The sequence below is a fragment of the Bacteroidales bacterium genome (assembly GCA_014860585.1).
In the GTDB taxonomy this organism is placed as follows: domain Bacteria; phylum Bacteroidota; class Bacteroidia; order Bacteroidales; family 4484-276; genus RZYY01.
In genome coordinates this window covers 1-47,780 of sequence record JACZJL010000122.1, presented here as the reverse complement: position 1 = coordinate 47,780, position 47,780 = coordinate 1, and the positions used below count along the sequence as shown (strand labels likewise).

The window sequence follows — 47,780 nt, the reverse complement described above, 5'->3', positions numbered from 1 at the left end:
GAGAATAATCTGGAATCACATCGTTAAATAATGAATATGAGTAACTTATGAGGCTGGGTGTAAACTAAGGGATTTCAATTTACGTAAGGTGTAAATTACCGCAATAATCGCCGCTGACCAGTTGATGGCAACGATTCCCCACCATATGCCCAATAGCTCAAAACCCAAAACCTGCGTAAAGAGGGTTAAAACAAGCATTGGCATGAAAAACTGCCGGTAAATTCCTATCCACACGGCAAGCATAGGCATTTTCAATCCCTGCATCACTGCGATGGATACATTGAGCAATAGGTAGGCATTGAAGATGAGGGTGGCAATCTCTAAATAAGTGGCGCCGATTTTTATTACCGTTTCATTTTTTGTAAAGAACCCCATCAGTTGATCGGAAAACAGAAAAACCCACACCATGCCTATACTCATTACGATGATTCCGTATTTGAGGTTTTTCCGGTAAGTTTCAAGCACCCGGTCAATGCGTCCGGCGCCAAAATTATTGCCTACGATGCTTAATGCCGCAATGTTAAGACCAATGGTTGGCAGCAGCGCTATTTGTTCAATGCGGGTCGCAATGCCATAAGCTGCAACACCGTCCTGACCAAATGCACTTACAAACCAGGTAATAATGAAAATGCCAACAGCGATAGTCATCATGTTGAAACTGGCTGGAAATCCCTGCTGCATGATTTCTTTAAGATATGATTTACGGGGATAAAACAACTGCCATTCGATCAATGCAAAGAGTTCGGTACGTCGAACCCTGTAACCCAGGTAAAGAGTACCTCCAAACTGAATGATTACCGTGGCAAGGGCAATACCTTCAATTCCCATTGCCGGCAGACCAACCCAACCATACATGAGCACCGGATCAAGAATTATATTGGCCAGTGCGCCTGCAATCAGGAAATTCCTAAAAGAAATGGTATCGCCGCGGGAGGATAAAATTCCGTTCAAAATGCCATTCATGAGAAAAGTGACTGTGCAAAAAAGAATTACATTCATATAATCCAATGCCAGGGCAAGATATTCTCCTTCAGCATTCATGAAGCGGAAAAGATAGGGAACAACGAGATATCCTATGATCGAAAGAACAACCGAAATAACAAAACCAAAAACAAGTGCCTGCCGGGCAAAAATCTTGGCGCCTTCCTCATCTCTCTTCCCCATTGAATTGGCAATCAGCGCTGTTGTGCCCGTTCCAATACCCATTCCAACGGATAAAATGATGAAAAACACAGGGAATGACAGCGCCATTCCAGCCTGAGCCGCAGTAGAAATTAAACCGGCAAACCATGTGTCCACCACATTGAACATCGTATTAAAGAAAAAACCGACACTGGTTGGAATGGCCAATTTACGAATCAGAACCGGAATTGGAAGTTCAATGAAGTCAAGACGACGCGACATATAGGGAAAATGAGGATTTGAATGTCATCATACAAAATTGGACAATAAACCGCTGATATTCAATTTTGTTCAGTCCAACCTTTTTATCAGTAAAATCTTGTTAATATTGCAGGCAGATAATGTTTTAGATTTCCTACTAATAAATACAACCTAATGAGATATTTATACGCGCTGTTTTTCCTTTTAATGTTCGTCCTGCCTGGTTGCCAGCAAAATTCCCGCCCTGAGCGGATTGTCATCAAAATTATCGAAACCACCGATGTTCATGGCGCTATTTTCCCGTATGATCTGATTTCAGATCAAGCCACCCAACATTCGCTGGCGCAAGTCTATTCCTATGTGGAGCAGCAGCGAAATCAAACCGGTCAGGAGGTAATTTTGCTTGATAACGGGGATATATTGCAGGGTGATCCGTTGATCTACTATTACAACTTTGAACGCAATGACGAACCTCACATCGTTTCGCAGGTAATGAATTTTATGAAATACGATGCAGCTACTGTTGGCAATCATGATATTGAGCCGGGACCTGCAGTTTACAACAAAGTATTGAATGAATTTAACTTTCCATGGATGGCTGCCAATGCTGTTGATCAAAAAACAAAAGAATCCTTTTTCAAGCCTTACACCATCATCGAAAGGCAGGGAGTCAGGATTGCAGTACTCGGGCTGATCACACCGGCAATTCCAAAATGGCTTCCTGAATACACATGGGAAGGCCTGGAATTTCAGGATATGATTGAGGCAGCAAACCTTTGGGTTGAAAAGATTCAGCAAAACGAAAAGCCTGACCTGCTTATCGGGCTTTTCCATGCCGGTGTGGATTATACTTACGCCAACCAGGATGAAAACACAAGGTTCAATGAGAATGCTTCATTACTGATTGCCGAGCAGGTTCCGGGCTTTGATGTCATTTTTGTTGGACACGATCATCACGGATGGAACAAATGGGCCAGCGATTTTTTTGGCAGTGAAGTCCTGATCCTGGGCGCATTAAATGGAGCCAGAAACGTTGCAGTGGCAAATATAACGCTCACCCTCGATAAATCAACAAACAGCTATACAAAAGAGATTACCGGTGAAATCGTGGTAACGGATCCGTTCGAGCCTCATCAGGCATTTATGTCACTATTCAGGCCGGCTTTCGATAATGCTACTGATTACGTCGTACGGCCAATCGGAGAGTTGACTACCACTCTATCAACACGACCTGTTTTTTTTGGTGATGCAGCCTTCACTGACCTTATCCACCAGGTTCAATTGGATTTGACCGGGGCTGATATTTCATTTGCGTCATCCAATTCCTTTGACCTGGAGATTAAACCGGGGGTTCTTTTAGTTCGCGATATGTTTACATTTCATCGTTACGAAAACCTATTGTATACCATGACCCTCACCGGGCAGGAGATCAAAGATTATCTGGAGTATTCTGCAGGGTTGTGGTTCAATCAAATGACATCATCATCAGACCATCTTTTACTGATGAAAAAAGATGAAAATGGCAACATCCTGCTCCGTAAAAACAATACAGCCTCCCTGCAAAATCCATTCTGGAACCTCGATGCGGCCGAGGGAATCATTTATACTGTTGATGTTTCAATGCCTGTAGGCGCCCGGATTAAAATCAGTAAAATGGTTAATGGTGAACCATTTGAACTTCAAAAGATTTACAAAGTTGCTGTCAATTCCTATCGTGGAAACGGCGGAGGGGATCATCTGACAGTCGGCGCCGGAATACCGGTGGAGGAGTTGAATGCACGTATTGTATTCAGCACCGAAAAAGACCTCCGCTGGCACACCGTCGAATGGATCGAAAAGAAAGGCGCCATAAGTCCGGTGTCCAATAGCAATTGGAAAGTAGTTCCGGAAAAATGGGTGATGGAAGCGTGGCAAAAAGATCAGTTACTTTTATTTGGCGGGAAATAATTTCATCCCTGCATTCTTTTCCGAAACTCTTTATTTACAAGGGTTTTTACATAATCTTACAGTTTAAACTTTCTGCAGAATGTTATACTATTTTTGCCTCATTAAAACTTAAACATCAATCTTAATCATGGAAATGAAAATTTTTTTTGAGGGAAAAAAGAAAGTTAATGCTGAATTTAACGGACAGATTATCCCGACAGACCAGCCCTTGCAATCGGGCGGCGAAGGCAGTGCTCCGGCGCCTTTCACACTTTTTTTAGCTTCCATTGGCACATGTGCAGGGATTTATATCAAATCCTTCTGCGACCAGCGTAATATCCCTACCGACGAGATATCTATCACCCAGAAAATGAATTACAACTACAAAACGCGCCTCATTGATAATATTGAATTGCAGGTTCATCTTCCTGCCGACTTTCCTGAAAAATATAAACCGGCATTAATTACTACCGCAAACTTATGTGCTGTAAAAGAGCACCTCAAAAATCCTCCCGCAATAGAAGTGAATACCTATACTGCTGATTGATTTGATGAGGCTGTTTCTAACGTTTTTCATTTGGATTTTCAACGTTTCGGGTTAATTCCAGACTTTAGAGATAGCCTCTTTTTATCCAAAAAAAAAGGTAACCACATCGGGCTACCTTTTTTTGTGCTTATACTTTCCCTAAATTTAAGAACCCAATCCAAAACGGTAGAATTTAGTCACTGTTAATCCTTTATCCGACTCCTTCAGGTATTCACCCACAGTCTTCTTGCTGTCTTTAATGAACTCCTGGTTGAGTAAAGTGCTTTCTTTGAAAAATTTCTGAAGACGACCCTGAGCGATTTTTTCGAGCATGTTTTCAGGTTTTCCTTCTTTACGGGATAACTCGATACCAATCTCAATTTCTTTGTCGATGACTTCCTGTGGAACGGAATCTTTATCCAAGGCAACCGGGTTCATAGCGGCAATTTGCATGGCCACATCATGACCTTTTTCGTCGATATTAGGAGCATCCGCCATATTGAGACCTACAAGGGTACCAATTTTATTGCCGAGGTGATTGTAAGAAGCTACTTTTGGTGCTTCAATGGAGGCATAGCTGTCGAATTCCATTTTTTCACCGGTCTTACCGATCAAATCATTGAGCATTTGCTCTACGGTCAGGTCGCCAATTTTCATTGCGCGAGCCTCTTCAAGGGTTTTTACTTTATTTTCGGTGGCTTTATTGGCGATGGTTTTTACAAAGTTGACATACTCCTCACTCTTGCCAACAAAGTCGGTTTCGCAATTGACCATTACTACAACACCGAAAGTATGATCCTGGCTGGTTTGTGCCATCACATAACCTTCGGTTGCCTCTTTATCAGCGCGTTTGGCCGCTACTTTGGCTCCTTTTTTACGAAGTATTTCAATTGCTTTTTCAAAATCACCGTTGCTTTCGCCGAGGGCCTGCTTACAGTCCATCATTCCGGCGCCTGTTTGTTTACGGAGCTTTGCAACATCTGCTGCAGAAATATTTGACATCTTATATTTTTTTAAAGTTTGTTAGTTACTTTTTTCTAATCGCAGCGCCTTTCCTGGCTCTTTTTTCTCTTTCAACTACCTCTTCTTCTTCTTTTTTCAGCTTTTTCAGTTCTTCTTTTTTCAAAGCACGGGTGTCCTCATCATCTGCATCCTCGATTTCGGCTTCAAGCTCTTGTCTTGTACGTGTTTTGATGTTTTCAGCTTCCTCTTCATCTTCCTTGGCGCGCTTATCTTTTTCAACCTTTCTTTCCATCAACCCTTCTTCAATGGCTTTTACCATGATTTCGATGATGAGTGAAATTGATTTTGATGCATCGTCATTGGCTGGGATGGGGAAATCAACTGATTTTGGATCAGAGTTGGTATCAACCATTGCAAATGTTGGAATGCTCAATTTTTTGGCTTCTGCCACCGAAATGTGCTCTTTCAGAATGTCGATGATGAAAAGCGCTGATGGCAGCCTGCTCAGGTCAGAAATACTACCGAGTTGTTTTTCCAGTTTGGCTCTTTCGCGGGTAATCTGGAGGCGCTCCCTTTTCGAGATGTTGGTGAAGGACGGGTCTTTCATCATACTGTCGATCTGGGTCATCTTGCGCACTGCTTTGCGGATGGTAGCAAAGTTGGTTAGCATTCCACCAGGCCAGCGTTCAGTAACGTAAGGCATTCCAACTCTTTTAACTTTTTCAGCTACAATGTCTTTTGCCTGCTTTTTTGTAGCGACAAATAACACTTTTTTACCGGATTTGGCGATCTGTTTAAGCGCCGAGGCAGCCTCTTCAATCTTGGCTGCGGTTTTGTAAAGGTCGATGATGTGGATTCCGTTACGCTCCATAAAGATGTAAGGAGCCATGTTAGGATTCCACTTTCTTTTCAAGTGCCCGAAATGCACACCTGCATCGAGCAATTCTTCGAAGTTTGTTCTTGCCATTGAGTTTTGAGTTTATGTTTACATTCCGATTAAGCAACCAATGAGTAGTTCAACGCGGGATGAAGTCTCACCGGTTTGGATACTAAACACTTTAATATCCGGGTACTATCGTTTACTAAATTGAAATCTTTTACGGGCTTTTTTCTGACCGGGCTTTTTACGTTCAACCATCCTGGGGTCTCTTCTGAGAAACCCATTGGATTTGAGGATAGGACGATGTTCCGGTTCCATCTCAATAATTGCTCTTGAAATGGCAAGACGAAGCGCTTCTGCTTGTCCTTTAATACCTCCACCGTCAAGGTTGGCTTTAATATCTAATTTGTCAACATAGTTGGTAAGTTCCAACGGTTGGCGAACAATATTCTGTAGTGTTTCGACTGTAAAATAGTGTTCAATTTCACGTTTGTTGATGGTGATTTTGCCACTGCCTGGTTGAACATATACCCTTGCTACAGCGGTTTTTCTCCTGCCTATCGTGTTGATTACTTCCATTGCTTATTTAATTTCATTTAAGTTGATTTTCCTTGGCTTTTGCGCTTCCTGATTGTGCTCAGGACCAACGTAAACATGAAGATTACGGAAAAGTTGGTTTGAGAGTTTGTTTTTTGGAAGCATTCCTCTGACTGCCTCTTCAACTATCGAGCCTGGCTTTCTTAATTTAAACTGTGTGGCGGTCAAAACCTTTTGACCTCCGGGGTAACCTGAGTGGGTGATATACTCCTTATCAGCCCATTTATTGCCGGTCAGTCTGACCTTTTCGGCATTGATAACAACCACATTATCACCGCAATCAACATGGGGTGTGTAGTTTGTTTTGAGTTTTCCACGCAGCAGAAGCGCTACTTTTGAGGCCAACCGCCCCAGAACTTCGTTTTCAGCGTCAACAAGAACCCATTCTTTGGTTACTGTCTCTTTATTGGCGCTTACTGTCTTGTAACTTAAGGTATCCATTTATTAATCAGTTAAATCTATTCCTTTTTAAAATCCCTTTTTAAAACGGGCTGCAAAAGTAGAATTAATTTGGTTATCAACAAACATCCTGAAAAAAAAGTTTTATGCAACCCTGTTAATGAAAAGCAATACAAAAAGCTAACTCCATTGATAATCAAAGTCCATATTTAATTTGTGCATAAAAGTATGTACTAAAAATTGGAAACTTTTTTCCGGATATGAATTCTTAAAGCAACATCAATTATATTTGCAAAGCAAAACTGCCTGATTTGAATTCGTTTGCCAGCGCCGGAATAATGTGATTTGGTTTTTTCGGTCGGTTAAATGGTACCATGTTTCATAGCTGGCAGGTATTGACTTACTAAACTGATGATTAAATGAAAAAAATCTACCTGGTATTCATCTTTCTGCTTTTTTTCCAAAGTCTTAAAGCTGACAAATACATCGACAGCCTGAGAATGGTCATGCAAAGTGATACAATTTCCGATGACGATATCTTGTGGACTTACAACGCGATGACCGATTATTTGATGAATGTGGATATTGATCAGTGCCGGGAAATTTGCAAAGAGGCCATATCCTATGCAATTAAAGTCAAAAATTTCAAGCATGAAATTGTTTTTACTAGTATCCTTGGTACCACCTATTATTATCAGGGTGATTACAAAACCACAGCCGAATATTGGCTGAATGCACTCAGCATCAGCGAAAATGCCAAAGATACCCTTCGTATTGAACAAATTTACAATAACCTGGGTATTTTATATCAAACGATCAATGATTATGAAACCAGTAGTAAGTATTATTTTAAGTCCCTGGAATTGAAGAAAAATGCAGGTGACAAGGAAAAAATAGCCATAACCCAAATGAATATTGGTGCGCTGTTTCACAAAATGCAACTTCATGACTCGGCTTACGTGTATCTTAGCGAGGCACTTAGTGTGCTTAAATTGGTAGAAAACCATCGTGCACTTTCCGGGATTTATAATAACCTTGGCGCCGTGCATCAGGCAAAGAAAGAGTATGAGCTGGCCATGGAAAACTATGATCTTGCCTATGAATTGAAGGAATATTTACCGGGCCATGAACGCGCGAGATTGCTTATGAATATGGGTTCATGTCTGATGATATTTTTAAACAAAGACCTGGAAGGCCGAAAATATTTGGAGGAAAGTTATGAGCTTGCCCAATCGCAAAACAACCTGAACGTCATTCGAAACATTTATGGAGTTTATTCCCACTATTACTATAATCAAGGAAATTACAAGGAAGCTTACGATTACCTCGAACTTGAAAACCAATTCAAGGATTCAATCTTTACCATCGAAAAAGATATTCAAATCAAGGAGATGCAGGCCAATTTTGATTTTGAAAGACGAGAGCAGGAATTGAACCAGAAGATGGAACTGGAAAAGATTGCAAACGAAAGGCAGATACGGATTTCCCGTGTGATGATCAGTTTAGTCATTATAGCTTTTATTGTTTTAGGGATTATTTCATACCTGTTCACGCGCGTGAGGAAAGCAAAACGAAAATTAGAAGCGACTCAGCTTGCATTAGAAAAGACCAATGCTGATCTGCGTAAAGCCAAATCGGACACCGAGCGTGCGTTGGAGTTTAAGAGTCAGTTTTTGGCCAATATGAGCCATGAAGTAAGAACACCGTTAAATGCGATTATCGGGTTTAATTCAAAAATGAAAACGACCATTACCGACCCAAAGGTTGGAGAATACCTTGATGCCATTGAAGTAAGCAGTTATAATCTTCTGGCTTTACTCAATGATGTGCTGAATATGTCAAAAATTGAGGCTGGAAAAATCGAGGTTAATCCGGTACATACAAATCTGAAATCATTGATTCATGATATCTGGTATTCATTTCATCTAAGCGCAAAAGACGCCGAAATTGAGTTTAGCGCAGATTATGATGAAACCCTCCCGGAGCATTTTTACCTTGATCAGGTGCTGCTTCGTCAAATTTTAGTCAATCTGGTTGGAAATGCGCTAAAATTCACTCATCATGGATATGTTAAAATCAGCGTTCGGCCATCAGTAAGTCACCAGAAATTTTACGCTTCGAGTACATATCATATTGATATTGTTGTGGAAGACACCGGAATTGGTATAAAACCTGAAGATCAGAGAGATATTTTCGAATCATTTGTCCAGGCTAAGCATCAGGAAAGTGATTTATATAGAGGGACTGGTCTTGGACTGGCTATATCGAAAAAGTTTTCAAATCTGATGGGAGGAGACATCACCCTGATAAGCAAGCCTGGTAAAGGAAGTACATTCACAGTGAGTCTGCACAAGGTTTCCTTAGCTTTTCCTGAAACATCGGAGTTTAAAAGAGCAAAGCCAATAGCCCGAAATATTGATTTTCAGTTTACCGGTGGTGTTTTGCTGGTGGCAGATGATGAAGAATTGAACCGAAAAGTAGTTCAGTCATTTTTTGTAGATACTGCTGTGGAACTGCATGTTGTTGAAAATGGCGAACAATTGATCGAAAAAGCAAAAGAAATAAGGCCAACCTTAATCCTTTCGGATATGAAGATGCCGGTAAAAAATGGTATTGAAGCAGCTAAGGTAATCAAGGCAGACCCAGACCTGAAAGATATTCCAATCATCGCTTTCACGGCATCCATTGATTTTCCAAAACTTGATGCAGAAATAAGGAAACTATTCTCCGGTTGCATCAATAAACCGGTGGATATCAGCGAACTTTACCAGCGTTTGTCATTTTATTTACCTACCAATAGAAACAGCGAACAACCGGTTGGGCACCCTTAATTGGAGTTGAATGAAACAGATATGATCAGGTTCCTGTTACTGAAACTCCTCAATATCAATCGCTAAGAGTCGGTGAAGATGATGAACTCATTCCGTAAAGTTGTAAAACTTGGATGATATTTGGAGCCGATGAGGCTGTTGGCAGCTTCAACAAATTTTTTTCCCTTATCTGTGATCGAAATCAATTCCTTTTCAACAGTCACTATTCCCATATTTACTGATCGTTTCACAATTTTTTCGATAAAGGGCTGGTCCCATCCCAGGTGAAATGGCAGCTGGCCTTTCATTCGTTCTTGAAGATCATCATTTTCTCTGCTGTGGTTGAAAATATGAATGGCCAGGGTCATTTGAGCAAATTCAGTTTTTTGCCGGTTGCGGCGTTTCATGGCAGCAATCAATCCGCGTTCTGGAGCAAACAAATAAACAATAAAAAAAATCACCCCACACATTGTGGCCATAACTCCTGCAATGGAAGCATCGAAAAAACGCGCTATCCAATACCCCGACAGAGCGGCCAGCATACCTATCAAAACAGAGAACCAGATCATTTGCTTCAGCTTGTTGGTGAGCATGGAGGCAGTGGCTGCAGGGGCAATCATCAAAGCGATGACCAGGATTACGCCAACTACATCAAAAGCGCCGACAATTGTTACCGACACAATGCTCATGAGGGCGTAATTGAGCACTACGGGTATAAAGCCATAACTAGTGGCAAGATTGATATCGAAAGTACTTAATTTCAGCTCTTTAAAGAATATCCAGATAAAAAGCAGGTTAATTGTAAAAATGAGACTCATCACCCAGAGGCTTTTCGGTCCAAGATCAACATCATTATAGGTAAACCGGTCGAAAGGTGCAAATGCGATTTCACCCAGCAATACTGTATCGGTGTCAATGTGAATATTTCCGGCATTCATCGAAATTAAAATTACCCCGATACTGAAAAGCGCCGGAAAAACAAGCCCGGTAGCGGCATCTTCTTTGACCAATTTGGTATTGCTTACTGCCTCTGTCAGTGCAACGGTGATAACACCCATCAGGGCAGCGAGTATTATTAAAAAAGGTGAATGAATTGAATGTGTAATTAAAAATCCAATAGCAATACCCGGAAGGATGGCATGACTGATGGCGTCGCTGATCATCGACATTTTGCGAAGTACCAGGAAAACGCCAGGGATGGCACAGGTAACGGCCACAAGCATTGCAATCACGATAATTTCAATCTGTAAACCAATCATTTATTATCCTCCATTTTCGATGATTTGTTTGGCTTTATTGATACCTTTTTCAGTCAAACACCACTGCTTCATATCGATAAGGCGAATCAGGCCATTCTCAGATAACTTGTTTATTGTTACCTTATTGAAAGATGGCAATGGTTTAAGTATGCTTATCGAATGCAGGTGCTCCTGGTTTTCATGTTGGCCGCAGATTTGATAAATGTTAACCAACATGGTGTTTAATGCGATCCGTTTTTTGTTTTTCTGTTTTAAAAAAAACTGTGCAATCAGTCCACGCTGCGGTGCAAAAAGAAACGAAATTGCAACGATAAAAATGGATATCAGAACGATAACAGGACCTGTTGACAGGTTCGATGCAGTGGAGGAAATTGCTGTTCCAACCACTCCTGAAATTAATCCAAATATCGACGCAAGTATTGCCATTCTTTTTAGTTTGTTTGTCCATTGCCTTGCTGCTGCAGCCGGTGCTATTAACAGGGCACTCATCAGCACGACTCCTGCTGCCTGCAATCCCAGCACGATCGCAATCACTATCAGTGTATTAAGCAGAGTATCGAGTAATTTGATGTTAAATCCAATAGAATGAGCAAATTGAGGATCAAAGGTCAGTAGCTTGAACTCCTTCCAAAACAGGCCAACAATTGCGAAAACTGCGCCAGCGATAATCGAAATAGTGATCACATCCTGGCGAAGCATTGTTGCCGCCTGACCAAAAAGAAAAGACTCGAGTCCGGCCTGGTTAGCATTTGGCATCCGCTGGATGAATGTGATCAGCACCATACCAAATCCGAAAAACACAGCAAGAACAATGGCTAAGGCTGTATCGCTCTTTATCCGGGTATTGTTTGTAATGCTTGAAATCCAAATTGTTGCCAGCCATCCTGCGAGTGCTGCGCCAACAAAGAAAAACAACGAATTTTTTACACCTGTAATTAAAAAGGCTACGGCAATACCAGGCAATGAAGCATGCGCCACTGCATCTCCCAAAAGACTTTGCCTCCTTAGTACAGCCCAGGTTCCCAATAATCCACTCACCAAACCAAGCACTGCTGTACCCATTACAATGGTTTGGATCGTGTAATCGGTAAATAAATCAACAAAGAATTTCATTATTGCCATAATTCATTATTCAAGCACTGCAAGGTTAAACGATGTTCCGTAGGTTTTTTCCAGATTTTCGTTAGTAAAAACATCTTCAACCTTACCATCTGCAATCTTTTTTACATTCACAAAGACCATGTAATCAAAATACTCGGTAACTGTCTGCAAGTCATGGTGAACAGCAATAACCGTTTTGTTTTTTTCTTTCAGCTTCTTTAAAATGTTGATGATGGCTTTTTCGGTTGTAGCATCCACACCCTGAAATGGCTCGTCCATAAAATAAACATCGGCATGCTGCACAAGGGCCCTTGCCAGAAATACCCGTTGTTGCTGTCCCCCGGATAATTGATTGATTTGTCTGTTTGCAAAATCAGCAAGCCCCACTTCATCGATAGCCTGGAGTGCAATTTCTTTTTCTTTTCTTCCTGGTCGCCTGATCCAACCGATTTTTCCATAGGTTCCCATCAATACCGCATCGAGGACTGTAGTTGGAAAATCCCAGTCAACGCTGGTTTTTTGTGGAACGTATCCCACTCGTGGGCGCACACGCTGATAGGGTTCCCCAAAAATCTTTACAGTTCCTGCAAGGGGCTTCACAACCTCAAGTACCGATTTTATTAGCGTGGATTTACCAGCGCCATTCGGTCCAACAATGGCCATCATCACTCCCTCAGGAACATCAAGGTCAATATCCCACAGCACAGGTTTAAACTTATAGGCTACCGTAAGATCATGTATTTCAAGCGCTAATGATGATTTCATAATTTCATGTTATTTTAAAGCCTCCCTGATTGTTCTCATATTATGTTTATACATACCGACATAAGTTCCTTCGGGTGTACCTTCAGAGCCAAGCGCATCAGAGTAGAGTGTGCCACCCATCCTAATTTCAAAGCCCCGCGAGGCCACAGCTTCTTTTAACGCCTTTATATTTCGGTCTGATACTGAGGACTCAATAAAAACTGCAGGTATCTGGCGGTCAAAGATCACATCAGCCAGTTTACGCACATCTTTGGCTCCTGACTCTGAAATTGTGCTAATACCCTGTAATCCAATTACTTCAAAGCCAAATTCGTGGCCAAAATAACCGAAAGCATCGTGTGCAGTGATCAGCACACGGCGGGTTGAGGGAATTTGTTCAACACTTTCCGAAATGAAATTTTCGAGATCTGTCAATTCCTGCAAATAACGCTGCAGGCTTTGACTGTAATAAGCTGCATTTTTTTCATCCATCTCAATCAAGGATTTAGTTATAAAGATGGCAGCCTGTTTCCAATTCTGTACACTGAACCAGATATGTGGATCATACAATTCCTGGCCGCCCTCACTTTTGATAAGGTCTTCTTTATCCAGTGCATCAGCTAAAGCTATGGAATTGATATTTCGTTGTTTCATTTTTCTGAAAATGTCCTCCAGCCGTCCTTCGAGATGCAAACCGTTATAAAAAATTACATCAGCATCGAAAATCCTAAAAACATCACCCTCTGTGGCTTTGTACAGATGGGGATCAACACCGCTTCCCATTAGCCCGGTAAGATTGATGCTATCACCACAAATCTGATAAACCAGATCAGTGATCATCGTTGTTGTAGCGACGACATTGAGTCGGGATGAGCTTTTAAAGTCTACCCTGTTGCTCATTGTTCCACATGAGACGAATACAATAAAAAATGTATTGAGAATCAGATAGAAGTTGAGTCCATTCAATTTCATATTCAACATTTAGAATTTATAATACCAAATAGGTGCAAAAATAGCGAATTTGGGAGACAAATTTTATTTGACTCATTTTTCTGCTTTCTCTCAAAAACAGGAAACTCATCAAAAAACGAAAAAAAAATGATTCGACGTGAAGTAGGGGGGAAGTACTTCTTCAAGTTTTCTGGAATGACATTATCAACGTTTAAATACCGGTAAGCAAAATCAGAAAACATTGCTAATTTACATTTCTAAAATTAAAATTTAATGTTACATGTGTAATCATCAGCCTTAAATAGTGATGATAATTGTAAAAATAGATAATTTTCTTTAATCAATTGTATTATAAATTTGTTAGTCGTTATTAATCTGTCATTTACATAATTTACATCAAGCCATGTTTGAAGATAATTTTAATTGTTTAAATCACTCAGATCAAAATTTAATTCATAATATTAAAATATTGTATATCAAGTTTTTAATATGTTTAAACTAAATAATCAATTCAAAAGTATACAATTGTACATCATTAAAACAAATGTAAATTTTAATAAATTACATAAGTAAATGAATAATAATATACTTTTGTAAAAAATAAATTTGCAGAACGATGGATGAAATTCATGATCGGATTGCATTGGTCATTTCAACAAAAGGAATGACGAATGCCGAGTTTGCTGAATCAATTGATGTACAGCCTTCAAATATTTCTCACATTATGTCGGGAAGGAACAAGCCAAGCCTTGATCTTGTAATGAAGGTGCTAAAACGGTTTCCTGAATTGCGGACAGAATGGCTCCTACACGGCAAGGGCGCCATGAACAAGGATTATAATCTGTTTGATTCAGACCAACTCCCGCCAGCAAAAAAACAGGAACCACTGCTTTTCAAAAGTGTTTCAGATGAAAACAAAGAAGTTGTGGGGAATAAGGAATTGAGGACTGATCAGTCTATGGAGCCTCCAACGGTGCAGAGTTTAAAACAAGAAGTTAAGGATGAAGAGCCTGTAAGGTACGAAAACCGACAGGATGCCAGAAAAAAGGAAACTAAAGCATTACATTTTTCTGCAAATGGTAAAAAGCTTGAAAAGATCGTTTTGTTTTTTGACGATCTGACTTTCAAAGAATATTACCCAAGTGAATGATTGATCAAGCGTATCAGAAATCAGAACCGCTCAAACTTTGAGAAAAAGAAGTCAGCCTCGATGCTGGCATTAGCATCACTGTCGGAGCCATGGACAGCATTGGCTTGCAGATTTGTTCCGAAATCATATCGAATTGTTCCTTTTTCGGCATTCTGTGGGTTAGTGGCGCCGATTAGTTTTCGATATTCATCAACAGCGTTCTCCTTTTCAAGTATTGCGGCAATTATCGGACCTGAGGACATAAATTCCACGAGGCTCTCAAAAAAAGGTTTACCGTTATGAACAGCATAGAAGGACTCTGCTTGCTCTTTGTTCAATTTAACGAGTCTCATGGCTGAAATTCTAAAACCAGCATCTCCAATTCTGGCTAATATGTGCCCGGCGTATCCTCTTTTCATCGCCGTTGGCTTAATCATCGTAAAAGTGATATTTCCTCTCATGCTGAATTGTTTATTAATTGCGGCAAAAATAGTCAAGAATGAAAAAACAGCCTGCATTTAACGTTTTTTATTATAGCTTTGCAGCCTTTTTCAGGAATTGAATCACGTAAATATAATTGTAGTTTCCATTGAACAAGACTGATCTTGATAAACTTACCGGCCTTTTTTCAAAACAACTCAATATTGTTATCACTTCACATTTCAACCCTGATGGCGATGCTGTTGGATCGGTTATGGCTGTTTATCACATCTTAAAGCAGATGAATCATCATGTGACAATTGCTTTTCCTAATCATTTCCCATCTTTTTTAGGTTGGATAAAAGATAGTGAGAACTCATTGTTTTATGATCGTAATAAAACTGAGATAGAGAAGGCATTGAAAACAGCTGACATCATTTTCTGCCTGGATTACAATGCCCTCAACAGGTTGGGAGAAATGGAAGTACCTCTTCAGAAAGCAGTTGGGATCAAAATTCTGATCGACCATCATCCCAACCCGGAAATTGAGCGATTTCAGTATGTCTTACATGACACTTCAGTTTCATCAACTGCTGAACTGGTTTATGATTTCCTGCAAATGCTTCAGTTCAATGATCGGATAAATCAAGCCGCAGCAGAAAGTCTTTATGCTGGAATAATTACAGATACCGGCTCATTGAGTTTTAATTGTAACCAATCAAGAACCTACAGGATTGTTGCTGATCTTGTTGACAGAGGTGTTCATGCGGAACGACTGCATCGATTGATTTATGATAATTTTTCTGAAAAAAGGATGCGTTTGCTGGCCTATGCTTTACATCAAAAAATGGAAATAATTGTTGGGCAAAGAACCGCGTTGATTCCTTTGACATTGGACGAGTTGGAGCAATTTGATTTTCAGCAGGGAGACACCGAGGGTATTGTGAACTTCCCTTTATCTATCAGAACAATAAATTTATCCATTTTACTAACACAACGTAAAGACCGGATCAGGATATCGTTTAGGTCAAAAGGTGATTTTCCTGCCAATGAAATTGCTACGAAATACTTTATTGGAGGTGGACATCGAAATGCTGCCGGTGGCGACTCATTTGTGCCAATGGAAGAAACTATCAGAAAAATAAAGGAGATCTTACCTTTGTACTTTAGCCAACTTGATTTTGATGTCAAATAAACTGAATTGATGAAAAATTCAACATATTTCAGTTTTTTGTTAGCAGGCCTCACAGCACTTTTTAGTTGCGGGGAGCAAGGAACATCCGGAGAAACTAAATTTGACGAAAACAAGCTCAGAGAGCCTTTGATCGAAGCAAATAAAAATATTGTTGATACTGAAGATCAAATCATCCAAGACTTCATGACCAGATATGGATGGGAAATGGAAAAGACAGGCACAGGTCTTCGTTTTGCAATTGTCGAGCAAGGCAATGGCATAAAGGCAGAAAAAGGTAAAATTGTCGTCATGGATTATAATGTCAGATTGTTAAATGGGGATTTGATTTATTCGTCCGAACAAACCGGGTTTAAAGAGTTTGAAATCGGCAGGGGTGGGGTTGAGACTGGACTTGAAGAAGCTATTCTGCTCATGAAAGTCGGGGACCGGGCAAGAGTTATAATTCCATCACATCTGGCTTGGGGGCTTACTGGCGACCAAAATAAGATACCACCGAGATCAACGCTTGTTTATGAAATTAAAGTCATTGATTTTAAATAATTTAGTTAAATGAATAGGATAATGAATACACGTTTTGTTTTTTTTGTAGTAGTTGTAACCTTTATTTTCACAATTTTTTCCGGATGTAAAAGGGGAGATGGTTTTAAAGAGAGCTCTTCCGGTTTGAAATACAAGTTTCACCTACAAAATAAAGACTCTGTCCAGGTTGTAGCATTTGACATCGTAAATGTCTTGATGAATTACAGGACAAAAGATACCATGCTTTTCCAAAGTGGAATGAACCCAATTTCTTTTCAGGTTAACCCTAAGGAGAATGGCGATTTACCGGAGGGAATCATGATGATGAGAATTGGCGATAGTGCCACTTTTGTAATGAGTCCCGAAAAGTTTTTCATCAGTATGATGAATTACAGGGAGTTACCTGCTATTGTAAAAGATCAGAAAGAGATTTACTTTGATATTAAGCTCTTAAAGATTTATCCCGAGCCTCCGGTAATGAAGGCAGAAAGAATGGATGCCGTTAACCGTAAATCAGTTGAAGGCGAGCTGATCGAAAAATATGTGATGGAAAAGAACATTACTGCCAAGCCTACTGCCAGTGGTTTGTATTTTGTCGAAATAATCCAGGGAAGCGGAAAAAAAGCTGAAGCAGGGAAAAGAGTGAAAGTTCACTTTAAAGGCTCTCTGTTTGATGGTAAGGTATTTGACTCCTCCTATGAACGCAACAGGCCGGTGGTGTTTACGCTTGGTCAGGGTGAAATGATTCCTGCGTGGGACGAGGCTATTGCGATGATGGCCGAAGGTGGAAAAGCTTTATTGATTGTGCCATCTGCCCTTGGATATGGTGCAGAGCAAAGAAACAATATTAAACCATTTACCCCACTGGTATTTGAGGTTGAACTTATCGAAGTTGTTAATTAATTCTTTTTTAAATATTTACATTCACTTTAATCACAAACAAATCATTTAATTTTATGAAAACAAGAGTTTTATGCTTGTTAACAGCATTGCTGATTTCAGGTACTTCTTTTACTTCCTGCCAGACAGGAAAATCGGGTGAGATTGATTTCGAACTTACCAAAACAGGGATCGGTTATTATTTTCACGTGCAGAACGAAGATTCCAAAGCTCCGGCTGAAGGCGATATTCTGACGCTGCGTCTTACTTACGGTACACCTGATACTGTTTATTATTCAAGCGACATGAACCCGGGTGGCAACATGATGCTTCCAATGAGTAAACCTCAAAATGAAGGCGATCTCTTTGAAGCTTTGGCTATGATGCATCTGGGTGACAGTGCCAGTTTTATGGTTAATGCCGAAACTTTTTTCCTCAAAACAGCAGGCTTCCCCGAAATTCCGGCCTTTGCTGCAGGTGTTGAGAAATTGCTGTTTAATGTTTCATTAGATAAAATTCAGACTGAAGCTGAAATTCAGGCTGAGTTTGAAGCTGAGATGCTTGAAGCACAAGCAGATGAAGATATTAAAATTCAGGAGTATCTCACAGCAAACAATATTAACTCTGCACCAACTGAATCTGGAATGTATTACATCGAACAGGTGAAAGGTACCGGAGCAGCGCCAGAGGTAGGGGATAAGGTGAAGGTTCATTACACGGGAACATTGCTGGATGGTACAAAGTTCGATTCTTCTGTTGACAGAGGTCAGCCGTTTGAATTTACACTTGGTGTAGGCCAGGTAATTAAAGGCTGGGACGAAGGTATTGCAATGATGAACATTGGAAGCAAAGGAAAATTTGTTCTACCATCCCGCATGGCTTACGGTGAGCGTGGAGCAGGCAGAGATATTCCACCTTATGCACCACTGGTGTTTGAAGTAGAATTACTGGATGTCATTAAGCAATGATTCATTTTGCCTAAATGATCTTTTTCCTGGCAATAAAACCAGGATTTAAAAGATTTTCTTTATTATAAATCAAGGGGGCGTTGGTGTCTTTGTTGACCACTTCGCCCCCTGATATTTCCAGAATTGCCTGTGCGGCTGCAGTGTCCCATTCGTAGGTAGGAGCAAAACGGGGATAGATGTCGGCGGCGCCTTCGGCAATAAGACAAAACTTGAGTGAGCTGCCTATGGAGGTCAGGGAGATTTCGCCGAACTTTTCAGTCAATTGATTGATGTAATCTGAAGTTTCCTGGTTTAAATGGGATTTGCTGGCTACCACGGTCAGCATTTTCTTTTTTTTGATGATTGGCAATGGCTCAGCATGATGAAGGATTTCATCCGGATTAATGGTATTTTCCTTCACAACAGCTTTATATGCTTTGCTTAAATGCTCAGAGCCAAAATAAAGTGTTCGCATGGGAGGGCAGTAAACCACCCCCAAGACTGGTCTATTTTCCTTTACAAGGGCGATGTTCACCGTAAACTCGTCATTGTGTTTGATAAATTCTTTCGTTCCATCCAGCGGGTCAACGATCCAGAGTAACTTCCACATTTTCCGTTCTTTAAAAGGGTTGTGTTTTCCTTCCTCGCTTAACAGCGGGATTCCAGTTGGTTTAAGCGCTTCAGCAATTACATGGTGGGCGCTCCGGTCGGCAATGGTAAGCGGGCTGTGGTCGCTTTTGTAATCCACATCGAACGGCTTGTTGTAATGTAGCATGATTTCGTCGCCAGCAGCGATGGCGGCTTTAATAGCTATGAAAAGCAATATTTCTTCCATGTTGTCAGGTTGCGGGTGATAGCAAATTCTAATTTCCTTGTTAAGGCAGTAGTCCAACCCATACTGGGTTGTAAATTATTAAAGTATTCTCCTTTTTCTATTATAGTCTAACCCATACTGGGTTGTCCGATTCTTGTTTCATTTTCCCTTGCTAAAGCTTAAATCTTCAATCTCAAATCATCCTACTTAAGGATCATTCTTTATCTAGCGTTTTCAGCCTTGCCTCGAGCCCGAAAAGCTCGTCGCGAAACTGGGCTGCTCTAATGAAATCCAGCTCTTTGACCACCTCTTCCATCTTTTTACGGGTTTGTTTGATCGCTTTTTCGATCTCTTCTTTGGACATGTATTTCACCACCGGATCGGCAGCCACGTCAATTTCGGTGTTTTCAATGTATGCCTTTCCTTTTGGCATCTGGGCGCCTGCCACCGAAGTCTGACCCATTATGTCATTGAACGATTTGGTAATCTGGGTGGGTGTTATGTTGTTTTCCTCGTTGTACCGGATCTGGATTTCGCGGCGGCGGTTGGTTTCATTGATGGTTTTTCTCATGGATTCGGTGACTGTGTCGGCATACATGATCACTTTTGAGTTGATGTTCCTTGCGGCGCGTCCTGCCGTTTGGGTCAGGGAGCGCTCTGAGCGGAGGAACCCCTCTTTGTCGGCGTCGAGGATGGCTACCAGCGAAACCTCCGGCAGATCGAGTCCTTCGCGCAGCAGGTTGACACCAACCAGCACATCAAAATCGCCCAGCCTCAGCTCGCGCATGATCTTTACCCGTTCCAACGTTTCCACATCGGAATGAATGTATCGGCTCTTGATGTCAAGGCGGGTGAAATATTTATACAGCTCCTCAGCCATGCGTTTGGTGAGGGTGGTCACGAGAATGCGTTCGTTGCGTTTTACCACAATGTCAATCTCTTCGAGCAGGTCGTCAATTTGGTTGAGGCTTGGACGGACTTCGATCACCGGGTCGAGGAGGCCGGTCGGGCGGATGAGTTGTTCCACCACCACCCCTTCGCTGCGCATCAGCTCGTACTCGGCAGGTGTGGCGCTCACGTAAATGGTTTGCCCGGTGATGGCTTCAAACTCGTCGAATTTCAGCGGGCGATTGTCCAGCGCCGAGGGCAGCCTGAATCCATATTCTACCAGCGTTTGCTTACGCGAGCGGTCGCCGCCGTACATTGCTCTGATCTGCGGCATGGTCACGTGGCTTTCATCCACGATCAGCAGAAAATCGTCGGGGAAATAATCCAGCAAGCAGAACGGGCGAGTTCCCTGTTTGCGTCCGTCGAAATAGCGGGAGTAGTTTTCGATGCCGGAGCAGTAACCCAGTTCGCGCATCATCTCGATGTCATAGCTCACCCGGTCTTCGAGTCGTTTGGCCTCGAGGTTTTTGCCGTTATCCCGGAAATATTCGGTCTGGCGAAACATATCCTGTTGGATTTCAAGTACTGCCGATTTCATCTTCTCCTTTGAAGTCACAAAAATATTGGCCGGGTAAATCACAATCTGATCGTAGGCTTCCAGCTCCTTTCCCGAAACAGGATCAAAACTGAGCAGCTCTTCCACAGCATTGTTCCAAGTCACCAGCCGGTAAGCAAAATCGGCATAAGCAGGGAAAACATCAATCACATCGCCCTTCACCCTGAAGTGGCCGTGCCGGAACTCGATCTCATTTCGCGAGTAAAGCGACCCCACCAGGCTCAGTAGAAAATCGTTGCGGTGCATCGCCTGTCCCACTTTCAGGTGGATTACATTGTTGGTGAAATCGTCCGGGTTGCCGATGCCGTAGATGCAGCTCACCGAAGACACCACAATGATATCGCGCCTGCCCGAAAGCAGCGACGAGGTGGTACTCAGCCGCAGTTTCTCAATTTCATCATTGATCGAGAGGTCTTTTTCGATGTAGGTGTTGGTGCTCGGAAGAAAAGCCTCCGGCTGGTAATAGTCGTAGTAAGAGACGAAATACTCTACGGCATTTTGCGGGAAAAACTGCTTAAACTCACCGTAAAGCTGCGCAGCCAACGTTTTGTTGTGGCTCAGCACCAGCGCAGGACGGTTCACTTCGTTCAGCACATTGGCGATGGTGAAGGTCTTCCCTGAGCCTGTTACTCCTTGTAGCACCTGCGCCATATCATTACGGTTCAGTCCCTCCACCAATTGCCGGATGGCATCCGGCTGATCGCCCGTAGGTACAAATTCGGATGTGAGTTGAAATTTCACCGGATAAAAATGTTTTGGGCAAAAATAGCAGGAAAATGGGAAAGGGGGAATAAATTTTACCTCAAAAACCCTGGCAGGTACTTCGTACCCTGACAGGTTTCATGCGCCGATTAACCGTTGAGACAAGGCATGCCTTGTCTCAACTGCATGCTTTGTCTCAACATCTCACCCTCCCCGGCAACGAACCCTGACTGGGTTTCAAACCCAATCAGCGCTATCCAAAAAATCTTTCCGCCGTTTTATATCATTCCGCTACTTTTTGTTGTTGGGCTGATGGTTTATAATTGTTGGGGGTGAAGTCTTTAAGCTTTTCTTTTGCTTAGCCATGTCTCACTCCGTGTTATATGTTCATCCTGCGAAACAGTCCGGCCATATTTGATGTCATCTTCGCTCATTTGTAGCATCAAATCCTTCTCTTTGGTTAATGGAGTGGGTTTGCATTTTATACCAATTGTAATTATAAAATGGTCCAAACCATTTTATAATTTTACAATGGTAAATACCGATGCTACTTGAAAATAGTACAATGAGACGAAGTCGAAATTGGACTATATTGAAAGTGCAATCGGTATTAGTTGTTCCCGTAAAGAGTAGATTTTTTGGCGAAGAAAGTTGGTCTTCATTATTAATAGTCATTGTTTTATCAATCAATTTTGAGCGTAGGCTAAATTCCCAACAAAAAAGGCTGCCTCAGATTTGAGACAGCCTTTTGTTTAGCTTACACAGGATTACTCCTGTGGGCAAGAATTTTCACATAAGGTTTGTTACAGTAACAGTCCAACACTTATTAGTAAGAGGAACGTCTGTCGCCACCGCCTCTGCGGTCGCCACTGCCACCTCTGTTGTATCCACCGCCACTACCGCCGCCACTTCTGAAATTACCGCCGCCACTTCTTGGAGCACTTCTCCTTGGGCCGCCTTCGCGTTTTTCAGATTCATTGACTACGATAGTTCTGCCGTTGACTTCTGCGCCGTTCAATTCTTCAATAGCCTTCTTGGCTTCTTCGTCATTGGGCATCTCAACAAAACCAAAACCTTTGCTTCTTCCGGAAAATTTGTCAGAAATGATCTTTGCTGACGTAACCTCACCGTACTCTTCAAAAAACTCTTGCAGTTCGCTCTCTTCTAATGTAAAGGGCAAACTTCCTACGAAAATGTTCATAATAAATAATTAAATATGTAATGAGAACTAAAAACAATCGGTGGCAAAAGTAATTGATTAATCGTTACCCCAATATTTTTTTGATTATTTTATTATTAATTCACGAAATCATTTGCAATTGCAGATTGTCAAAGGCCTGATTTAAGTTAATATAGTTACTTTTGCTGCTGATTATTTTACAAATTTTGAAAACTATAACAACTATTAGACACTAACTAGCTGATTAATAACTATTTTTACTAATTTCAAGCAATAATAACGTTTTGATGAGGTACAGATACCGTAAGTATTTTGCATTGCTGATTGTTTTCTTGATTCTTGGGATTGTCTTTTTTTTCCCTTTCACAGTACCTTTTAATTTCAGGTCCACAGCATGGATACAACCAATTAAGAAATGGACGCTCAGGGCTGACCTGGAAGGTAATTTTTATGGTGAATTGACTAACTATAAAACCGGCGCCATCGAGTTATCAACCAGTTACAGGTTTGAACGTGGCGATATTGCCACACTCTCGCTCAGGGAAGGAATGGCAAATAATGTAATTGTGGATTCTGGAGACACACTTGGATTTCTTTATTCAAGGCTGGTGGAAGAACGAATCCAGCAGCTTAAAAATCTCTCGGCAGTTGAAAAAAAACAATTACAAAGCAGCAGCACAGGTGAAAAAGTCGAGATCGTTGAAAATTTAAAACAAAAACTTACCCTGGCAGAACAGAATTTTGATTTCTCCCGGAAAAACTATGAACGTTTATCAAAACTGTTCCAGGATAGTGTCATTACCGAAAGTGAGTTTGAAATTGCTGAAACTGAATACCTTTCGGCCATCACAAATATTGAAATTGCAAAAAGTGACTACGAAATCGCAAAAACAGGTCAAAAACCTGAAGAAATCAGACTCATTCAAGAGCGGATAGATGCATACGAAAATGAGATTGAATTTTTGCTCGAAACAAAAACAAAATACCTGCTGCAATCACCTGTTTCAGGTAAAATGGTTTTTACGCATTATCTGACAGAACAAACTGAATACATTTCAGTTACCGATACTTCAGGATTTATTCTTTACATCCCGGTAAAATTTCCATACAAACCTTACCTCACCAGTAATATGGAACTTGAGTTTATGATCCCTGGCATTGATGAGCGTATTAGCGCCGAAATTATTGACATTTCTGACCGTGTTGAACAAATCAAATCAGACCAGGTAATCTTTATTAAAGCTATTGTGAAAAAGAAATCCCCACTCATAGTACCAGGACTTTCAGTACAGTGTATTTTTCTTGGTGAACAAATTTCATTGCGGGAATATATCAAAAGAACCATGGACATATTTTTCAGGTAAAACGTTATGCCACTGCGATACGAATTTAAATATTTTGTGCCAAACAGTAAGATGGACATGCTGAGAAGCATGATTTCACCTTTTATGAAGTATGACAAATTTGCCGAAAAAATGCCGGATCATCAGTATACTGTGCGAAGCATTTACTTCGACACTCCGGAATACAACTGCTATTTTGAAAAGTTGGAAGGGATCAAACACAGGAAGAAATTCAGGTTGAGGGGTTACAACCTGCCGGGCGAAGACAATGTCAAAGTTTTTTTTGAGATCAAGCGCAAGTATGAAGATCCGATTATGAAAAACAGGGCTCCGGCAGAATACGAAAAGGCGCTAAGTATGTTTAATGGTGGCAGTGTTAACGATTATTTACCCGATAAAACAAAATATCCTTTGGCAGAGGATAACCTCAAGCGTTTTTTTTATCATTTCCATTCAGATCATCTGAGGCCTATCATTACTGTTATTTACGAAAGGGAAGCGTTTATCGGATTACATGATGAAGGAATCAGGGTAACTTTCGATAAAAACCTTCGCAGTGTTGCTTTTCCGTCGATTGATGAGTTGTACAATGAAGAACGGGTGCGCCGCTCGCTCAAGGATAAATTTATCCTCGAGGTGAAATTCAACGATCATTACCCTGCCTGGATGAAGTCTATCATTGGTACTTTAGGACTAAAACGCCAATCGGCTTCCAAGTACGTTATCTCGATAAAAACCCACAATTTCGTGAAACCTCAGAAGTTGCCTTCGATTTATTCTCACTCAAGGATTTTTAAAAATAAATACTACAAGCGCGATGTTTGAAGATTTTCAAAATTTTGATCTTTTCCCGGTAACCATTTACACGGTCATTGGAAACTTGTTGGTTTCATTTCTTTGTGGAGTGATCATTTCACTTGTTTACCGATTTGTGTATAAAGGGCCAAGCTACTCGGTTACCTTTGTCAATTCGCTGGTTATTCTATCGATGATTACCTCTGTCGTGATCCTGGTCATTGGTAATAACCTTGCACGTGCTTTTGGCCTTGTGGGAGCAATGTCCATCATCCGGTTTCGAACCGCTGTAAGGGATGTCCAGGATATTGTGTTTATTTTCTTTGCATTAGGTGTGGGTATGGCTGCAGGAGTTGGGCTCTACTCTGTAGCCATTTCAGCAACCCTGCTCATTAGTTTGGCCATCATCCTGCTCTCAATAACCAATTTTGGCCAGACTAAAAAGCGCGAATTTCTCCTGCAACTGTCTTATTTCAGCAATGAGGATAACGAATTGCAGATCGAACGGATATTAAAAAAACATTGCCGGAAAATGAAATTGGTTAACCTGAAAAATGTTGGATCTGATAATGTGCTGGAAGCCTTCTATCATGTATCTCTCAAACAGGAAAAAAGAAATTCATTGCTGGTTTCTGATCTGAACGAATCCAAGATTGTACTCAATGTCAATCTTTACTTCGATGAAGATGATGTGAACCCACCGACTTATTAAAAGCCTTTTGTACGTATCTCCTTCCCCGGTGTTGATCTGTTTTTACCTTTGTTAAATTTTACTCTATTGCCGCTTTGTTTCTGCTAAGGCGAATATTGAAATTTTCACTTAATGCGAAAAAGGTCTCTTTTCTTCCGTCTCCTTCTGTGGTTTGATAAATTGGTAGCGCTTCAGATGCTATGGTAAGCAGGTCTTTTCCTTTTTCGGTTACCGAGCTAAGCATTGGGTTGAACACATTTTCGATGGGCTTTTGTTTCTTCCCGGATACACTGTTGGTCATCCTGGCGATCATACGGCCGGCAGTGCTGTTTTCAGCTTCTGTTTCCTTTGTCTGGCCATCCCGGAACAACATGTAAGTGAATATTGAAGAAATATCATCTCTTTTCTCAATGATGGATTCATATTCACGCTGAACAAGCATTTCGGAACTAAATGTTCTTCGCGTCATTGCAGTAAGGTCAGAGTTATTTTTCTCAACATTTGTGGCTTTAGTAGTTGAAATTTCTGGAGCCAACTGTTTGGGTTCGCCTGAACCGGATGGACTTTCCAAATTTGTATTCACCTCTGGCAATTCAGAAGAAACCGGGAGAGGCTCAGAAAGTTGATTGTCAGGCGGTGAAATTTCAGTTTCAATTAATCCGGGTTGCTCCAATTTTACAACAGGAACAGTTTGATCATTTCTGTTGAAATTTTGGTTGCTTGTGTTCCAAAAAAGGCTGAATGCAATGAGCAATAATGCTGCAATCGAAGTTCCCCATTGGACTATAGGTTTGTACCACCATAAAAGTATGATCTTATGCTTCAGGCTTTTCTTTTTGTCAAAAATAATTGTTGGATCACTTTTAAGGTAAGTCCTTTTAAATAGCTTTATTTCATTCACTACCTGAGGGTTATTTTCAACAAACATCGTAAACAGTTGAGATTCTGAAGGTGAAAGATCATTTTCGAGACTGGCAATGACAAAATGCTCCCAGTTATTTTGATTTATCCTGCCAACAGCCTGAACTTCAATTTTCCTGAGATTTTTTTTGTTTGGATAAACTAACAAGTCATCATGAATGAGTTTTGAAGTGGTCGCATGCTTAAAATCAAAAAATTCATCCTGAAGATCGGGGTTATTTTTGAGAAACAATGCAAGGTTTTTCTTCTCCTGGTCATCAAGATTAGATTCCCAGTAGTCGAGGAAAAAAGCACCATAATTGTCTCTGTTGATTTTCATCATTTATTTCATTAAATCACCACGTCCATACTTCCGATGTATTGCTTCAAAGTCATACGCGCCCTGTAAATATAAACTTTCACCTGCGGCTCACTCAGCCCGGTAATGTTACCAATTTCCTTATAGGAATATCCTTCATAATCACGCAACATCACCACAGTCCGTTGTATCTCCGGGAGTTTTCCAACAGCATCTTCAAGTACTCTGCTGAGATCAGAAAACTGGTAATCTTCTGCACTCCGGCTGTGTAAACCATTTGAAAATGCTGCCTTGTGCTTATTTTTCCTGATCTCATCAATCATAAAGTGATATGCTGTAGTAAACAAATAAGATTTTGCTTTTTCGAAATCTATACTTTCATGCTTTTCCCATAAACGGAAAAAGGACTCCTGTACAATATCTTTCGATGCCTCATCATCACAGGTATTTTTCAGGATAAACCTGTAAACACCGTCGGAAAAGGAATCTACACAACGATTATATTCAGGTACAGTCATCAAATAAGCTTATTCATTTTGTACAATTACTTAAACGAACGAAGGTTTTAAAAGTTACAATAATTATTCAAAAAAAAAGCATCAAAACGTTTCTATAAGAAAATATAAATATATTTGCGCTCTTTTTCAGTTGCTTTGTGAAATTGAGATTTTAAAGGATCTGTTTTTATTCTATTTACTAACAAAAACATTTTAAACTATGATCAAAAACTTTGATAAGGTTAAAGGTCAGTTAATTGAACTGGCTGAGGCACTAAACAAATTCAACTCTGAAAATGTGCAATTGAAGCTTATCGATCTTCTTTTTGGAGATTCAGAAAAGGAAAAACAAATAGAAAAAGTGGCAGTTATACCTGTTGCTGAACCGCAAGAAAAGCGTAAACGTCCGGGACGCCCTCCAAAATTCCCGAAAGACAAAGAACCAAAACAACCAAAAACTTCAAAAGAACAAAAGCCACCCAAGGCTGAAAAAGCGCCCAAGCAGCCTAAAGAGAAGAAAGTTAAGGAACCAAAAAGACGCTCAACAGAGAGACCAGGTCCAAGTGCAATACTCAGGCAGTTAGTGGATACCGACTATTTCAACACCAAGCGAACAATCGGTGATATTGTGAATCATTGTGTGGAATTTTTTAAATTTGAATATAAAAGTACCGATCTTTCGGGAACACTCGCCAAGCTGGCTAAAGACGGCATATTGAGCAGGGAAAAGAACCCCGAATCCAACCAGTTTGAGTATATTAAAGCATAGATAAATTTTACTCAGCAGCACATGCCTGGTCACCTGATGGTCAGGCATTTTGCTTTTTAGAACATGAAATCAACACTTTTGCAGTAGTAATTGGAAAGTGGTCAATTTTATCTGAGATAATGTTTTAATCTCATTGTCAATTGTTTACACGCTTTTATTGTGTAATTTGGGTTTTATTGTATATGAGGTAACGACTCCGATAAATAAAGCAACCAAGAATGTCAGTAAACGGGCTGTAACGATCTTGTCCATCCCGGTGCTTATCCAAATAATGGTAAAAAGCATTCCTGAAATGATGGTAATAATGACTGCACGACCATGAAATTTTTTCCAGAAAAGTGTTAGTAAAACCACAACGGAGAAAGTCCCTCCAATTCCTGCCCACACATAACTGACAAGGGTGAAAATCAGGTTGGCCGGCGACAGGTAAGCCAAAAAAAGTGCAATGATAGCAAGTAAAGCTGTAATGAATCGTGATTGAAGCAAAGCACCGGTGTGGGATTTGTCAGTTTTCAACCAGGGTTTAATCAGGTTTTCGGATAATTCAGTTGCAGATAAGATCAACAACGAGTCCGCTGTTGATATCATGGCTGCAATGGCGCCTGTAATGAGAATTGCGGCTATCGCCGGTGGAAATACCTTTAGAATCACCGCGGGCATAACATATTCCTGGTCAGTAAGACCTTCCGGTCCAAACATCGCCAATCCGATCCATCCAATCAATAATGCGCCGATATAAGCAATCACTGTCCAGGCAATGCCGATATTGCGTGCGCGTACGGCCTGCTTTTTACTCTTAATCGCCATGAACCGCATAGTTAATTGAGGCTGCCCTCCCAGATAGCCGAAAAACCACGAGAAACCTCCGACAATAACAACTCCTGCCATGAAGCCGTTGAACGATCCCGACAAAGAGCCGTATTGCGGACCGGCTTTTTGGAGTGCAATTTCCACAGATTGTGCATAAAGTTCAGGGTGATTGGAGAGATAGATCAACCCTGCAACAGGTCCGATAATCAGTGTAGTGATCATGATAATGGCCTGAATGACATCGGTATAAACCACGCTTCTGAAGCCTCCATAAATGGTGTAGGGAACGATGATCAGGGCTGTAAGCAGCATTCCGGCTGCAGGATTGAGTCCAAACATGGCGTGAAGGGTCTTCCCTCCACCAAGAAATTGTGCACCGATATAAAAGAAAAAGAAGAAAACGATAGTAAAACTCCCTATAATCCTGATCCATTTCCCGGATTCGCTGTGTTTTTTAGCAAGGTACTCAGTGAAAGTTTCCACATCGAATTGCTCTGCTTCATCGCGCAAGCGCCAGGCCAGGAGCGCCCAGGCTGTGATAATGCCAGCTACACACCCCAGTGCAGTCCAAATTTCAAGCAGCCCGGTAGCATAAGCTGCACCTGGCAACCCTAAAAGTGCCCACGAAGACTCACCGGTTGCACGTTCCGAAAGCGCAGCAACCCAACCAGGGAGGTTTCGGCCGGCAATGGCATAATCGCTTGTAGATTTTACCTTTCTCCCCTGGTAGATACCCCAGAGGATAAGCAATGATAAATAAGTGATCATTACGATCAGCAGTTGGGTAGAATCAGTGAGCATCGTTTTCATTTTTAAATTATACAGGGCAAATTTAGTGTTTTCAATTACATGTTGATCACCATCAGGTTGTCGGATAATTTTGATAATTTTGAGCCAAAATTGTGTTTAATGGTGCCTGAGAGAAAAGCAGAGTTCAGGTTTTATGAGGAGTTGAACGACTTTTTACCCAAAAACAAAAGGAAAAAAAGTTTCAGCTACAGCTTTAAATACAACCAAACGGTCAAAGACGCCATTGAATCGTTGGGCATCCCTCACGCCGAGGTTGACCTTATTCTGGTTAATGGTGAATCGCAGGATTTCAGTTATACCTTGCAAAATGGCGATTTTATTTCGGTTTACCCGGTTTTCGAAAGTATTGACGTCCGCGAAATTTCGAAACTGAGAGCCAACCCTCTGCGCGAAACCAGATTCGTCCTTGATGTACACCTTGGGAAACTTTGCAAATATTTGCGGATGCTGGGTTTTGATACTTATTACCGCAATGACCTGGATGATGATGAAATTGTGAAGATTTCCATCACTGAAAACCGAATTATCCTTACCCGTGATATCGGTATTTTAAAGAACGGCCAGGTCACACACGGTTATTGGGTTAGGTCACAAGACTCGAAAAAGCAGCTTTGGGAGGTGATCAGGAGATTTGATCTTCAGAATGAGTTGCGCCCTTTTTACCGGTGTATTGTCTGCAACGGATTGATCGATGAAGTGGCAAAGAGCGATATTGAACATCAGCTCAGAGAGAATACGAAAGCTTTTTTTAGTCATTTTTATCAATGCCAGACGTGCGGAAAGATTTACTGGGAAGGATCACACTACGAAAACATGCAGGAATTTGTGGACAATGTGATTTCGGGAAAAAACCGAAAGCTTTAATGCGTCAATCTCAATTCATTCAATCATTAACCTTTCATAATAACACATGCTGATGCAGCTAAAACGCCCTACTTTGCTACTTGACCATAACAAATGCCTAGCCAACATAAGTTTTATGGCCGAAAAGGCTGCCAGGCATCAGGTTGTTTTCAGACCACATTTTAAAACCCATCAGTCGGCTGAGATCGGAAGTTGGTTCAGGGATTTCGGAGTAACCAGGATTACAGTTTCTTCGGTAACGATGGCCGAATATTTTGCCAAAAACGGTTGGAATGACATTACCATTGCTTTTCCGCTTAACCTGGCTGAGATGGATGAAATCAATGATTTGGCAGGCAGGATCACTCTGAATGTGCTTGTCGAAAATCCGGAAGCAGTTGAAGCACTGGCGAAGTGGGTCGGGCATCCGGTGAATATTTTCGTTAAAATTGATGCAGGTTATCACCGGACGGGAATCGAAGTGGAGAAACAGGAAGAAGTACTCCGGCTGGTACAAATCATCAACAGTAAAAACAAATTGACTTTCAAAGGATTGATTGTTCATAACGGAAATACTTATCAACACGCCAATCCGGCAGCCATTTTGAACATTCATAATCAAAGTTTGGTAAAACTGCGAACGCTCAAAACCTTTTTGCTCGAAAAAGGAATCGTTCCAATGCTTTCCGTTGGCGATACACCAGCATTGTCGCTCACAGAAAACCTTGATGGTGTTGATGAAATACGTCCCGGCAATTTTGTCTTTTACGACCTGATGCAACAGAAACTGGGTTCATGCAGGTACAATCAGATTGCCGTCGCCCTGGCCTGCCCTGTGGTGGCAATTCACCCGGAAAGGCTGGAAGTGGTGATCTATGGCGGCGCCATACATCTCTCAAAGGAATTTATCCCTGATGAAAATGGCAACCCCACATTCGGCGAGGTGGTGTGGCTGAACGAAAAGGGCTGGTCGGAACCGGTTGGGCACACCTTTATTAAATCACTTTCGCAGGAACACGGCATCATCAAAACCACCCGCGAAAACATTTCCAGATTCTATCCCGGTCAATTTGTCGGAATTCTGCCTGTTCATTCCTGCTTAACCACTAACCTTGCATCCCGACTGATTACTTTGGATGGGCAAGCGATTGATACCATAAGAAGTTTTACTGACAGATGATATCAGCTATAGCTCAAGCTTCCTGGCTTATATTCAAACAAAACCCTCCAACCTGACAGCGAATTGGAGGGCTTCTAAAAAGTCAGATAATAGTAGTTCTTATTTGAGTCCGACCATTTCGGGACCTTGTTTAAAATAGATGTCAACCGGGATACCGCCATCGTTGAGACGGGCAAGGTCAATGCTGAGGCTTTCCCGCAGATTGCCGTCGGCGTCAATCCAGGCTTTGGCAGCGTCGTAATCGCCGTCGCCCTGAATGGTCATAATCTTGTCAACCAAAACATTCATGGCTTCTATCATTTTTTCGAGGTTGATGGTGTAATAGCCTTCGTCGCTACGTGTGTAAGCGCCAAAATCTTCGAAGAAGTTGAATCGCATCATGTTTGCTTTTCCATGGGCGCTGGCCGTGCCAAAGCGGCTGGAGCGGAATACGCCGGCGAAAAAGGTAACGAAATTGTCCATCAGTTCACCATCGGTGATCTCACCTTTTTCACGCAGTTTGGTTACCAGCCACAATCCCATGATGTCGGCCTTGCCTTCTTCGATGGAAGAATAGGTTTCTTTCAATGCTTCCCTGGCCGGCCCTTTGCCTGTGACGGTATTTTTAACCCCCATTCCGTGGGCAACTTCGTGGAACATGGTATTGGCAAAGAAAGCGTCAAAGGTGACGTGTTTTTGCTGAGCGGGATCAATCAGCTTTTCAGCGATGGGAACAAGGATTTTGTCAAATTTGGCTTTCATCGAATTTTTCAGTTGTAACTTCCGTGTACCCTTTGCTACATGTACTTCCGGGTCGTTGGGCAGGTTGATGGCGATGGTTTTGCTCCCTGCGTTGCAGTCGCCGGCGTAGTAAATGGCATCGTAAGCATTGAGGTCAGAATCGGAGCCTGGGATCTCTGTTTTATATTTTTCGTTCGTTGGTATTTCAGTTTGCAGCTCAGGCAACATGGCGGCAAATCTTTGCAGGCGGTCGCTCCATTCCGCGTCTTTGATCAGAATAAAGGACTCATAAGCTGCCTTGTAGCCAAAAAGTTGATCTTCATAATTTTCGATTGGCCCGACAACAAAATCCACATTGGAATCTTTCATATCCATCCAGGCCATATCGCTCGCCTGGTAATCGTCGGTGAGCAGTGCTTCTGCGCGCAGGTTCAGGTAGTTTTTCAATCCTTCATTGGTCGAAATACCTGCAGCTTTTTGCAATAACTCTGCAGCTTTTTTAATGTAAGCCTCATATGCCTCATGATACCAGATTACTTTCAGGTTGCCGTCGTTGTCGCGGCGAATAAGGGTATACTGACTTGATTTGAAGGGATGATCCAGGCTTTCAAACTCTTCCTTTGTCATATCTTCCGGGTAGAAATTGGCGCCGTCCGGTTTCGGTCCGATGTTCGTCAGGTAGGTTTCGTTGTTGCCCATCCGGTCCCATGGTCCGTAATGAATTTTTGCAAATTTGCGGGCATTTTCATCTTTAATCCGGCTCAGAAAATCATCCCTGTTCCCGATGGCTTGTTTCCAGTAAAGGTCTTCCATAATCTGAGCGGCTTCAAAAAGCAAGGGCAGGATTTCACGTTCGCTGGCTGTAAGGTGACTCAGGTCTGAGGTGAGTTCAAACTCAGCAAATTCGTTCAACTTTTCCTGCATATCGATGCCGGGAAGTGGTTCAAAATCAACCCCCTGGGGTATAATTCCTGCACGCTGGTCCTCATCATTTAAGACAGGGGAGGGGTTTGTACATGAAAATTGCATCATAGCGAAAGCTGTTAGCACGATTAAAAAAGTTAAATTTTTCATTTCCAGTTCATTTGGTTAATTAATAATATTTGTTGATGTGTTCAATTACAATCAGAAGAAGTTGGTTGATTTTATGGCTTCATAAGGTGTAAATCCTCTTGGGGTTCGGTCGCGGAGTGCTTCCGGGGGTTTATGATATTCTTTACTTTCATAGATATACTTAAGGAGTTTTTCGCGATACCGTGGTTCGGCCAGGTGGGCTATTCCAACGGCGTGTTCGGCAATGTTGAGGCCGCGCGGGTTAAAGGCGCCGTATTCGGTCACAATTGTCACCGGGTCGGCAGAAATCGCTGAAGTAGTAATCCCTTCCGGGCATTTAAGCATAATTTTAGACTCACCGTTTGAAGTGGTAGATTTCATGGCAATAATGGGAACTCCCCCCCTTGAAAGGTACGAACCCCTTAAAAAGTCAGCCTGACCGCCAAGGCCGCTGTATATCTTCGTTGCATTCAACGAATCAGCCCAAACATTACTATGCAGGTCAACACCAATGGCACTGTTGATGGCAATCATTTTTGGGAGGCTTGCAATGACAGGGATGGAGTTGGTAAAATCACAGGGTCGGCTTTGGATCGAACTGTTGAAGTTCATCCAGTCGTAGCCGAATTTATCGTTGGCCAAAAAAATACTTGCAGTGGAGAAATTGAAAGGTAAATACCGGTTGGTAACCACGCCATGCTCAATAAGCCTTCTCATGGCATCAGCAAACAACTCGGAATGGATGCCGATATCTTTTACCCCTTTATCAATGATTGCATCGGTAACGGCTTCGGGAACTTCTCCTATCCCGTATTGCAGCGTGCAGCCATTGGTGATGTATAGCTCCGCAATGATTGTTGCTATTCTCCTTGCACGCTCTTCGGGTTCGTGCACAGGGCTGACAGGGAGGTGATAGTCGGTATCGATGAGATAGTCAATTTCAGACTTATGAATTGTTGTGCCCATAATAAAGGGCATTTTGGCGTTGCGCTCAACGATCACCAATCCGCCGTTGTCTTTTACAGAATCAATGGCGCCTTTGCACCCTTCTACTGTTGTTCCATAGCTGAAATTTCCACCATTGTCGGGGCCGGCAACTGAGAGAAAAACCACATTGGGCTTCACATATTCCCTCATCTGTCTGGGAATGTCCGACAGGTGCATGAGTTGATAGGTCGCTTTCCCTGTGTTCATTGCTTCCCGTGAATGCGGGCCGTTAAATATCACCCTGTGGGTGATCCTTTCACAGGTTTCAGGGCTAAAAAGATGGCCAACATTTCCCAACAGTAAAACACTCAGCATCTGGGCGTCGGTGATTTCAGGGTCCGAAGCAATCTGCCTCAGCAAAACCTGCGGGGTAGCTGCATTTCCTGCTGTGTAAATGATACTTCCCTTTTTGATGTTGGATGCATTGATGGCATCTTCAACTCGTTGAACAACCTTCATTTCAAAAAATATTTTTGTTAAAAAACGGTGTAAAAATAACCATTTTCCACGATTTGAAGGAGTATGTTACCGTTTCAGAAAAGAATTCTATGTTTGCATAAAAAATTGAGAACTGAATATGGCACAAAAAAACCAGAAATCAAATCTTGAGTCAGTTAAGTCCTTCATGTATCAAAAACACGTTGCGATTGTTGGAATTTCAAGAAAAAGTCAGAAGTTTGGCAATACGATTTTTAAAGAGTTAAACAAAAAGGACTATCATCTCTATCCCATACACCCGGAGTTGCATGAATTTGAGGGGGTAAAATGCTACAGGGACATAGCCACCTTGCCTGAAGAGGTAACAGCGGTAATTGTTTGCACCCAACCCGAAAAGGTGTTACCCATAGTTAAGGAAACCCATGCTAAAAAAATCCGTCATATATGGCTGCAGCAGGGCGCTCAGAGTGATGAAGCGGCTGAATATGCCACGGAAAATGGTCTTAACCTGGTTCAGCGAGAATGTATCCTGATGTTCGCAGAGCCGGTCGGTTCCATTCATAAATTTCACCGGTTTCTCAATAAATTTTTCGGAGCTTATCCAAAGTAACCTACGAATTCAATTCGCTTAAAATTTTCCTGATCGCTGAGCTGATGAAAACTTCAAAGACATTTTTACTTTTTACGGTATTGCTTGCCATTTATTCATGCGAAAAGGAGCACACGTCTTCAGCTCCCGAAATTACAGCAGGTGAATGCAGGAATATGATCGTTAATTATTATGATACTACTTTGGCAGGAGGTTATCACTATCCGGTAACATTTAACCTCGATCTGGACATTAACGGAACAGACGATATACAATTCCAGAGCGAAATTTGGGGTTCGCCGGGTATGGGTCAGATTCCCAAGTCAATGATCAGATGCCTTCATCCTTCAGCAAAATTGCTGGGAGTTTTTACTTCCGACACGCTCTTCCTCAACAGGGATACCATTGTGCAGGAAGGGCTTTACCCCAATACCTGGGAGATGTACCTCATCCATAACTACACGTGCAACCGGGTAGAGGATAAGGACACTGTGCTGGCAATTACTCCGGATTTTAATATAAAACCCCTTCAAAGAGGAGAGATTATCAGGAAATCCGATGCTTTCAACTCCGACACAGTTACACTTACACAGTATTTCTCCCATTCCTACCCGATGCTTGTCGGAGTGGTAGGTGATACTACGATTTACGAATACAATGTACATTTTAACGACTGCGATACGTTCCCTCAGGAAACCGTTGCTTTTATCGGTGTTTTCATGGATAATGAGCGACTTGGATGGATTAAAATCAGCATTTTCGACAGGTATAAAATCATGATCCAGGAAAGCGCACTGCAGGAAAGCGGGCTAATTAAATGAGGCTAAGATTCGCGGAGCAAAAGGTATTGCAATTTTGACTCTCAATTTATTTTTCTTTTATGCCAAAGGAAATGAAAGAATCCGTAAAACTTTCTGTTGATCAGTGCCACAAGGTTGCGGAAGTGATCCGTCATCTCAATCCGCGGCAGGATTTTTACCGGCGTGAATACCTCACTTTTGATGCTGATCCTGAAATAAAATTCAGGATGCACTTCTTTGCCGTAGCCATTTGTCATCACACCTATTCTTTACATCATCCGGGTCTCAATCTTTGGGGTTGGGACTTCATCGAGCATGTATTTTTACAAATGGCAAAAGTTGAGGCGCCACTACTTAATCCGGATTTTATCGTAAGCAGTTCTATCACTGAGATCTGTAATCAGCTCAAAGTCTGGTTTACTCATGATGAGCAACCTGAAAACTGCTCGCTTGATCGCCTTGAAGAACGTGCTGAATTGATGTTGGACGCTGGCAGGTTTTTAACATCAGGATTTCAGGGTTCGGTTGTTCATCTTTTCAACGAATCAAAAGGCTTTCTGATCAACGAAGGCAAAGGGCTTTATGAAATACTGCCAAAGATGGAAGCCTTCAGTGATCCCCTGCAGAAAAAATCAACATTTCTCATCAAATTGTTAATGGATGCTGATTTAATCCAGATGAACGACCCGGAAAATTTTATCCCGATCATGGATTATCACATGCAACGGGTGCTGATGAGAACGGGCTGCGTGGAAATAACCGATCAGGCACTTCGCCGTAAACTGATCGAACGGAAACCTCTATCCACCGACGAACCCATCAGAAGCTATTGCATACAAGCTTTCAAGTTAATCGCCAAATTGTCAGGGCACCCGGTTACACGGATGAACGATTATTTCTGGTCGCTTGGCCGCAGTTGTTGTAACAACTCCACGCTTTGCCACGATCATCAGTGTGAAAAAGAACCATGTACCCTGAGCCAGATCATCGAACTGGATGATCATGAAACCTGCATTTTCGCATCACTTTGTCCGGGTACAACTTCCGAAGACTACCGAAAACTGTGGCAGCCGATCGTTGAAACACATTATTATTAGTCATTTCACGGGCTTCTAATGAGACTCCATTCAGGTGTTCATGCTTAAAACTTTTAAGTGTACATTATTTCTGCACCATTAACCTCCAAACATATCGGGATAAAGCATTACTTTTGCGTTCAGAAAAATTAACCAACCTATAAAAATAAGCATCATGAGAAAAATTGGAATTATGCTCTGCATCACACTTCTTGTGGGTGGAATGGCGATCCAACCATTACAGGCGCAAGGTGTAATCAGAAAGTTCAAGAACAAAGTTGAGGACGCCGCAGTGGACAAAGCGGTGGACAAAGTCTTTCAAACTGAAAAAGCAGTGGAAACCCCTGAATCTGCGCAAAGCGAAAAAAGCGGCAGCCGCTCAGGCGAAAACCGGCCTTCCAACACGCGCGGCGAAGGGCTTACCAACACCGCGCCTGATGTGATAGCCAATATTAAGGATGCGGAGACTGCTTACGACGGGAAAAACTTTACCGACTCCCGCTTTGCGGTGCGACAAGCCATCCTCGGTATCGAACTGGAAATCGGCGATAAGATTCTCAAAGGGCTGCCCGAGACCATCAACGACCTTCCAATGATTGCTGAAGAAGACCTTGTTACCAGTTCAGGAATTGGTTTTGTCGGACTGGTCATTGAACGTTATTACCGCCACAAAGACAAAGAACTCAAAATAATGATTGGCAATGACTCCGGTCTGCTTGCCGCTGCCAACATGTACCTCGTGGCCGGCGGTGCTTATGGTACTTCCTCAACCGACCAGAATCATAAAACAGTGAAAGTAAATGAATACCGCGGCCTTCTTGAGTACGACGAATATTCAGGATACAAACTGACTGTTCCTTTTGGCCAGACATCGCTTCTGGCTGTCGAAGGCATCAACTTCGACAATGAAGCGGATATCATCAGCGCTGCTGAAAAAATCGATATTGATAAAATCAAAAAAGAATTGGGAGAACAATAGACATGAAAAAGATATTCACCATCATATGCATATTAGCACTCGGATTAAACCTTCAGGCACAGGATGTAAACGAAAAACTCAGCGAAGCACAATCTGAATACAAATCGGGTAACCTTGAAAACGCGCGTTTTGCCCTGCAGGAAGCCCTGCAATTCATCAACCAGGCCATTGGCCGCGAAGTACTTGAAATGCTTCCCACACAGCTTGGCGATATGACCAAATTGGATACCGACGACAATGTAACAGGAACTACCGCGCTGTTTGCCGGGTTGTTTATCAATCGCAGGTATGCAAGCGAGAAATCCAACGCATCCATTGAAATCATGAGCGATTCCCCGTTAATTACCAGTATCAATGCTTTCATGTCGCTTCCCGCCATCATGGTTACCGATCCTAACCAAAAACGAATTAAGGTGGACAACTACCGCGGGATGCTCACCAAAAGCAAAGACACCGAAGGCGTTGTGAGCTATAATGCGCAAATCCCGATTGGGAGCACATTATTCACCTTCAACACTACAGGTATCGCTGACGAAAAAACAGTTACCGATTATCTTAACCAGTTGCAGATCGGTAAAATTGCAAAATTTGCGGAGTAGCCGCTTAGCCAAACCACCAATTGAAAGCAGGTGTTAATTCTTGAGGAAATAGCACCTGTTTTTGTTTTCCGGAAATGTATATCAATTGTAATCGCAAAATGATCCAAATCCATTTTCTAATTTCAAAATGGATAATGCCAATGATACTTGAAAATAAGTCATTTAGGCAAAGACGAAATTGGACTATTTTGAAAGTGTAATCGGCAGCGATACTTTATCGGCTCACTATCTCAAAGGCTTGAGTAAAAATATTTCCATTTTCATCCATCAATACCAGTTGATGATGGCCTGGCGGGGGTTGGATTCCTTTTTTGTGGATGTTGCGGGTAGTACCAAGAAATTCGTTGTTGAGATACCAGAAGATCTCAGCTGTGGGTTGGGAGTGGACCATCTCAAAAATGACTTCGCCCATCTTACCATCCAATTCACGGGGAACGAGGATTTTGGAAGGCTTGTCGGGCCAGACCAGTTGCATTGGGTTTTCATCCGCCGGCTGGCAACCCGGCAGCCAGGCTGGTAAGCTTCGATAAAACGGATTCTTCGATTTATAGTACCAAGCCATTGCCGGAGGTAGCTCAAACCATGAGCGGGTGACGATCTTTCCAGGCGGATAGCAGTCTGCTGTCACGCGGTATTTTTCTTCATCATCAAGGTGAATGGGTTTGTGGTAGGGGCAGGGTGTTGTGTTTAAACCAGCCTGATTTACCCAAATGCTGTCTGTTTCGTCACAATGCGGTGAAGGGCGCATCCCGCTTTGCCTGCAGACTGAAATATGTTCCATCTTGTCGTAAGGTGGATTGAACCATTTCCCTGAATTTGGCAATAAGCTGAACACGTCAAACATTAGAGGTGCAGCAGTGAACACACCGATCAATCCGGGGCGGCCTTCACCATCGGCATTACCCACCCACACGCCAATCACATAATCCGGAGTAACACCTACTGCCCAGGCATCCCTGAAACCAAAACTGGTTCCCGTTTTCCAGGCAATGGAATGGGAATTCAGGAACGATTCCCAGCCTGCCTCCGCATCGGGACGGCGGACTGACTTCATGGCATCCAGAGTAAGGAAAATCGCTGCTTCATCGAGGGTTTTGAGATCAATGACCACCGGCGAAATTTCATCTTTAACCAAAATCGGACTGGTGATAGGGTTGCGCTGAAGATGATGTTGACCATCAAATTCCAATAGTTTTTTTGCCATTGCCTGGTAAGCAGCGCAGGCATCCCACAAGGTAACTTCGGCGCCACCAAGAATCAACGAAAGTCCATAATGTTCGGCTGGGCGATCGATGGTGGAAAAACCGGCTTCCTGCAAAACACCCCAGAATCTTGACTGACCATAACTACTCAACATCCGGACTGCCGGGATATTCAACGAACGGATCAACGCTTCGCGGGCTGGAACAGCGCCATCATAGGTAACTTCAAAATTTTTTGGTGTAAAGCTGCTGATTGTTGTTGGAATATCTGCCACCAGCGCAGTGGGCAATACCTCCCCCTCACTTAGCATTGCGGCGAAAAGGAAGGGTTTTAGCAGGCTGCCACTGCTGCGGGGGCGCTGAATGATGTCCACCTGGTTGGCGTGGTCGCCCGGAAAAGTTGGTTTTGTATTTCCAACATAAGCCACCACCTCACCGCTCGTCACTTTTAGCACCAATACAGCTGCGTTGAAAATCCGGTTCCCAGCTAACATGTGGTGGTGTCGGTCAACTACCTGGCTTACTTTGGTCTGCAAGTCCAAATCAATGGTGGTAGTAATTTGTTGTCCTGCTTCATTCAGATTCATCCTGCTCACAAGATGCATTGCACCGGCGGGTAAAGGCTGCGGCTTTTCAGGTATGGCTTCTTCGATGGCAAGTTCGTAGGTTATCTGGTCGATGATGCCTTTTCTCAACAACTTTCCCAGCAAATTATTTCGCTTCTGCACGAGGGCGTCACGGTTTCTGCCGGGATGGATAAGAGCCGGAGCATTGGGCAACACTGCAAGGCAAGCCGCCTCAGCCCACGAGAGGTTTTCGGGGCTTCTGCCAAAATAGCGCCATGCTGCAGCTTCCAGTCCAACGATATTACCACCAAATGGCGCTGATGATGCATATTGCCTGAGATTTCGCTCTTTAGTGAATCTCACTTCTGAATAAACAGACAGAAATATTTCAATCACTTTTTGCCTGACATTTCTCGATTTTCCTTTTCGCGAGAGCCTGATCACCTGCATGGTAATGGTAGAGCCGCCACTCACAATTTTACCGGCCATCACATTCTGAAAAGCGGCCCTTGCCAATGCCAGCGGGTTAAACCCCGGATGACGGTAGAAATACTGATCCTCAAATTGTAACAGGCAGGTTTTAAACTTTTCAGGAACATCATCCGAAGCCGGAAAACGCCATTGTCCATCAGCAGCGATCTGCGCACCCAGCAGTTGCCCGTTGCAATCCAGCACCACTGTGCTCATTGGCTGATTAAACCGGTAAGGTGGCAAAAATTGCCTGACTGCCAGCACCAGCGATAAAAACATGACAACCGCTATCAGCGAGCGTCCTGGCTTCCAGCCAAGTTCATCATTGATCAGTTTTAAGAATTTACGCCACATCAAAAAAGCCTGTTTTAATTAAATTAGAATCTGATCTTTCTTTTCAAGCCTGGCAAATGCTAATTACCTGACTATCCTTCTGATTGGATCATCGAAGAACCTCGACCCATCTTCCTTTTTCGACAGCATAAACAGAAGGATCATACATTGCCTGGCAACTCGCAGCCGGATGATAGAATTTTCCTGCATACGCGGCATTCATCTCAATGCGGAAGGTGGCCGTCTGATTTACACCAAGGTCGAAAAATGTGTCTACACGATCATCACGGATATCACGGTAGATGTATGGACTTTCACTTTTTACTGACTGTATATCCTGCACTCTTTTGTTTAAAATCTCCCAACCTGAAGGAGTAGTAAAACTCAACGCCATGTTTTTATAATCGCCTGATAAGCCGGGGTTAGTGATCCTGATCTCAGCGACTAAATCGGTCCCCTGCTTTATTTGGTCTATATTGAGCGGTTTACCGTCGATGGTTAAATAACTGATGGTCATCTTAAGGTTTTCGGCTGTTGTTTCCTCAGCACCATAAGATGGCTGACCAATGGCTGTGGTGGTCACAAACAGATCACCGTTCGCTGTATTCTTAAAGGTGAACGCTTTTTCAGTTTGTGTAATTTTTCCCAAATCAATGATAAAAACAGGCTGTTCAGAAACGATGTTTTCCGTTTTGCCGTCGAGCGTGTAACTGAATGATAGCATGTTGTCGGCGCCCGTCATTTTCGCATAACGGGAGATGCTGTAGATGCAGAAAGCAGCCGTTTGAGTGGTCATAGAATTGGATTTGTATTGCGATGCCATTCGGTTGATCAATGAAAATGCACGCTGTTTGTCGTTAATCAGCACCATGGTTTCGAGGATCATGGCCTGATCGCGCAGTGATGATCCAAAAGTTTCGTCGTAACCACTATAAACTGCAGGATTAGTTTTCTCTGCTTGCCCGATGAGCATTTCAGCCACCTCAGGTCTTCCGGCCATGGCGTAAGCAGCTGCAAGGCGCCAACCGGCCTCCCTGGTTAACAACGGTAACTCCCTTAACCGGTTCATCGCACTAAAAGCAGGCCTTCCGGCTAATGCCAAAACATAGAGTCTATAAGCCTGTGTAAGGGTGTTCGAATAAAAATTCAGTGTTGCAGAGTTTGGATCGAACTGCAGGGCTAATTTTGACTGATGGTCCATCCATTCGTTGGCGAGGTTATTAGAAACGATGTACCCCTTTTGGCCGGCCAATACCATGAAATGACCAGCATAAACCGAGCTCCAGTCAGATATATAATTCATACCCGGCCAGTAAGAAAACCGCCCGTTACCCATGCGGTAAGACTGCAATTTTTTTATGGCAGCCCTTATGTTACGGTCGGTCTGCTTTTTCTGTTCTTCAGTCAGTATCATTACATCTTCAAGGAAAAGTTGCGGAAGTGCCGATGAAATCGTTTGCTCGAGACAGCCATATGGGTAATGGATGAGAAAATGAATGTTTTTTTCGAGGTCAAATGAGGGAAGGCCGGAAATGGAGATTTTCCCTGAATTGGTTCCTTCAATTCCGTGAAACTTCATGTTGATCAACTTTTGTTCCCCCAGAGCCATCGCGTAGTTTTCAACTTTAGAAATATAGGGGTTGGGATGCACGACCTCAATTTCGATGGATGCTGACGCAGTTTCATTACCTGACCGGGCTTCAGTGAATATTTTAGCCATCCCTTTCCGGTCAGAAGCTTTCATTTTAAAATATACCATTTTTTCGCCTGCATCATCAAAAGTAAGTTGCTGTTGTTCTGTTCCGGATAATTGGATTGGGCCTTCTGTCTTCACTTTCACCGAAACCTCTTTGATGCTCTTATCCATTGCAAACACGCTGACCGGCAGGCTAACCTCCTCCTGTGGGCTGAGCACGCGCGGAAGTGTTGGCAGAAGCATCAAGGGTTGTTTTACCGGAATTGACTTATCTGCAGTTCCCCAAGCGCCATCTTTCCCGGCAATCACCATCACTCTCACTTCTCCGATGTAGTTTGACATGTTGAATTTGTGCACTGCTTCCTGACCGGCTTTCAAGGTAAATGGCCCTGCAAAGGTGACCACAGGCTTGAAGCGGTTGGCTTTCTGATCGTCCAAATTGGCCAGGGCATCATCGCCACCAATGGCAAGGATTTTCTGTAACTGCCCTCCATAAGCGCCAAGCACATCATCATACAGATCCCAGGTTTTTACTCCAAGGGCTTCGCGCGCATAAAAACTCTGCCATGGATCAGGGGTTTTAAAGCGGGTTAATCCCAACAACCCTTCATCAACAATGGCAATGGTATAGGTCATTGCACGGCTTTGCTTCTCAGAAATTTTAATGGTATATTCACTTTCAGGCCTTATGCTTTCGGGTGTTTTGATCTGGGGCAGGAGGACGGTTTCGGGATCTTCAACCATGACAGGGATAACTCCATACATCCGGATTGGCAGGTCGTTGGCTGTTTGAGCATACGGTTGGATCATGGTGATGTAAACATAAACATTGGGCGCCATTTCGCCGGTGACATCAAGATCAACAGTAGTTTCACCTGAATGGCAATCTACCCATTGGTTACTTAGTATTCCGGTTCCCGTTTCAATGGTCAGCATTGCCCTGGCGCCGGCTGATGAAGGGAATGTTACCTGAGCTTTTTCTCCCGGCGCATATTTTTCTTTATCTACCGAAAATGAAAGCATAGTTGCAGCCGATGGATTTTGTCTTCCTTGGCGGCTGTAGGAAGAAGGCCAGTCAAAGTACACGATCATCCCGGACGAGTGCTTTCCAGCCGGATCGTAGATTTTGACAAAGTAATTTCCCCAGTCGGGATAATCCACCCTGAAAGTAAGTTTGGCTTTGCCGTTCACCGTATTAAAATTCTGCCGTTTGACCACCTCCGAGCCCTGTCCGCTCACCCAACCGGCTAAGTTGTCGCTGTCGGCGCCCCACCACCAGCGCCACGAAAGTTTGTAAACAGTCATTTCGAGGTTATTCAGCGAAACCAAATTCCCGGTATAATCCAGCGTGGCAACCTCAATCACCTGGTCTGTGTCTGTTTCAAGCAGGGTTCGTCTCTCCTTCACACCCTGTATGTGCAAGCCTGTAAAATTCCTGAAAGGGGCAAATGGCATAGTGAATACATCGGTACTGAAATCCCCGCCCTTCTCAAAAACACGGGTTGTGAACACGGCATTCAGCATCCCGGGCGCCCAGGTGTTGGTTTCCAGTGTGAGCGGAATGTCAGCTGTTCCTTTTGCATTCAACTGTCCGGAAAAAATGATATTCTCAGTCGGGTAATAACTTTTGGTAGGGTCGCCGAAGGTAAATTTCTCGTAGCCCTTAAACTGGTAATTGCTCTGAAATAATTTAAGGTTCACCTCGGCTTTCAAACCTGCGGCCGGTGCGCCGTGAAGCCAGTCCGACCTGAGCTGCCCCTGCTGGGAATTATCGCCCGCAAAAAGAACCTCCTTGTTGAAATTAAGGTCCATTTTCAATCGGTTAGGCTTTACATTTTCCACCTTCAACCGGCGCTCAAAAATAGCTCCGCCCACACTCACCTTAACCTTCCAATTACCAGTAGGGGCTTCTGATTTTGTTGGTGTAATGAAGGTATAAAAGTTATCAACCCCTTCTGTTTTCACCTGTTTGTGCACCATGTTTCCACGTGCATCAAAAAGCTCGAAAAGAACAGGATGGTTGGAAGGCAATTTCTTGCCGATGTCGTCCATCACAAAGGTTAAAAACAGTGTATCGCCCGGTCTCCAGACCCCGCGCTCTCCATAAATAAACCCCTTGATCCCTTTTTGTACTTCGTTTCCCGATACATCGAAATTGCTGAGCGAGAGCGACGATCCGTTGTCAACCCGTAACCATGACTTTTGATTTCCCTGTGTTGCCGAAATCAGGTAAGGAGCGTTATCAAGCATAATGTCAGCCATTCCTGTTGATGAAGTAGTAACTTCTCCCAACTTTTGCTGCTGGAAGTTGAAAAATTCAACCTTTGCTTCGCCGACGGGAGCAGTAGTCAAAAGGTCGGTAACCATTACCCAATAGTTCCGGTTATCGGCTGATTTGGCCAAAATTCCGAGGTTACTGGCGATGATGTTTCTTGTTGGGAATCGCTCATACGTATAATAAGATTCATTGCAGGGATTGTCCCGCTCCCTCCAGTTCCAGTTTGCAGGCCAGTCGTTATACCAGGAAGAGTTTCCATCCCAGAAATCCTGCTCAGCCTCGCTCAGCTCTATTTGCTCAACGTCCTCGGATTCATCTGCACCTAGACAATCGTATCTTGCATAATCTTTTTTAAACGAAAATTTAACCTGGTAAATGGCCATCGGGTCTTTGCGCACCATCTCTGTTAAATCCACCGAGAAAGCGTTCCACTGCGAAAGGTCATTATCGGTATTTTGATCAAATCGAACGGTTTTCATAAAAACAGGCCTTCCCACATAATTAAGGCTGTAGCCGGTGCTGATCTGATTGGTTTGGAAAAACTGCCGCACATTGTCAGCAAATATTTTGTAAACCGTTACATCCAAAGCATTGAGGCTCACTGCCCTGAACGGCAAAATCAGCCCCTTCGAGTCGGGCACAATGTTCCCATTTCCAATGATTTCTACCTGTGGCTTAAGGGCTTCCATGGCGATGATCACCTGAAGGGTTTCACCGATTGCAATCCCTTCCCGGCTTCTGACTGATCCGTCAATAATTATGCGCTGCTCTCCCTGCAAACGTTGATTTGGAAAAAGGGTAACCATAGCGCCGCTTCGTGAAAGGCGAACATCATCAAAATTTTCAATTCTGATCAAACCACTGATTTGTTGATTGTTATCCAACGGATCCGAGAAAGTAAGCACTACCGATTGATCAGCTTGATTTACTTCAAAGCTTAACAGTTCGAACTCATTAACGGAAGGAACTTCTATTATAAAACTTCCCTGCTTTTCAATATTCAACGGCTTACCATCCCATGAAATCTCCATTTCGTAACCCAATTCCATGCGTGGAATACCTTCAATCAAATAAACGAAAGTGTTCAATCCTTCAGCGCTTACTTTCACCTCGAAATTGTGCTGAGGCGAGTTTGCCCTGATTAGCTTCGATACTTCCTCAATACCCATCACATCTGCAGTAAGAATCTTGCCTTCGTAACGGTAAAGACTTTGGTCAACTGATTCGGTGCTGACCATCCTTCCGCTAAATACCGTGAAATCCTGAGTAATAACCTGAAATTTAAAAATGAACGTCTTCAACTCATCCGGCACTTCAAACAGCTTACTGAGGTGTATTGTGGCTTCATACTGTTGCCCCTGTCGAAGTGGCATCTCCGGTTTGATTAAAATGGAATGCGCATCTTCAACTACAGCTTTGCCTTTAATTGCTGGCTTAAAAGACAAAACGCCTGAAGGCAATTCCGTTCCTGGCTGAAAGCCTTCGATAGGCTTTGCCAACAATACCTGAACCGTCGTTCCCGATGACACAACGCCCGATGTGTAACCTGCCACCAGCCCTTCATAGCGCGCCGGATCGCTCATTTCTATAGAGTCAGTACCTGGTTTGCAACCGGTAATCAGGATAAAGCTTACAAAAGCGCTGAAAAGGAAAGTCAAGATTTTCATAATCATGTTTTTAGATTAAATGATTGTGATAAGAAAAATTTTGATTTGATGCATCGAAACCAAATGAATAACCCAGTTGCAAATTTAAGTAATAAAAGATACGAATTGCAGAGGAGTGTATAGTTTTAGCAAACTGATGAAAGTTCGTCTAATGACTTAATGATCAATTCAATGGTTAATTCTATCTCACTAATAGTAATAGTTAGGGGAGGAGCGATGCGAAAAGCTTGTGGCATAAAGAAGAAGGGATCGGTCACCAAACCGTTGGCTAACAATAGCTGCATGACTTTTTGATTCTGCAACTCAGTATTTAGTTCAACACTCATTAAGAGCCCCTTGCGTCGGATTGCCTTCACTAAACTATGGTTGCTCAATGCTTCCTCGTACATCTTACCTTTTGTTTCAACTTGCTCAATAATATCCGGTTCACCTGTGAGCACTTCAAGGTTAGCCAACGCGGCGGCGGCACATACCGGGTGTCCTCCAAAGGTAGTTATGTGACCAAATTCCGGGTTGGTTGTCAGTGATAGCATCACCTGCC

40 protein-coding genes are annotated in these 47,780 nt (G+C 42.6%); 19 read left to right on the top strand and 21 right to left on the bottom strand.

The genetic code is table 11. From position 1 onward, the window contains the following. Positions 1–45 precede the first annotated feature (45 nt). Positions 46–1,404: an MATE family efflux transporter gene (locus tag IH598_13240; protein MBE0639475.1), complete on the bottom strand. Its 1,359-nt coding sequence runs from the start codon at positions 1,402–1,404 to the stop codon at positions 46–48. Positions 1,405–1,590: 186 nt separating this feature from the next. Between IH598_13240 and IH598_13235 the strand changes: the two genes are divergently transcribed. Together IH598_13235 and IH598_13230 are read left to right on the top strand one after the other, a co-directional pair. Beyond that, entirely contained in the window at positions 1,591–3,330 is a 1,740-nt protein-coding gene (locus tag IH598_13235) for a bifunctional metallophosphatase/5'-nucleotidase (protein MBE0639474.1), read from the top strand. Between the two features lie 127 nt (positions 3,331–3,457). After that, complete coding sequence (locus IH598_13230; protein MBE0639473.1) at positions 3,458–3,856, top strand: OsmC family protein; 399 nt, start codon at positions 3,458–3,460, stop codon at positions 3,854–3,856. Positions 3,857–4,000: 144 nt separating this feature from the next. Here IH598_13230 and IH598_13225 read toward each other — a convergent pair whose 3' ends face one another. The 4 genes from IH598_13225 to rplM form a co-directional block, all read right to left on the bottom strand. After that, positions 4,001–4,837: an elongation factor Ts gene (locus tag IH598_13225; protein MBE0639472.1), complete on the bottom strand. Its 837-nt coding sequence runs from the start codon at positions 4,835–4,837 to the stop codon at positions 4,001–4,003. A 25-nt stretch (positions 4,838–4,862) separates the two neighbouring features. Then, positions 4,863–5,765 carry a 30S ribosomal protein S2 gene (gene rpsB, locus IH598_13220; protein MBE0639471.1) on the bottom strand — a complete coding sequence of 301 codons (903 nt, stop codon included), beginning with the start codon at positions 5,763–5,765 and terminating at the stop codon, positions 4,863–4,865. A 105-nt stretch (positions 5,766–5,870) separates the two neighbouring features. After that, positions 5,871–6,257 (bottom strand): 30S ribosomal protein S9, encoded by a 387-nt coding sequence (rpsI, locus tag IH598_13215; protein MBE0639470.1) that lies wholly within the window; start codon positions 6,255–6,257, stop codon positions 5,871–5,873. 3 nt (positions 6,258–6,260) lie between these two features. Next, positions 6,261–6,716 (bottom strand): 50S ribosomal protein L13, encoded by a 456-nt coding sequence (gene rplM, locus IH598_13210; protein MBE0639469.1) that lies wholly within the window; start codon positions 6,714–6,716, stop codon positions 6,261–6,263. 377 nt (positions 6,717–7,093) lie between these two features. Here rplM and IH598_13205 point away from each other — a divergent pair, with 377 nt between their 5' ends. After that, positions 7,094–9,505, top strand: coding sequence for a tetratricopeptide repeat protein (locus tag IH598_13205; GenBank protein ID MBE0639468.1), 2,412 nt, complete (start codon positions 7,094–7,096; stop codon positions 9,503–9,505). Positions 9,506–9,567: 62 nt separating this feature from the next. Here IH598_13205 and IH598_13200 read toward each other — a convergent pair whose 3' ends face one another. From IH598_13200 to IH598_13185, 4 genes are read right to left on the bottom strand one after another with little or no spacing between them, the layout of a single operon-like run. Continuing rightward, the gene (locus IH598_13200; protein ID MBE0639467.1) at positions 9,568–10,743 is read right to left on the bottom strand and encodes a metal ABC transporter permease; all 1,176 of its coding nucleotides are present in this window, start codon (positions 10,741–10,743) and stop codon (positions 9,568–9,570) included. A 3-nt stretch (positions 10,744–10,746) separates the two neighbouring features. Further along, the gene (locus IH598_13195) at positions 10,747–11,856 is read right to left on the bottom strand and encodes a metal ABC transporter permease (protein ID MBE0639466.1); all 1,110 of its coding nucleotides are present in this window, start codon (positions 11,854–11,856) and stop codon (positions 10,747–10,749) included. 15 nt (positions 11,857–11,871) lie between these two features. Further along, the gene (locus IH598_13190; GenBank protein MBE0639465.1) at positions 11,872–12,609 is read right to left on the bottom strand and encodes a metal ABC transporter ATP-binding protein; all 738 of its coding nucleotides are present in this window, start codon (positions 12,607–12,609) and stop codon (positions 11,872–11,874) included. A 9-nt stretch (positions 12,610–12,618) separates the two neighbouring features. Further along, the gene (locus tag IH598_13185; GenBank protein MBE0639464.1) at positions 12,619–13,560 is read right to left on the bottom strand and encodes a zinc ABC transporter substrate-binding protein; all 942 of its coding nucleotides are present in this window, start codon (positions 13,558–13,560) and stop codon (positions 12,619–12,621) included. Between the two features lie 595 nt (positions 13,561–14,155). Here IH598_13185 and IH598_13180 point away from each other — a divergent pair. Then, positions 14,156–14,689: a helix-turn-helix transcriptional regulator gene (locus IH598_13180; GenBank protein MBE0639463.1), complete on the top strand. Its 534-nt coding sequence runs from the start codon at positions 14,156–14,158 to the stop codon at positions 14,687–14,689. 20 nt (positions 14,690–14,709) lie between these two features. Here IH598_13180 and ndk read toward each other — a convergent pair whose 3' ends face one another. After that, the gene (ndk, locus tag IH598_13175; protein MBE0639462.1) at positions 14,710–15,129 is read right to left on the bottom strand and encodes a nucleoside-diphosphate kinase; all 420 of its coding nucleotides are present in this window, start codon (positions 15,127–15,129) and stop codon (positions 14,710–14,712) included. Positions 15,130–15,257: 128 nt separating this feature from the next. Here ndk and IH598_13170 point away from each other — a divergent pair, with 128 nt between their 5' ends. Genes IH598_13170 through IH598_13155 form a run of 4 tightly spaced genes read left to right on the top strand, consistent with a single transcriptional unit; the run spans position 15,258 to position 18,649 of the window. After that, entirely contained in the window at positions 15,258–16,283 is a 1,026-nt protein-coding gene (locus IH598_13170; GenBank protein ID MBE0639461.1) for a bifunctional oligoribonuclease/PAP phosphatase NrnA, read from the top strand. 9 nt (positions 16,284–16,292) lie between these two features. Continuing rightward, complete coding sequence (locus tag IH598_13165) at positions 16,293–16,823, top strand: FKBP-type peptidyl-prolyl cis-trans isomerase (GenBank protein ID MBE0639460.1); 531 nt, start codon at positions 16,293–16,295, stop codon at positions 16,821–16,823. Positions 16,824–16,844: 21 nt separating this feature from the next. Continuing rightward, a complete protein-coding gene (locus IH598_13160; protein MBE0639459.1) occupies positions 16,845–17,705 on the top strand; it encodes an FKBP-type peptidyl-prolyl cis-trans isomerase in 861 nt (286 codons plus the stop codon). 53 nt (positions 17,706–17,758) lie between these two features. Next, positions 17,759–18,649, top strand: coding sequence for an FKBP-type peptidyl-prolyl cis-trans isomerase (locus IH598_13155; protein MBE0639458.1), 891 nt, complete (start codon positions 17,759–17,761; stop codon positions 18,647–18,649). A 10-nt stretch (positions 18,650–18,659) separates the two neighbouring features. On the opposite strand, the gene cysQ is transcribed toward IH598_13155, so the two are convergent. The 3 genes from cysQ to IH598_13140 form a co-directional block, all read right to left on the bottom strand. Then, positions 18,660–19,463 carry a 3'(2'),5'-bisphosphate nucleotidase CysQ gene (cysQ, locus tag IH598_13150; protein MBE0639457.1) on the bottom strand — a complete coding sequence of 268 codons (804 nt, stop codon included), beginning with the start codon at positions 19,461–19,463 and terminating at the stop codon, positions 18,660–18,662. Positions 19,464–19,656: 193 nt separating this feature from the next. Beyond that, positions 19,657–21,687, bottom strand: coding sequence for an excinuclease ABC subunit UvrB (uvrB, locus tag IH598_13145; GenBank protein ID MBE0639456.1), 2,031 nt, complete (start codon positions 21,685–21,687; stop codon positions 19,657–19,659). Positions 21,688–22,474: 787 nt separating this feature from the next. Further along, positions 22,475–22,849 (bottom strand): RNA-binding protein, encoded by a 375-nt coding sequence (locus tag IH598_13140; GenBank protein ID MBE0639455.1) that lies wholly within the window; start codon positions 22,847–22,849, stop codon positions 22,475–22,477. Between the two features lie 266 nt (positions 22,850–23,115). Here IH598_13140 and IH598_13135 point away from each other — a divergent pair, with 266 nt between their 5' ends. Genes IH598_13135 through IH598_13125 form a run of 3 tightly spaced genes read left to right on the top strand, consistent with a single transcriptional unit; the run spans position 23,116 to position 25,678 of the window. Then, the gene (locus IH598_13135; GenBank protein MBE0639454.1) at positions 23,116–24,192 is read left to right on the top strand and encodes a hypothetical protein; all 1,077 of its coding nucleotides are present in this window, start codon (positions 23,116–23,118) and stop codon (positions 24,190–24,192) included. A 6-nt stretch (positions 24,193–24,198) separates the two neighbouring features. Next, complete coding sequence (locus tag IH598_13130; protein MBE0639453.1) at positions 24,199–24,996, top strand: polyphosphate polymerase domain-containing protein; 798 nt, start codon at positions 24,199–24,201, stop codon at positions 24,994–24,996. After that, complete coding sequence (locus tag IH598_13125; protein MBE0639452.1) at positions 24,989–25,678, top strand: DUF4956 domain-containing protein; 690 nt, start codon at positions 24,989–24,991, stop codon at positions 25,676–25,678. The genes IH598_13130 and IH598_13125 overlap by 8 nt, the downstream gene beginning before the upstream one ends. 58 nt (positions 25,679–25,736) lie before the next feature. Here the strand turns inward: IH598_13125 and IH598_13120 are convergent, their stop codons facing one another. Continuing rightward, positions 25,737–26,897 (bottom strand): hypothetical protein, encoded by a 1,161-nt coding sequence (locus tag IH598_13120; GenBank protein ID MBE0639451.1) that lies wholly within the window; start codon positions 26,895–26,897, stop codon positions 25,737–25,739. A gap of 11 nt (positions 26,898–26,908) precedes the next feature. Beyond that, positions 26,909–27,394 carry a sigma-70 family RNA polymerase sigma factor gene (locus IH598_13115; protein MBE0639450.1) on the bottom strand — a complete coding sequence of 162 codons (486 nt, stop codon included), beginning with the start codon at positions 27,392–27,394 and terminating at the stop codon, positions 26,909–26,911. 199 nt (positions 27,395–27,593) lie between these two features. Here IH598_13115 and IH598_13110 point away from each other — a divergent pair, with 199 nt between their 5' ends. After that, the gene (locus tag IH598_13110) at positions 27,594–28,142 is read left to right on the top strand and encodes a hypothetical protein (GenBank protein MBE0639449.1); all 549 of its coding nucleotides are present in this window, start codon (positions 27,594–27,596) and stop codon (positions 28,140–28,142) included. A 144-nt stretch (positions 28,143–28,286) separates the two neighbouring features. On the opposite strand, the gene IH598_13105 is transcribed toward IH598_13110, so the two are convergent. Then, the gene (locus IH598_13105; protein MBE0639448.1) at positions 28,287–29,753 is read right to left on the bottom strand and encodes a sodium/proline symporter; all 1,467 of its coding nucleotides are present in this window, start codon (positions 29,751–29,753) and stop codon (positions 28,287–28,289) included. Between the two features lie 108 nt (positions 29,754–29,861). Here IH598_13105 and IH598_13100 point away from each other — a divergent pair, with 108 nt between their 5' ends. Both IH598_13100 and IH598_13095 read left to right on the top strand, forming a co-directional pair. After that, the gene (locus IH598_13100; protein MBE0639447.1) at positions 29,862–30,626 is read left to right on the top strand and encodes a Mut7-C ubiquitin/RNAse domain-containing protein; all 765 of its coding nucleotides are present in this window, start codon (positions 29,862–29,864) and stop codon (positions 30,624–30,626) included. Positions 30,627–30,672: 46 nt separating this feature from the next. Then, positions 30,673–31,785, top strand: coding sequence for an alanine racemase (locus IH598_13095; protein MBE0639446.1), 1,113 nt, complete (start codon positions 30,673–30,675; stop codon positions 31,783–31,785). Positions 31,786–31,884: 99 nt separating this feature from the next. Here IH598_13095 and IH598_13090 read toward each other — a convergent pair whose 3' ends face one another. Further along, positions 31,885–33,579 carry a Zn-dependent hydrolase gene (locus tag IH598_13090; GenBank protein ID MBE0639445.1) on the bottom strand — a complete coding sequence of 565 codons (1,695 nt, stop codon included), beginning with the start codon at positions 33,577–33,579 and terminating at the stop codon, positions 31,885–31,887. Positions 33,580–33,630: 51 nt separating this feature from the next. Beyond that, complete coding sequence (locus IH598_13085) at positions 33,631–35,004, bottom strand: acetyl-CoA hydrolase/transferase family protein (protein ID MBE0639444.1); 1,374 nt, start codon at positions 35,002–35,004, stop codon at positions 33,631–33,633. Between the two features lie 118 nt (positions 35,005–35,122). Between IH598_13085 and IH598_13080 the strand changes: the two genes are divergently transcribed. The 5 genes from IH598_13080 (at position 35,123) to IH598_13060 (ending at position 39,026) form a co-directional block, all read left to right on the top strand. Then, the gene (locus tag IH598_13080; GenBank protein MBE0639443.1) at positions 35,123–35,593 is read left to right on the top strand and encodes a CoA-binding protein; all 471 of its coding nucleotides are present in this window, start codon (positions 35,123–35,125) and stop codon (positions 35,591–35,593) included. A 44-nt stretch (positions 35,594–35,637) separates the two neighbouring features. Continuing rightward, positions 35,638–36,393 carry a hypothetical protein gene (locus tag IH598_13075; protein MBE0639442.1) on the top strand — a complete coding sequence of 252 codons (756 nt, stop codon included), beginning with the start codon at positions 35,638–35,640 and terminating at the stop codon, positions 36,391–36,393. 71 nt (positions 36,394–36,464) lie between these two features. Further along, on the top strand, positions 36,465–37,469 hold the full coding sequence (locus IH598_13070; protein ID MBE0639441.1) for a hypothetical protein: 1,005 nt from the start codon (positions 36,465–36,467) through the stop codon (positions 37,467–37,469). Positions 37,470–37,623: 154 nt separating this feature from the next. Next, entirely contained in the window at positions 37,624–38,427 is an 804-nt protein-coding gene (locus tag IH598_13065) for a hypothetical protein (GenBank protein ID MBE0639440.1), read from the top strand. Positions 38,428–38,429: 2 nt separating this feature from the next. Continuing rightward, the gene (locus IH598_13060) at positions 38,430–39,026 is read left to right on the top strand and encodes a hypothetical protein (GenBank protein MBE0639439.1); all 597 of its coding nucleotides are present in this window, start codon (positions 38,430–38,432) and stop codon (positions 39,024–39,026) included. Between the two features lie 214 nt (positions 39,027–39,240). Here the strand turns inward: IH598_13060 and pbpC are convergent, their stop codons facing one another. From pbpC to IH598_13045, 3 genes are all read right to left on the bottom strand, one after another. After that, entirely contained in the window at positions 39,241–41,619 is a 2,379-nt protein-coding gene (gene pbpC, locus IH598_13055; protein ID MBE0639438.1) for a penicillin-binding protein 1C, read from the bottom strand. 88 nt (positions 41,620–41,707) lie between these two features. After that, positions 41,708–47,239, bottom strand: coding sequence for a hypothetical protein (locus IH598_13050; protein ID MBE0639437.1), 5,532 nt, complete (start codon positions 47,237–47,239; stop codon positions 41,708–41,710). A gap of 125 nt (positions 47,240–47,364) precedes the next feature. Beyond that, the coding region (locus tag IH598_13045) for an aminotransferase class III-fold pyridoxal phosphate-dependent enzyme (protein ID MBE0639436.1) at positions 47,365–47,780 on the bottom strand (416 nt) is incomplete at its 5' end.

Excerpts from the sequence above, each read along its gene's own strand:
- rplM (MBE0639469.1), bottom strand. The coding sequence starts at position 6,716 with ATGGATACCTTAAGTTACAAGACAGTAAGCGCCAATAAAGAGACAGTA.
- IH598_13195 (MBE0639466.1), bottom strand. The coding sequence starts at position 11,856 with ATGAAATTCTTTGTTGATTTATTTACCGATTACACGATCCAAACCATT.
- IH598_13235 (MBE0639474.1), top strand. The coding sequence starts at position 1,591 with ATGTTCGTCCTGCCTGGTTGCCAGCAAAATTCCCGCCCTGAGCGGATT.
- IH598_13165 (MBE0639460.1), top strand. The coding sequence starts at position 16,293 with ATGAAAAATTCAACATATTTCAGTTTTTTGTTAGCAGGCCTCACAGCA.
- IH598_13110 (MBE0639449.1), top strand. The coding sequence starts at position 27,594 with ATGATCAAAAACTTTGATAAGGTTAAAGGTCAGTTAATTGAACTGGCT.
- IH598_13090 (MBE0639445.1), bottom strand. The coding sequence starts at position 33,579 with ATGAAAAATTTAACTTTTTTAATCGTGCTAACAGCTTTCGCTATGATG.
- IH598_13200 (MBE0639467.1), bottom strand. The coding sequence starts at position 10,743 with ATGATTGGTTTACAGATTGAAATTATCGTGATTGCAATGCTTGTGGCC.
- rpsI (MBE0639470.1), bottom strand. The coding sequence starts at position 6,257 with ATGGAAGTAATCAACACGATAGGCAGGAGAAAAACCGCTGTAGCAAGG.
- ndk (MBE0639462.1), bottom strand. The coding sequence starts at position 15,129 with ATGAGAGGAAATATCACTTTTACGATGATTAAGCCAACGGCGATGAAA.
- rpsB (MBE0639471.1), bottom strand. The coding sequence starts at position 5,765 with ATGGCAAGAACAAACTTCGAAGAATTGCTCGATGCAGGTGTGCATTTC.
- IH598_13105 (MBE0639448.1), bottom strand. The coding sequence starts at position 29,753 with ATGCTCACTGATTCTACCCAACTGCTGATCGTAATGATCACTTATTTA.
- IH598_13095 (MBE0639446.1), top strand. The coding sequence starts at position 30,673 with ATGCTGATGCAGCTAAAACGCCCTACTTTGCTACTTGACCATAACAAA.
- IH598_13065 (MBE0639440.1), top strand. The coding sequence starts at position 37,624 with ATGAGAAAAATTGGAATTATGCTCTGCATCACACTTCTTGTGGGTGGA.
- IH598_13050 (MBE0639437.1), bottom strand. The coding sequence starts at position 47,239 with ATGAAAATCTTGACTTTCCTTTTCAGCGCTTTTGTAAGCTTTATCCTG.
- IH598_13080 (MBE0639443.1), top strand. The coding sequence starts at position 35,123 with ATGGCACAAAAAAACCAGAAATCAAATCTTGAGTCAGTTAAGTCCTTC.
- IH598_13135 (MBE0639454.1), top strand. The coding sequence starts at position 23,116 with ATGAGGTACAGATACCGTAAGTATTTTGCATTGCTGATTGTTTTCTTG.
- IH598_13085 (MBE0639444.1), bottom strand. The coding sequence starts at position 35,004 with ATGAAGGTTGTTCAACGAGTTGAAGATGCCATCAATGCATCCAACATC.
- IH598_13120 (MBE0639451.1), bottom strand. The coding sequence starts at position 26,897 with ATGAAAATCAACAGAGACAATTATGGTGCTTTTTTCCTCGACTACTGG.
- IH598_13190 (MBE0639465.1), bottom strand. The coding sequence starts at position 12,609 with ATGAAATCATCATTAGCGCTTGAAATACATGATCTTACGGTAGCCTAT.
- cysQ (MBE0639457.1), bottom strand. The coding sequence starts at position 19,463 with ATGGAAGAAATATTGCTTTTCATAGCTATTAAAGCCGCCATCGCTGCT.
- IH598_13240 (MBE0639475.1), bottom strand. The coding sequence starts at position 1,404 with ATGTCGCGTCGTCTTGACTTCATTGAACTTCCAATTCCGGTTCTGATT.
- IH598_13180 (MBE0639463.1), top strand. The coding sequence starts at position 14,156 with ATGGATGAAATTCATGATCGGATTGCATTGGTCATTTCAACAAAAGGA.
- IH598_13155 (MBE0639458.1), top strand. The coding sequence starts at position 17,759 with ATGAAAACAAGAGTTTTATGCTTGTTAACAGCATTGCTGATTTCAGGT.
- IH598_13060 (MBE0639439.1), top strand. The coding sequence starts at position 38,430 with ATGAAAAAGATATTCACCATCATATGCATATTAGCACTCGGATTAAAC.
- IH598_13140 (MBE0639455.1), bottom strand. The coding sequence starts at position 22,849 with ATGAACATTTTCGTAGGAAGTTTGCCCTTTACATTAGAAGAGAGCGAA.
- IH598_13115 (MBE0639450.1), bottom strand. The coding sequence starts at position 27,394 with ATGACTGTACCTGAATATAATCGTTGTGTAGATTCCTTTTCCGACGGT.
- IH598_13125 (MBE0639452.1), top strand. The coding sequence starts at position 24,989 with ATGTTTGAAGATTTTCAAAATTTTGATCTTTTCCCGGTAACCATTTAC.
- IH598_13230 (MBE0639473.1), top strand. The coding sequence starts at position 3,458 with ATGGAAATGAAAATTTTTTTTGAGGGAAAAAAGAAAGTTAATGCTGAA.
- IH598_13225 (MBE0639472.1), bottom strand. The coding sequence starts at position 4,837 with ATGTCAAATATTTCTGCAGCAGATGTTGCAAAGCTCCGTAAACAAACA.
- IH598_13130 (MBE0639453.1), top strand. The coding sequence starts at position 24,199 with ATGCCACTGCGATACGAATTTAAATATTTTGTGCCAAACAGTAAGATG.
- pbpC (MBE0639438.1), bottom strand. The coding sequence starts at position 41,619 with ATGTGGCGTAAATTCTTAAAACTGATCAATGATGAACTTGGCTGGAAG.
- IH598_13100 (MBE0639447.1), top strand. The coding sequence starts at position 29,862 with ATGGTGCCTGAGAGAAAAGCAGAGTTCAGGTTTTATGAGGAGTTGAAC.
- IH598_13160 (MBE0639459.1), top strand. The coding sequence starts at position 16,845 with ATGAATACACGTTTTGTTTTTTTTGTAGTAGTTGTAACCTTTATTTTC.
- IH598_13070 (MBE0639441.1), top strand. The coding sequence starts at position 36,465 with ATGAAAGAATCCGTAAAACTTTCTGTTGATCAGTGCCACAAGGTTGCG.
- IH598_13185 (MBE0639464.1), bottom strand. The coding sequence starts at position 13,560 with ATGAAATTGAATGGACTCAACTTCTATCTGATTCTCAATACATTTTTT.
- IH598_13205 (MBE0639468.1), top strand. The coding sequence starts at position 7,094 with ATGAAAAAAATCTACCTGGTATTCATCTTTCTGCTTTTTTTCCAAAGT.
- IH598_13075 (MBE0639442.1), top strand. The coding sequence starts at position 35,638 with ATGAAAACTTCAAAGACATTTTTACTTTTTACGGTATTGCTTGCCATT.